Annotated in this window: 50 protein-coding genes, 1 tRNA gene, 1 other RNA gene and 1 pseudogene (2 of these 53 running past the window's edge); 38 read left to right on the top strand and 15 right to left on the bottom strand. The window is 71.6% G+C overall.

Going from position 1 to position 57432, the window contains the following annotated elements:
* The 4 genes from ACIQMU_RS25020 to ACIQMU_RS25035 form a co-directional block, all read left to right on the top strand.
* Positions 1-1487, top strand: partial view of a serine/threonine-protein kinase gene (locus ACIQMU_RS25020; protein ID WP_402689722.1) — the 3' portion only. Its footprint begins 208 nt before the window's first position; the window shows 1487 of its 1695 coding nt (coding positions 209-1695); its start codon lies off the left edge, out of view; it ends in the stop codon at positions 1485-1487.
* A gap of 263 nt (positions 1488-1750) precedes the next feature.
* Positions 1751-2998 carry a serine/threonine-protein kinase gene (locus tag ACIQMU_RS25025; RefSeq protein WP_352241249.1) on the top strand — a complete coding sequence of 416 codons (1248 nt, stop codon included), beginning with the start codon at positions 1751-1753 and terminating at the stop codon, positions 2996-2998.
* 114 nt (positions 2999-3112) lie between these two features.
* Positions 3113-4219, top strand: a complete 1107-nt coding sequence (gene prfB, locus ACIQMU_RS25030) for a peptide chain release factor 2 (protein WP_356729863.1) — start codon at positions 3113-3115, stop codon at positions 4217-4219.
* A gap of 348 nt (positions 4220-4567) precedes the next feature.
* Complete coding sequence (locus ACIQMU_RS25035) at positions 4568-5362, top strand: hypothetical protein (RefSeq protein ID WP_402689723.1); 795 nt, start codon at positions 4568-4570, stop codon at positions 5360-5362.
* A 216-nt stretch (positions 5363-5578) separates the two neighbouring features.
* Here ACIQMU_RS25035 and ACIQMU_RS25040 read toward each other — a convergent pair whose 3' ends face one another.
* Positions 5579-5779: a hypothetical protein gene (locus tag ACIQMU_RS25040; RefSeq protein WP_073215778.1), complete on the bottom strand. Its 201-nt coding sequence runs from the start codon at positions 5777-5779 to the stop codon at positions 5579-5581.
* Positions 5780-6039: 260 nt separating this feature from the next.
* Between ACIQMU_RS25040 and ftsE the strand changes: the two genes are divergently transcribed.
* The 5 genes from ftsE to ssrA all read left to right on the top strand — a co-directional run bounded on the left by ftsE (position 6040) and on the right by ssrA (position 9977).
* Positions 6040-6729 carry a cell division ATP-binding protein FtsE gene (ftsE, locus tag ACIQMU_RS25045; protein WP_003968787.1) on the top strand — a complete coding sequence of 230 codons (690 nt, stop codon included), beginning with the start codon at positions 6040-6042 and terminating at the stop codon, positions 6727-6729.
* A 54-nt stretch (positions 6730-6783) separates the two neighbouring features.
* Positions 6784-7701, top strand: a complete 918-nt coding sequence (gene ftsX / locus ACIQMU_RS25050) for a permease-like cell division protein FtsX (protein ID WP_352241252.1) — start codon at positions 6784-6786, stop codon at positions 7699-7701.
* Between the two features lie 68 nt (positions 7702-7769).
* Positions 7770-8963 (top strand): S41 family peptidase, encoded by a 1194-nt coding sequence (locus tag ACIQMU_RS25055; protein WP_402689724.1) that lies wholly within the window; start codon positions 7770-7772, stop codon positions 8961-8963.
* Between the two features lie 18 nt (positions 8964-8981).
* Positions 8982-9470 carry an SsrA-binding protein SmpB gene (gene smpB, locus ACIQMU_RS25060; RefSeq protein WP_352241255.1) on the top strand — a complete coding sequence of 163 codons (489 nt, stop codon included), beginning with the start codon at positions 8982-8984 and terminating at the stop codon, positions 9468-9470.
* 119 nt (positions 9471-9589) lie between these two features.
* Positions 9590-9977, top strand: a transfer-messenger RNA (tmRNA) gene (gene ssrA / locus ACIQMU_RS25065).
* A gap of 82 nt (positions 9978-10059) precedes the next feature.
* On the opposite strand, the gene ACIQMU_RS25070 is transcribed toward ssrA, so the two are convergent.
* Positions 10060-11799 carry a protein kinase domain-containing protein gene (locus ACIQMU_RS25070; RefSeq protein WP_352241256.1) on the bottom strand — a complete coding sequence of 580 codons (1740 nt, stop codon included), beginning with the start codon at positions 11797-11799 and terminating at the stop codon, positions 10060-10062.
* A gap of 326 nt (positions 11800-12125) precedes the next feature.
* On the opposite strand from ACIQMU_RS25070, the gene ACIQMU_RS25075 reads away from it, so the two are divergent.
* The 3 genes from ACIQMU_RS25075 (at position 12126) to ACIQMU_RS25085 (ending at position 15403) form a co-directional block, all read left to right on the top strand.
* Positions 12126-13457 (top strand): nitrate/nitrite transporter, encoded by a 1332-nt coding sequence (locus ACIQMU_RS25075; RefSeq protein ID WP_352241257.1) that lies wholly within the window; start codon positions 12126-12128, stop codon positions 13455-13457.
* A gap of 141 nt (positions 13458-13598) precedes the next feature.
* A complete protein-coding gene (locus ACIQMU_RS25080) occupies positions 13599-14741 on the top strand; it encodes a uroporphyrinogen-III synthase (RefSeq protein WP_402689725.1) in 1143 nt (380 codons plus the stop codon).
* A 98-nt stretch (positions 14742-14839) separates the two neighbouring features.
* Positions 14840-15403, top strand: a complete 564-nt coding sequence (locus ACIQMU_RS25085; RefSeq protein ID WP_402689726.1) for a GNAT family N-acetyltransferase — start codon at positions 14840-14842, stop codon at positions 15401-15403.
* Here the strand turns inward: ACIQMU_RS25085 and ACIQMU_RS25090 are convergent.
* Positions 15336-15992 (bottom strand): GNAT family N-acetyltransferase, encoded by a 657-nt coding sequence (locus tag ACIQMU_RS25090; protein WP_402689727.1) that lies wholly within the window; start codon positions 15990-15992, stop codon positions 15336-15338. The genes ACIQMU_RS25085 and ACIQMU_RS25090 overlap by 68 nt on opposite strands.
* A gap of 117 nt (positions 15993-16109) precedes the next feature.
* Here ACIQMU_RS25090 and ACIQMU_RS25095 point away from each other — a divergent pair, with 117 nt between their 5' ends.
* From ACIQMU_RS25095 to ACIQMU_RS25110, 4 genes are all read left to right on the top strand, one after another.
* The gene (locus tag ACIQMU_RS25095; RefSeq protein ID WP_402689728.1) at positions 16110-16724 is read left to right on the top strand and encodes a CGNR zinc finger domain-containing protein; all 615 of its coding nucleotides are present in this window, start codon (positions 16110-16112) and stop codon (positions 16722-16724) included.
* 165 nt (positions 16725-16889) lie between these two features.
* Entirely contained in the window at positions 16890-19280 is a 2391-nt protein-coding gene (locus ACIQMU_RS25100; protein WP_402689729.1) for a HelD family protein, read from the top strand.
* Positions 19281-19704: 424 nt separating this feature from the next.
* A complete protein-coding gene (locus tag ACIQMU_RS25105; RefSeq protein WP_352241263.1) occupies positions 19705-21129 on the top strand; it encodes an NAD-dependent malic enzyme in 1425 nt (474 codons plus the stop codon).
* A gap of 376 nt (positions 21130-21505) precedes the next feature.
* Positions 21506-21787, top strand: a complete 282-nt coding sequence (locus ACIQMU_RS25110; protein ID WP_003968811.1) for an HU family DNA-binding protein — start codon at positions 21506-21508, stop codon at positions 21785-21787.
* Between the two features lie 176 nt (positions 21788-21963).
* Here the strand turns inward: ACIQMU_RS25110 and ACIQMU_RS25115 are convergent, their stop codons facing one another.
* Positions 21964-22428 carry a DUF2000 family protein gene (locus ACIQMU_RS25115; protein ID WP_402689730.1) on the bottom strand — a complete coding sequence of 155 codons (465 nt, stop codon included), beginning with the start codon at positions 22426-22428 and terminating at the stop codon, positions 21964-21966.
* Here ACIQMU_RS25115 and ACIQMU_RS25120 point away from each other — a divergent pair.
* Positions 22427-23299: an AraC family transcriptional regulator gene (locus ACIQMU_RS25120; RefSeq protein WP_352241265.1), complete on the top strand. Its 873-nt coding sequence runs from the start codon at positions 22427-22429 to the stop codon at positions 23297-23299. The two genes, ACIQMU_RS25115 and ACIQMU_RS25120, sit on opposite strands and share 2 nt — an antisense overlap.
* 122 nt (positions 23300-23421) lie before the next feature.
* Here ACIQMU_RS25120 and murA read toward each other — a convergent pair whose 3' ends face one another.
* Positions 23422-24762: a UDP-N-acetylglucosamine 1-carboxyvinyltransferase gene (murA, locus tag ACIQMU_RS25125; RefSeq protein ID WP_352241266.1), complete on the bottom strand. Its 1341-nt coding sequence runs from the start codon at positions 24760-24762 to the stop codon at positions 23422-23424.
* Positions 24763-25049: 287 nt separating this feature from the next.
* Between murA and ACIQMU_RS25130 the strand changes: the two genes are divergently transcribed.
* The 14 genes and pseudogenes from ACIQMU_RS25130 to ACIQMU_RS25195 form a co-directional block, all read left to right on the top strand.
* On the top strand, positions 25050-25610 hold the full coding sequence (locus ACIQMU_RS25130) for a YqgE/AlgH family protein (protein ID WP_352241267.1): 561 nt from the start codon (positions 25050-25052) through the stop codon (positions 25608-25610).
* Between the two features lie 135 nt (positions 25611-25745).
* On the top strand, positions 25746-26036 hold the full coding sequence (locus ACIQMU_RS25135; RefSeq protein ID WP_402689731.1) for a DUF3039 domain-containing protein: 291 nt from the start codon (positions 25746-25748) through the stop codon (positions 26034-26036).
* A 235-nt stretch (positions 26037-26271) separates the two neighbouring features.
* A complete protein-coding gene (locus ACIQMU_RS25140) occupies positions 26272-27576 on the top strand; it encodes an extracellular solute-binding protein (RefSeq protein ID WP_352241268.1) in 1305 nt (434 codons plus the stop codon).
* Positions 27577-27578: 2 nt separating this feature from the next.
* The gene (locus tag ACIQMU_RS25145; RefSeq protein WP_352241269.1) at positions 27579-28565 is read left to right on the top strand and encodes a sugar ABC transporter permease; all 987 of its coding nucleotides are present in this window, start codon (positions 27579-27581) and stop codon (positions 28563-28565) included.
* Entirely contained in the window at positions 28562-29455 is an 894-nt protein-coding gene (locus ACIQMU_RS25150; RefSeq protein WP_402689732.1) for a carbohydrate ABC transporter permease, read from the top strand. The genes ACIQMU_RS25145 and ACIQMU_RS25150 overlap by 4 nt, the downstream gene beginning before the upstream one ends.
* Positions 29456-29459: 4 nt before the next feature.
* Positions 29460-31136: a beta-N-acetylhexosaminidase gene (locus ACIQMU_RS25155; RefSeq protein WP_402689733.1), complete on the top strand. Its 1677-nt coding sequence runs from the start codon at positions 29460-29462 to the stop codon at positions 31134-31136.
* A 328-nt stretch (positions 31137-31464) separates the two neighbouring features.
* Positions 31465-32361: an FAD binding domain-containing protein gene (locus ACIQMU_RS25160; RefSeq protein ID WP_352241271.1), complete on the top strand. Its 897-nt coding sequence runs from the start codon at positions 31465-31467 to the stop codon at positions 32359-32361.
* Positions 32358-34238, top strand: a complete 1881-nt coding sequence (locus tag ACIQMU_RS25165; protein ID WP_402689734.1) for a 2Fe-2S iron-sulfur cluster-binding protein — start codon at positions 32358-32360, stop codon at positions 34236-34238. The genes ACIQMU_RS25160 and ACIQMU_RS25165 overlap by 4 nt, the downstream gene beginning before the upstream one ends.
* A 97-nt stretch (positions 34239-34335) precedes the next feature.
* Positions 34336-36684 carry a molybdopterin cofactor-binding domain-containing protein gene (locus tag ACIQMU_RS25170; RefSeq protein ID WP_352241273.1) on the top strand — a complete coding sequence of 783 codons (2349 nt, stop codon included), beginning with the start codon at positions 34336-34338 and terminating at the stop codon, positions 36682-36684.
* Between the two features lie 327 nt (positions 36685-37011).
* Positions 37012-37434 carry a hypothetical protein gene (locus tag ACIQMU_RS25175; protein WP_402689735.1) on the top strand — a complete coding sequence of 141 codons (423 nt, stop codon included), beginning with the start codon at positions 37012-37014 and terminating at the stop codon, positions 37432-37434.
* Between the two features lie 19 nt (positions 37435-37453).
* Positions 37454-39799 carry a hypothetical protein gene (locus tag ACIQMU_RS25180; RefSeq protein ID WP_402689736.1) on the top strand — a complete coding sequence of 782 codons (2346 nt, stop codon included), beginning with the start codon at positions 37454-37456 and terminating at the stop codon, positions 39797-39799.
* Between the two features lie 28 nt (positions 39800-39827).
* Positions 39828-40505 carry a hypothetical protein gene (locus tag ACIQMU_RS25185; RefSeq protein WP_402689737.1) on the top strand — a complete coding sequence of 226 codons (678 nt, stop codon included), beginning with the start codon at positions 39828-39830 and terminating at the stop codon, positions 40503-40505.
* Between the two features lie 192 nt (positions 40506-40697).
* On the top strand, positions 40698-41321 hold the full coding sequence (locus ACIQMU_RS25190; protein WP_352241277.1) for a hypothetical protein: 624 nt from the start codon (positions 40698-40700) through the stop codon (positions 41319-41321).
* Positions 41322-41363: 42 nt separating this feature from the next.
* A pseudogene (locus ACIQMU_RS25195) lies at positions 41364-41564 on the top strand (IS5/IS1182 family transposase); the annotation flags it as partial.
* A gap of 204 nt (positions 41565-41768) precedes the next feature.
* Here the strand turns inward: ACIQMU_RS25195 and ACIQMU_RS25200 are convergent.
* Entirely contained in the window at positions 41769-42914 is a 1146-nt protein-coding gene (locus ACIQMU_RS25200) for an SMI1/KNR4 family protein (RefSeq protein ID WP_352241278.1), read from the bottom strand.
* 470 nt (positions 42915-43384) lie between these two features.
* Here ACIQMU_RS25200 and ACIQMU_RS25205 point away from each other — a divergent pair, with 470 nt between their 5' ends.
* A complete protein-coding gene (locus ACIQMU_RS25205) occupies positions 43385-44128 on the top strand; it encodes a hypothetical protein (RefSeq protein ID WP_352241279.1) in 744 nt (247 codons plus the stop codon).
* A gap of 66 nt (positions 44129-44194) precedes the next feature.
* On the opposite strand, the gene ACIQMU_RS25210 is transcribed toward ACIQMU_RS25205, so the two are convergent.
* Positions 44195-44266, bottom strand: a tRNA-Cys gene (locus ACIQMU_RS25210).
* 194 nt (positions 44267-44460) lie between these two features.
* Here ACIQMU_RS25210 and ACIQMU_RS25215 point away from each other — a divergent pair.
* The 5 genes from ACIQMU_RS25215 to ACIQMU_RS25235 all read left to right on the top strand — a co-directional run bounded on the left by ACIQMU_RS25215 (position 44461) and on the right by ACIQMU_RS25235 (position 50127).
* On the top strand, positions 44461-45969 hold the full coding sequence (locus ACIQMU_RS25215) for an MFS transporter (protein ID WP_402689738.1): 1509 nt from the start codon (positions 44461-44463) through the stop codon (positions 45967-45969).
* Between the two features lie 38 nt (positions 45970-46007).
* Positions 46008-46163 (top strand): hypothetical protein, encoded by a 156-nt coding sequence (locus ACIQMU_RS25220; RefSeq protein ID WP_352241282.1) that lies wholly within the window; start codon positions 46008-46010, stop codon positions 46161-46163.
* Between the two features lie 156 nt (positions 46164-46319).
* Complete coding sequence (locus ACIQMU_RS25225; RefSeq protein WP_402689739.1) at positions 46320-48104, top strand: DEAD/DEAH box helicase; 1785 nt, start codon at positions 46320-46322, stop codon at positions 48102-48104.
* A gap of 485 nt (positions 48105-48589) precedes the next feature.
* Entirely contained in the window at positions 48590-49234 is a 645-nt protein-coding gene (locus ACIQMU_RS25230) for a helix-turn-helix domain-containing protein (protein WP_352241284.1), read from the top strand.
* Positions 49235-49338: 104 nt separating this feature from the next.
* Positions 49339-50127, top strand: coding sequence for a S16 family serine protease (locus ACIQMU_RS25235; protein ID WP_402689740.1), 789 nt, complete (start codon positions 49339-49341; stop codon positions 50125-50127).
* Here ACIQMU_RS25235 and ACIQMU_RS25240 read toward each other — a convergent pair.
* The 8 genes from ACIQMU_RS25240 to ACIQMU_RS25275 form a co-directional block, all read right to left on the bottom strand.
* On the bottom strand, positions 50087-51391 hold the full coding sequence (locus ACIQMU_RS25240; RefSeq protein ID WP_402689741.1) for an MFS transporter: 1305 nt from the start codon (positions 51389-51391) through the stop codon (positions 50087-50089). The two genes, ACIQMU_RS25235 and ACIQMU_RS25240, sit on opposite strands and share 41 nt — an antisense overlap.
* Positions 51392-51424: 33 nt before the next feature.
* On the bottom strand, positions 51425-51634 hold the full coding sequence (locus ACIQMU_RS25245; protein ID WP_352241287.1) for a hypothetical protein: 210 nt from the start codon (positions 51632-51634) through the stop codon (positions 51425-51427).
* Positions 51635-51677: 43 nt separating this feature from the next.
* Positions 51678-52292 (bottom strand): ArsR/SmtB family transcription factor, encoded by a 615-nt coding sequence (locus ACIQMU_RS25250; protein WP_402689742.1) that lies wholly within the window; start codon positions 52290-52292, stop codon positions 51678-51680.
* 76 nt (positions 52293-52368) lie between these two features.
* Entirely contained in the window at positions 52369-53259 is an 891-nt protein-coding gene (locus ACIQMU_RS25255) for a glycine betaine ABC transporter substrate-binding protein (RefSeq protein WP_352241377.1), read from the bottom strand.
* Between the two features lie 134 nt (positions 53260-53393).
* Positions 53394-54260, bottom strand: coding sequence for an ABC transporter permease (locus tag ACIQMU_RS25260; RefSeq protein ID WP_402689743.1), 867 nt, complete (start codon positions 54258-54260; stop codon positions 53394-53396).
* A complete protein-coding gene (locus ACIQMU_RS25265; RefSeq protein ID WP_352241291.1) occupies positions 54257-55534 on the bottom strand; it encodes a betaine/proline/choline family ABC transporter ATP-binding protein in 1278 nt (425 codons plus the stop codon). Before ACIQMU_RS25265 ends, ACIQMU_RS25260 begins: the two co-directional genes overlap by 4 nt.
* The gene (locus ACIQMU_RS25270) at positions 55527-56174 is read right to left on the bottom strand and encodes an ABC transporter permease (RefSeq protein WP_352241292.1); all 648 of its coding nucleotides are present in this window, start codon (positions 56172-56174) and stop codon (positions 55527-55529) included. The genes ACIQMU_RS25265 and ACIQMU_RS25270 overlap by 8 nt, the downstream gene beginning before the upstream one ends.
* 40 nt (positions 56175-56214) lie before the next feature.
* The gene (locus ACIQMU_RS25275) at positions 56215-56688 is read right to left on the bottom strand and encodes an Lrp/AsnC family transcriptional regulator (protein WP_164620254.1); all 474 of its coding nucleotides are present in this window, start codon (positions 56686-56688) and stop codon (positions 56215-56217) included.
* Positions 56689-56810: 122 nt separating this feature from the next.
* Between ACIQMU_RS25275 and hppD the strand changes: the two genes are divergently transcribed.
* A protein-coding gene (gene hppD / locus ACIQMU_RS25280; RefSeq protein WP_352241293.1) for a 4-hydroxyphenylpyruvate dioxygenase crosses the window boundary here: on the top strand, positions 56811-57432 show its 5' portion. It continues 524 nt past the right edge of the window; 622 of the gene's 1146 nt are visible here — the first part of the coding sequence; it begins with the start codon at positions 56811-56813; the stop codon falls past the right edge of the window.

The raw sequence follows: 57432 nt of genomic DNA on the forward strand, positions 1-57432 counted from the left end.
TCCTGCTGCGGCTCACGCACCCGAACATCGTGCGCACCCGGGACCTCGTCGTCGAGGGCGATCTCCTCGCCCTGGTCATGGACCTGATCGACGGCCCCGACCTGCACCGCTATCTCCGCGAGAACGGACCGCTCACCCCGGTCGCCGCCGCCCTGCTCACCGCGCAGATCGCGGACGCGCTCGCCGCCAGCCACGCCGACGGCGTCGTCCACCGCGACCTCAAGCCCGCCAACGTGCTGCTCGACGAGCGCGACGGCCAGATGCACCCGATGCTCACCGACTTCGGCATCGCGCGCCTGGCCGACTCCCCGGGCCTGACCCGGACCCACGAGTTCGTCGGCACCCCCGCGTATGTGGCGCCGGAGTCCGCCGAGGGCCGCCCGCAGACCTCCGCCGTCGACGTCTACGGCGCGGGCATCCTGCTGTACGAGCTGGTCACCGGCCGCCCGCCGTTCGCCGGGGGCACCGCCCTCGAAGTCCTGCACCGGCACCTCAGCGAGGAGCCCAGCCGCCCCTCCACCGTCCCCGCGCCGCTGTGGACGGTCATAGAGCGCTGTTTGAGCAAGGACCCCGACCGGCGGCCCAGCGCCGAGAACCTGGCCCGCGGACTGCGTACGGTCGCCTCGGGCATCGGCGTCCACGCGAACTCGGCCCAGATCGCCGCGGCCGAAGGGGTGGGCGCGCTGCTCGCCCCCGACCCGGCGCCCGCGGCCGTCCCGGAGACCCCGGGCGCGGCCGACCCCACGCAGGTGCTGCCGAGCAACGCGGGCTCCTTCGACCCCGCCGCCGCCACCAGCGTGCTCCCGCAGACCGGCCCCGAGGGCCAGGGCGGCCCCGGCCAGGCGCCCGGCGGCCACGCAGACCCGACCGCCGTCATGCCGCCCGTGCCGCAGCGCCCCGACGCACCGGCCCAGCCGGACGGCCCGCACCCCTGGCAGTCACAGCTCCAGGCGGCCCGCGACCGCAACGACCAGACCCAGGTCCAGTACCTCGACCCGAGCCAGGACCCGCTGCGCCGCCGGCCCCAGCGCCGGCAGCCGCCCCCGCAGCAGCACCAGCAGCAGCCGCCCCAGCGGCGCCAGCCGCCCCCGCAGCACCAGCAGTACCCGCAGCAACACCAGCCGCAGCAGCAGCATCAGCCGCAGCGCTACCAGCAGCCGCAGGCACCGCAGCCCCAGCGGCAGCAGTACGCACCGCAGCCGCCGCAGCCCCAGCAGCCGGCCGCGCGCCCGCCGCGCGAGCCGCGTCCGCCGAGGCAGCGCGGCGCCAACCCGATGCGCATCCCCGGGCTCGGCTGCCTCAAGGGCTGCCTGTTCACCGTGGTGCTCCTGATCGTCGCCGGCTGGCTCATCTGGGAGCTGACCCCGCTGCAGGACTGGGTCGCCCAGGGCAAGGGCTACTGGGAAGCGATCGGCGACGCGATCGGCACGGTCACCGAATGGGTCTCCGAGATCGGCGACAGCGCCGGCGGTTCGGGCGGGGCCTGACCCGCGGCGGCCGGGCGGGCGCCCGTGCCGGACGGACGGCCCCGCCGGACAGCGGCCGGGCGGGCCCGGACCGCTACGGCCCCGTGAAGGCCGCCCGGACGGCTCCGCCCGCCCCGGGCCCGTAACTCTGTCCCTTTGTCGACTTCTCCGGGTCCATTTGGCCCGGAGAAGTGAAGGTCGGTGCCATCCAGGGCACGTGACACCCCGAACGCGGCGTAACTTTGTCGACCGGGGGTCCACCGCCAGCCGCTGAGGGAGCAGTCTTGGCACGGAATATCGGCAGCCGGTACACGGCCCACCAGATCCTGGGGCGCGGCAGCGCCGGCACGGTATGGCTCGGCGAAGGGCCCGAGGGGCCGGTCGCCATCAAGCTGCTCCGCGAGGACCTCGCGTCCGACCAGGAGCTCGTGGGCCGCTTCGTGCGGGAGCGCACCGCCCTGCTCGGGCTCGACCACCCGCACGTGGTCGCCGTCCGGGACCTCGTGGTGGACGGCAACGACCTGGCGCTGGTCATGACGCTCGTACGCGGCACCGACCTGCGCACCCGCCTGGACCGTGAGCGTCGCCTCGCCCCCGAGGCCGCCGCCGCGATCATCGCCGACGTCGCCGACGGACTGGCCGCCGCGCACAAGGCCCAGGTGGTCCACCGGGACGTCAAGCCCGAGAACATCCTGCTGGACATGGAGGGCCCGCTCGGTCCGGGCGGCGCGCACCCCGCCCTGCTCACCGACTTCGGCGTCGCCAAGCTGATCGACACCCCGCGCCGCACCAAGTCCACGAAGATCATCGGTACGCCGGACTACCTGGCCCCCGAGATCGTCGAGGGCCTCCCGCCGCGCGCGGCCGTCGACATCTACGCCCTGGCGACCGTGCTCTACGAGCTGCTCGCCGGGTTCACGCCCTTCGGCGGGGGCCACCCCGGTGCGGTCCTGCGCCGGCACGTGACCGAGACCGTCGTCCCCCTCCCCGGCATCCCCGAGGAGCTCTGGCAGCTCCTGGTCCAGTGCCTGGCCAAGGCCCCGGCCTCCCGGCTGCGCGCCTCGGAGCTCGCCGCCCGGCTGCGCGATCTGCTGCCCCTGCTGGCGGGGATACCCCCGCTGGAGGTGGACGAGCCCGGACCGGAGGAGAGCGACGAGCGGCCCCCCGCCTACGACGAGCAGCAGTACACCCCGGCCCCCGAGGAGCCCCGCCGCCGCGGGGCGGTCCCCCTGGTGCCCGGCTCCGCCCCCGACTCCAACCGGGATACCCACACGAGCATGCGCGTCCCGGCCCCCGACGAACTGGCGGGCGGCCCGCTGGGAACGGCCCGCGCCCCCCGCGCCCCGGGCAGGCCCCGGCCCGGCTCCGCCCGCAACAAGGCGGCGGCCGTCCGCAAGCGCCGCATCACCCTCGGTGTCGCCGCCCTGGTCCTCTGCGCGGCCGTGGCGGTCGGCGGCCGGCTGGCCATCGGCGGCGACGACGGGAACCAGGCGCCCCAGGACAGCGAGAACTCGGCCCCGGCGACCCCGTAGGAGGGGGCCGCACGCCCGCCGGCAGGGCCGCCGGGAGCCCTCACTCGGGCACGGACGGGCATCCGGTTTCCGGGCGGGGGGAAGGTTCAGCCGCCCAGCCGTTACGCTGGACCCGTGGCAGTCGTCGATATTTCCGAAGAGCTGAAGTCCCTCTCCTCGACCATGGGGTCGATCGAGGCCGTCCTGGACCTGGATGCGCTGAGGGCGGACATCGCCGCGCTCGAGGAGCAGGCTGCGGCGCCGTCCCTGTGGGACGACCCGGAGGCGGCTCAGAAGATCACCAGCAAGCTTTCGCACCTCCAGGCCGAGGTCCGCAAGGCGGAGACCCTGCGCGGCCGCATCGACGACCTCGCAGTCCTCTTCGAGCTCGCCGCGGACGAGAGCGACGCCGACACCCAGGCCGAGGCCGAGGCCGAGCTGGAGTCGGTGAAGAAGGCGCTGGACGAGATGGAGGTCCGCACCCTCCTCTCCGGCGAGTACGACGCGCGCGAGGCGCTGGTGACCATCCGGGCCGAGGCTGGCGGCGTCGACGCGGCCGACTTCGCGGAGAAGCTCCAGCGCATGTACATGCGCTGGGCCGAGCGGCACAACTACAAGACCGAGGTCTACGAGACCGCGTACGCCGAAGAGGCCGGCATCAAGTCGACCACCTTCGCCGTCCAGGTCCCGTACGCCTACGGCACACTCTCCGTCGAGCAGGGCACCCACCGCCTGGTCCGCATCTCGCCCTTCGACAACCAGGGCCGCCGTCAGACGTCCTTCGCGGGCGTCGAGGTGCTCCCGGTGGTCGAGCGGACCGACCACATCGAGATCGACGAGTCCGAGCTGCGTGTGGACGTGTACCGCTCCTCGGGCCCGGGCGGACAGGGCGTCAACACCACGGACTCGGCGGTCCGTCTGACCCACCTGCCCACCGGCATCGTCGTCTCCTGCCAGAACGAGCGCTCGCAGATCCAGAACAAGGCGTCCGCGATGAACGTCCTCCAGGCGAAGCTGCTTGAGCGCCGCCGCCAGGAGGAGCAGGCGAAGATGAACGCGCTCAAGGGCGACGGCGGCAACTCCTGGGGCAACCAGATGCGTTCGTACGTCCTGCACCCGTATCAGATGGTCAAGGACCTCCGTACGGAGTTCGAGATGGGCAACCCCGAAGCGGTCTTCAACGGCGAGATCGACGGCTTCGTCGAGGCGGGCATCCGCTGGCGCAAGCAGCGCTCGAAGTAGCGGCGACAGCAGGGAGTCGGGCCCGGACAGGTGACTGTCCGGGCCCTCTGCCGTGGCGGGTCCGGCCGGATCGGGGAGAACCCGTGCCCGATGCGTCACAGTCGTGCTTCCGAATAGCCGTCAAGAACCCCCATACCGGTGTGTAGTGCACGGAACGGCCTTGACGTAATCCTTAACTCTGGCCAGGGTGCTGGAGCAGCATGCGTATGTCTGGGACGGGTGTGAACCGGGGGGCGGGCGGGGTGACCACGGCACGACGTGGCCTCGCCGAGCGAAGATTCCCCGTGGGGCCCACGGCCCGCATACGGCTGCTCCAATGACGAGATCGGCTACTGGGGGTAGCAACACATGACGAAGAAGACGCGAATGCGCGTCGCGCGGATCGCCGCTGGCGCGGTTATCGCCGCGGGCGCTTCGCTGACCGCTGCCGGTGCGGCGCAGGCGGTCGGCATCGGTATCGGTGTGGACGCCGAAGACGGCACCGGTGTGCACGTCCAGGCGGGCCTGCTGGACGGGGACGACGACCCGACCAACCCGGAGGACCCGACCAACCCGGAGGACCCGAACAACCCGGGCGGCCCGATCGACCCGCCGGTTGACCCGCCGGTTGACCCGCCGGTTGACCCGCCCGTTGACCCGCCGGTCGACCCGCCGGTGGACCCGCCGGTGGACCCGCCGGTCGACCCGCCCGTGGACCCGCCCGTGGACCCGCCCGTGGACCCGCCGGTGGACCCGCCGGTGGACCCGCCGGTCGACCCGCCCGTGGACCCGCCGGTTGACCCGCCGGTTGACCCGCCGGTCGACCCGACGGACCCCACCGACCCCACCGACCCCACGGACCCCACCGATCCGACGGACCCGACTGACCCCACCGATCCGACGGACCCGTCTTCCCCGGACACTGACGGCGACGACGTCGGCACCTGCACCGTCGACTCCGACGGCGCCGAGTGCACCGACAACACGGACACCGACAGCGTCGGCAACAAGCCGGTCGAGCAGAGCAAGGGCAAGGAAGAGCTCGCCGAGACCGGTGCGGCGGAGACGACCTTCCTGGTCATCGGCGCCGCGACGATGATCGCGGGCGGCATCGGCTTCCGCATCCTGCCGCGCCTCGTCGGCGGCGGCCAGACGGTCGCCTAGGTCCGCGACGGACCGTACCGACGCGTAGCGGGCGCACGCCGGACCCGCACGCGGCACGGCACAGCATGACGAAGGGCCCGGGAGGGCGTACAACGCCTCCCGGGCCCTTCCGCGCGTCCGGAACCGCTCAGGCGGCCGTACGCGTACGCGTACGTGTGCGTCCGTCAGCCCCGACAGGGCGACGAGGGACGGCCCCCGGGGGCCGTGCGGGCCGGATCAGGCCGCTTGGTGCGCCAGCAGCGCGAGCGCGGTCAGCAGGACCACCATCAGGGCGATCAACGTGGCCGGGCTCATCCCGGCCAGCGGGCCCTGGCCCTGCTCCTCCAGCATCTGCTGCCGCACGGCACGGCAGACGCGGCAGCGGCCCTCGCTCACGGGCGCCGCGCAGTTCGCGCACACCAGTCGGTCATAGGTCATGCGCATTCCTCCTCCCGCGCGGCGGAGCCGCTTGCCTGCTTTCTCTCCGCACAACGCTCACGGAAACGCAACCGTTCCCCCCACCACTGTGCCAGCTCGCGGCGCTTTCGGCGCGTCCCGCCGGACAAGGTCCGGCACGACCCGTCTCCTTCCGGAGGCCGATCCATCATAAAACGCCCATTGCCGGACGCCGACTGCACGCCTGAGCCCGGTTCGCGTATGGTCACGCTCACCTACTCCCGGCCGACCGTGGTGCATCCGTGATCCGATTCGACAACGTCTCCAAGACCTACCCGAAGCAGACCCGACCGGCTCTGCGCGATGTCTCGTTGGACATCGAGAAGGGTGAGTTCGTCTTCCTGGTGGGGTCCTCCGGCTCCGGCAAGTCGACCTTCATGCGACTGATCCTGCGCGAGGAGCGCGCCAGCACGGGCATGGTCCACGTGCTCGGCAAGGACCTCGCGCGGCTGTCCAACTGGAAGGTGCCGCAGATGCGCCGCCAGTTGGGGACGGTCTTCCAGGACTTCCGCCTGCTGCCCAACAAGACGGTCGCGGAGAACGTGGCCTTCGCGCAGGAGGTCATCGGCAAGCCCCGCGGCGAGATCCGCAAGGCCGTGCCCCAGGTCCTCGACCTCGTCGGCCTCGGCGGCAAGGAGGAGCGGATGCCCGGTGAGCTCTCCGGTGGTGAGCAGCAGCGCGTGGCCATCGCCCGCGCCTTCGTGAACCGCCCCATGCTGCTGATCGCGGACGAGCCGACCGGCAACCTCGACCCGCAGACCTCCGTGGGCATCATGAAGCTGCTGGACCGGATCAACCGGACCGGCACCACCGTGATCATGGCGACCCACGACCAGAACATCGTCGACCAGATGCGCAAGCGCGTCATCGAGCTCGAGCAGGGCCGTCTCGTACGCGACCAGGCACGCGGCGTCTACGGCTACCAGCACTGACCGAGGGGCTCCGGCCCTTCGTGCATTTCGAGCATCGAGTACTGAAAGGACGCCATGCGCGCCCAGTTCGTCCTGTCGGAGATCGGCGTCGGTCTCCGCCGCAACCTCACGATGACCTTCGCGGTCGTGGTCTCCGTCGCCCTCTCGCTCGCCCTGTTCGGCGGTGCGCTGCTGATGCGCGAGCAGGTCAGCACGATGAAGGACTACTGGTACGACAAGGTCAACGTCTCGATCTTCCTCTGCAACAAGAACGACGCCAAGGACATGCCCAAGTGCGCCAAGGGGGCCGTCACCAAGGAGCAGAGGGAGCAGATCAAGGCCGACCTGGAGAAGATGGACGCCGTCGAGACGGTCCACTTCGAGACGGTCGACGAGGCGTACAAGCACTACCAGGAGCAGTTCGGCGACTCCCCGATGGCGGGCAACATCACGCCCGACCAGATGCAGGAGTCCTTCCGGGTCAAGCTGGACGACCCGCAGAAGTACAAGGTCGTCGCGACGGCGTTCGCCGGGCGGGACGGGGTGCAGTCCGTCCAGGACCAGCGGTCCATCCTGGACAACCTCTTCGAGCTGATGAACGGCATGAACGTCGTCGCGATCTACGTGATGATCCTGATGCTGGTCATCGCGCTGATCCTGATCGTCAACACCGTGCGCGTCTCCGCGTTCAGCCGGAGACGTGAAACGGGCATCATGCGCCTCGTGGGTGCCTCCGGCTTCTACATCCAGGCCCCCTTCATCATGGAGGCGGCCGTCGCCGGCCTGATCGGTGGCGTGCTGGCCTGCGCCATGCTGCTCGGCGGCCGGTACTTCCTGATCGACGGCGGCCTCGCCCTCCAGGAGAAGCTGAACCTGATCAACTTCATCGGCTGGGACGCGGTCCTCACCAAGCTTCCACTGGTGCTCGCGATCGGCCTGCTGATGCCCGCCGTCGCCGCTCTCTTCGCGTTGCGCAAGTACCTGAAGGTGTGACATGTGCCCCCTGGGGCGCACGGGCGATCGCCCGCGCGCCCCGGAGGGCCTGTCCTAGACTCGTCGCCATGCCGGGCTCTGCGCACCGCTTCGGGCCCCGCGGCGTTCGCCGCGGGGCGGCCCTGACGTTGGTCTTCGGATGCGCGCTCGCCACCGCCGCGGCGACCGGTTCGCTGCCGCGGGGTTCCGATGCGGATGCCGGGACCGTGACGCAGACCCGTGCCGTCTCCTCCTCCGTCGCCCCGGTCGACCGCGAGGAGATCGAGGGCGCCGCCGCCGAGGCCGAGGCGGACGGGAAGTCCGTGAAGGACGCCGCCGAGGAGGTCGTCAGCCGCAGCGGGGACCGCTGGGGCGCGGTCTACGACGAGCGGGAGTACGAGGAGTTCGAGCAGGCGCTGGACGGCTCCTACACCGGCGTCGGGCTCTCCGCCCGGCGCACCGCCCACGGTGACGTCGCGGTCTCCCGTGTGCAGGCCGGCGGCCCCGCCGACCGGGCCGGCATCCGCGCCGGCGACCTGCTGCGCACGCTGGACGGCCGCGCGGTCGGTAGACGCCCGGTCGCGGAGGTCGTCGCGTTACTCCGCGGTGACGGTACGGGAGAGGCCGAGGGCACCCGGGTGGAGCTCGGGCTGGTCCGGAAGGGGCGGAGCTGGACCGAGACCCTGGAGCGGGCCCGGCTGACCACCGACGCGGTCACCGTGCGGCGGCTGGGGGCCGCGCCCTCCCCGACGGTCATGATCAAGGTCGCCGCTTTCACCAAGGGCGCGGGGGCCGACGTCCGGGACGCGGTCCGCGACGCCCCCGACGGGGCCGGGATACTCCTCGACCTGCGCGCCAACTCCGGCGGACTCGTCGCCGAGGCCGTCGTCGCCGCCTCCGCCTTCCTGGACGGCGGCCTGGTCGCCACGTACGACGTGCGCGGCGAGGAGCAGGCCCTGTACGCCGACCCGGGCGGTGACACGGACCGGCCGGTCGTCGTCCTGGTCGACGGCGGCACGATGAGCGCCGCCGAGCTGCTGACCGGCGCGCTCCAGGACCGGGGCCGCGCTGTCACCGTCGGCTCGCCCACCTTCGGCAAGGGCTCCGTGCAGATGCCCAGCGAGCTTCCGGGCGGTTCGGTGGCCGAGCTGACCGTCGGCCACTACCGCACCCCGGCCGGGCGGAACGTCGACGGCAAGGGCATCACACCCGACCTCGTGGTGCGGGAGAGGGCCCAGCAGCGGGCCGAGACGGTATTGAGTGGCCTCGGGGGCGGGTCGTAGTGCGAAAATGACCGCACTATGGCGAAGGAAAAAGACACCGGGCGCAAGATGATCGCGCAGAACAAGAAGGCGCGGCACGACTACACGATCCTCGACACCTACGAGTGCGGTCTCGTTCTCATGGGGACGGAGGTCAAGTCCCTGCGCATGGGACGGGCCTCCCTCGTCGACGGCTTCGTCCAGATCGACGGCCACGAGGCGTGGCTCCACAACATCCACGTGCCCGAGTACGTCCAGGGCACCTGGACCAACCACACGGCCAAGCGGAAGCGCAAGCTGCTGCTGCACCGGGCCGAGATCGACAAGCTGGAGTCGAAGTCCCAGGAGAGCGGGCACACCATCGTGCCGCTCGCGCTGTACTTCAAGGACGGCCGGGTCAAGGTCGAGATCGCGCTCGCGAAGGGCAAGAAGGAGTACGACAAGCGGCAGACGCTCCGTGAGAAGCAGGACACGCGGGAGACGAACCGTGCGATCTCGGCGGCCCGCCGGCGGCAGCGCAGCGCCTGAGCGGGGCCCGTCCCGGCGGGGGCGGCGTCCGGGCGGGAATACGGTGGCATCGTCCGGCGTTGGTCACGTACGATGGGCTGCGCACCCCGGCGAGGGTGCGTGGATTGAAAAAACAACATGGGGATGATCGGTTTCGACAGCGGATGTCGAAGCAGGGGAAGCGAGTCGAGGAAGCGGCAATGATCTCGTAAACCATATGTCGCAAACAATAATCGCCAATTCCAAGCGCGATTCCTCCGCCTTCGCCCTCGCTGCCTAATTAGCAGCTAAGCGAAGACTCTGCGGAGTGTCAGCCCGGGAGTGATCCCGACCCGGATCCTGGCATCAACTAGGGATCTAAACTTCTCGGCCCGGCCACGGGGCCGAGAAGGAAATCAAACAGTGGCTGGGCCTGTCGGAGGCTTGTTCGCGTGACCTCCGGGGCCGAGAAAAGCGCAGCGGACTGCACTCGGAGAAGCCCTGGTTCCGCACCGTTGGACGCGGGTTCGATTCCCGCCATCTCCACCACCCCATGTAAGCCTCCGCCCCGCGAGTTCACTCGCGGGGCGGAGGCTTTTCCCATGCCCGGGAGTACTCCCGCCGGGGCGCGTCAGGGCTCCAGTACGGGGTCGGCGAGTGCGGCCCGGACTTCCCGGCCGCACTCGCCCGAGACCCTGTCGACCGTGATGCGCAGCCGCAGCACGTCGGTGACCGGCACCTCGAAGGCCCGTTCCTTGCCCAGGGACAGTGTCCCGGAGGCAAGGATCTTGCCGTCGCCCAGAAGGGTCACTTTGCCCTGCGACCGGGGCGAACTGTCCGAGACGCCGCCGGTGAAGCGGAGGGTGGACCAGGCGCGCCCCAGGTTGTACTCGGTGGAGTTCCCTTTCATGCAGGGCATGCCCACGCTCAGCGCCGTGTCGAAGCTCCGGGTGTTCAGGACGACCGGCTCGGTGGAGAAATCGATGCCGTCGACCGGCGTCAGCGCCGTCAGGGACTGAGGCTGCGGGTCGGCGGGCGTGGCGGAGCCGCTGGTGTCGGGGGAGGCGGAGGGATCTCCCGCCGGCTGTGGGGACGCGCCACCCGGCGCCTCGCTCGGCGACGGACCCGGCTCCGTGGCCGAGGGGGTCGTCCCGGTGAGCGAGGCGGTCGGCTCCGGGCTCCGGCCCGAGGCCGTCCCGCCGTCGCCCGAGGCCAACTGGGAGCCCAGGACTCCGCCGGTCACCAGCAGCGCCACGGCTGCCGCCGCGACCAGCGGCAGCGGGTACCTGGGGCGGGGGCGCCCCGTGTCCGGCGCTGTCACGGGCGCCGGAGGCTGCGTCGGCGGTGGCTGCGGCGCGATGCCATGCGGGCGCGCGGAGGGCGCGGCCCCCGGCGACGCCACCCCGCCCGGAGCCGCCCCCGGCGGCGGGGAAGCGGGCGGGGGCGGTGCCGTGGCCGTGCGGGCGCGGGACGTCGTCGTCACCACCGCCGGGCGCAACTGCCGCACCCAGCCGGTCAGCGACGCGGGCCGGCGGCCGGGATCGGCGTCGTACAGCGCGAGCAGGGCGGCCCGCCGCTCGGGCGGCAGACCGGCGACCTCCGGCAGTGCGGTGAACCGCTCGCGCAGCTGTTCCGGGGTCGCGGGCGGGGTCTCGCCGCTGAGCAGGAAGTAGGCGATGGCCCCGAACGCGTACCGGTCGGCCGCCGGGGACCGTACACCCTCGTGCACCTCGGGTGCGGCGAACCCGGGGGTGAACCAGACCTCGGCCGTCCGGTGTTCGGGGGCGAGCTTGCTCAGCCCGAAGTCGACCAGGGTGGCCTGGCCGTCGGCGTCGACCATCACGTTGCCGGGCGACAGGTCGCCGTGCACCACCACGCGGCCCGAGGGGGTGGCGCTTCCCGAGTGCAACCGGTCCAGCACCTCGGCAAGCTGTTCCAGGCAGCGCACGGCCTCGCGCCGCTCGGCGGGGGTCTCCACGGTGCGCTCGGCCCGCCAGTCCCGCAGGTCCAGGCCCTCCACGTGGTTCATCACCAGGTACAGGCAGCGGCCGGTGCTCTCCCCGGCCCGGCCCGGGGGGTGCGGGGGCGGGCCCTCGAAGTGTTCCCGTACCCCGATCACACCGACCCGGTGCACGAAGCGGAGCAGCTCGGCCTGGTCGCTCCAGGCGGCGCTGATCCGGGCGAAGCCCTCGGGAGTCATGGTGGTGCGGGTGTCCAGGACCTTCACCACGACGGGCTCGGCCTCGCCGGACAGCTCCAGGTCGGCGAGGTAGAGGACCGCCTCGCCGCCACGTCCGATGGACCGTCGCAACCGGTAGCGGTCCGGTGCCGAATCCGGTCCGACGCGCAGACCTCCGGTCGTGGTCGCCATGCGAGAAGTCCCCCCGGGTACGCGTGAACAACGGCCGGATCAGCCTCTCCCAGTCATCGGCCCAGGTCAACTCCCCTCCGAAGGGGTCGGCTTGACGTCTACGACGCTGTGGGCGAAGCCGTCGTCGCTGTTCCCGCGTCCGGCATGACCGGCGCCGGAAGCCGCCGCGGGCCGCCGGGCCGGGCGGCGGGCGGCGGGGCCGGCTCACCGGGCCTCCTCCGGCCCGGTGAGAGCGAGGTTGCGCACCGGTCACCTCAGGGCACCGCGCCGAAACGCGGGCTCCCTAGCGTCGGGGACGACACCCCGACCCCCTGTGGAGGCACGTGATGGCAGGCCGTTGGATCGAGACCTGGGAGCCGGAGGACGAGGCGTTCTGGCGGGAGAAGGGCGAACGCGTCGCCCGCCGCAACCTGTGGTTCTCCGTGCTCTCCGAGCACATCGGATTCTCCGTCTGGACCCTGTGGTCGGTGATGGTCCTGTTCATGGGCCCGGAGTACGGCGTCGACCCGGCCGGGAAGTTCTTCCTCATCTCGACCGCCACCCTCGTCGGCGCGCTGGTGCGGGTGCCGTACACCTTCGCCGTCGCCCGGTTCGGCGGCCGCAACTGGACGGTCTTCAGCGCCGTGAGCCTGCTCGTCCCGGCGCTGGCCGCTCTCTGGGTGATGGAGCCCGGGACCTCGTACGGCACCTTCGTGGCCGTCGCGGCGCTCACCGGGGTCGGCGGCGGCAACTTCGCCTCGTCGATGACCAACATCAACGCTTTCTTCCCGCTGCGCGAGAAGGGCTGGGCGCTCGGTCTGAACGCGGGCGGCGGCAACATCGGCGTCCCTGTCGTCCAGCTCATCGGCCTGCTCGTCATCGGCACGCTGGGGGCCGCACACCCCCGGATCGTCCTCGGCGTCTACATCCCGCTGATCGTCCTGGCCGCCGTGTGCGCCGCCCTGTACATGGACAACCTCCGGCCGGTGAAGAACGACACCGGGGCCGCGCTGGAGGCCGTCCGCGACCCGCACACCTGGATCATGTCGGTCCTCTACATCGGCACCTTCGGCTCGTTCATCGGCTACAGCTTCGCCTTCGGCCTCGTACTCCAGACCCAGTTCGGCAGGACTCCGCTCCAGGCCGCATCGCTCACCTTCATCGGCCCGCTGCTGGGCTCCCTGATCCGGCCCGTCGGGGGCCGGCTCGCCGACCGGTACGGCGGCGCGCGCATCACCCTCGCCACCTTCGCCGCGATGGCCGCCGCCACCGGTGTCGTCATCCACGCCTCGGGGAGCGCCTCGCTGCCCGTCTTCCTCACCGGTTTCACCGCCCTGTTCGTCCTGACGGGCCTCGGCAACGGGTCGACGTACAAGATGATCCCCGGAATCTTCCACGCCAAGGCCCTCGCCGGAGGGCTCGACGGAGAGGCGGCCGCCGCCCGCGGACGCCGGCTCTCCGGCGCGGCCATGGGCCTCATCGGGGCCGTCGGCGGGCTCGGCGGGCTGGCCATCAACCTCGCCTTCCGGCAGTCCTTCCAGACGTCCGGCACGGGAACCGCGGCCTTCTGGTCCTTCCTCGTCTTCTACGGTGTGTGTCTCGCCCTCACCTGGGCGGTATACCTTCGTCGCCCCGCACCCGTGCCCGCGCGGGCCCAGCTCGGCTACGCGGAGGTGTAGGGGGGCCGCCGGGGACCCCCGGGCGTCGTACGACGTAACGGCCGGGAAATACGGGGGAACCGAGCCTGTCACGCACCGTTGGCAGTCTCGGGTCTCCGCACATCGCGTACCAGCGCGGAACAGGGAAGCCGGGAACACGCCATGCAGGACGACGACACAACGCACGGCCCCCTCGCGGGCTTCACCGTCGGGGTGACCGCCGCCCGTCGCGCCGAGGAGCTCGGCGCCCTCCTCGGACGCCGCGGGGCCGCCGTCCTGCACGCCCCCGCCCTGCGGATCGTGCAGCTCGCCGACGACAGCGAACTCCTCGCCGCCACCCGGGAGCTGATCGGCCGCGCCCCCGATGTGGTGGTCGCCACCACCGCGATCGGCTTCCGCGGCTGGATCGAGGCGGCCGACGGCTGGGGGGTCGGCGACGCCCTGCTGGAGACGCTGGGCCGGGTGGAGCTCCTCGCCCGGGGTCCCAAGGTCAAGGGCGCCGTCCGGGCCGCCGGCCTGTCCGAGGCATGGTCGCCGGCGTCCGAATCGATGGCCGAGGTCCTCGACCGGCTCCTCGCCGAAGGCGTCGACGGCCGGCGGGTCGCCCTCCAGCTGCACGGCGAACCGCTGCCCGGTTTCGTCGAGTCCCTGACGGCCGCGGGCGCCGACGTCGTGGTCGTCCCCGTCTACCGCTGGATGCCGCCGCAGGACATCGCCCCGCTCGACCGGATGCTCGACGTCACGGCCGCCCGGGGCCTGGACGCGATCACCTTCACCAGCGCCCCCGCCGCCGCCTCCTTCCTGGGCCGGGCCGAGACCCGCGGGCTGCTCCCGGAGGTGCTCGGCGCCCTGCGCGACGATGTGCTGGTGGCCTGCGTGGGTCCGGTCACCGCTCTCCCGCTCCAGGCCCGGGGCATCGCCACCCTCCAGCCGGAACGCTTCCGGCTCGGCCCTCTTGTCCAGCTGTTGTGCGCCCGGCTCCCCTCGGCCGCCCCCGCCCTGCCCGTCGCCGGCCACCGGGTCGAGATCCGGGGCCACGCCGTCCTCGTCGACGACGGGCTGCGCGCGGTGCCGCCGGCGGGCATGGCCCTCCTGCGCGCGCTGGCCCGCCGCCCCGGCTGGGTGGTGGCCCGCGCCGACCTGCTGCGGGCCCTGCCCGGCAGCGGCAGCGACGAGCACGCGGTGGAGACGGCGATGGCCCGGCTGCGCGCGGCGCTGGGGGCTCCCCGGCTGATCCAGACGGTCGTGAAGCGCGGCTACCGGCTGGCGCTGGACCCCTCGGCGGACACGAAGTACGACCGCTGAGGCTGTGCGGGGAGGGCCGTACCGGGGGCGGGCGCGAGCGGACGGCGGGCGGGGAGACCCGCTGGGGCCAAGGGCCCGGCGCCGGTTAGCGTGTCCGGATGACCGATCCCCTCCACCGGTCGGCCCCCGACGTGGTCCTCCGGCCCGCCGCGATCACCGACGCGCCCGCCTTCGCCGCGGCCCTCACCCGTAACCGGGCCTACCTGCGCCGCTGGGAACCCGTGCGTCCCGAGTCCTTCTACACCGTCGAGGGCCAGGCCGCCCGGCTCACCGCGCTGCTGGCCGACCGGGACGCCGGGCGGGCGATGCCCTGGGTGCTCGCGGACGCCGACGACCGGGTCATCGGCGCCTTCACCCTCTCGGGCGTCGAGCGCGGGCCCTTCCGCAACGCCCGCCTCGGCTACTGGGTCGGCGAGGACCGCGCCGGCCGGGGGCTGGCCACCGCCGCCGTCGGCGCCGTCTGCGACGCGGCCCGTGACCGGCTGGGCCTGCACCGCGTCGAGGCGGCGACCGTCACCGACAACGCCCCCTCCCAACGCGTGCTGGCCAAGGCCGGGTTCGAGCGGATCGGCACCGCTCCGGGCTATCTGCACATCAACGGCCGCTGGAGCGACCACCACCTGTTCCAGCGGCTTCTGCACGACGATCCGCCGGCGGCCTGAGCGCTGCCGCGGGAGCCTCGCGCGCATGCACATGGCCGTCCAGCGGATAGTCGGGCGGCAGCGCCGGGATCACGCGCGCCAGCGCGTATCCGCACTTCTCCGCCACCCGGCACGAGGCGGCGTTGTCCACCTGGTGGAGCAGGTCCAGCCCGGCCGGGACCGGTCCGGGGAAGTCCGTGAAGGCCCAGTCGGTGAGGGCCGCCAGCGCCCCGGACGCCACACCCCGCCCGCGTGCCGGGGCCGTCGTCCAATAGCCCACCTCGGCCCGGCCGTCCGAACGGGCGGATCGCTTCAGCACGACGTTGCCGAGCAGTTCGCCCTCCCGCCCGTCCTCCCGCCCGGTGCCCGTCACCGCGAAGGCGAAGCGGGTGCCCGCCGCCCACCCCGTACGCTGCGCCTCCAGCCAGTCGGCCGCCGCGTCCGGCCCGGACACCTGGGTGGCCAGCCACCGCCGCATCGCCGGATCGTCGTACGCCCGCAGCAGCGCGGCCAGATCGTCCTCGCGCCACGGCCGCAGCAGCAGGCCGTCGGAGGCGAGCGTGACGCCCCCGCCGTGGTCGTTCACGCGTATCTCCCCGTCGTGGTCCATGGCGTCACGGTACGGGGCGGCCGTGGCGCCGGCGCGGCGGCGGGGGTTCCGGCCGGGCCCCGACAGGAGCACTCTGGGGGCGGCCGTTCCACCGGCGACCCAGGCGGTGACAGGAGCATGGCAGCAGGCGGAGGTGCGCGGAAGTGGCGGTTCGGCGCGGGCCGGATCTGTCTCGACCTGGTGGCCACGGAGCCCGCGGGCGCGGCTCCCCGGACCCGCGAACAGCTCGACGGGCCCGCGCGCCTGGCCCAGTGGCTGACCGACGCCCGGCTCGTCCCGCCGGGCACCGCGCTGACGGCGCTGGACGACACCTGGGTGGCCCGCTTCCACGAACTGCGTTCCGCCATAGGCAGGCTGATGGAGGCTCAGCTCGACGGTCCCGAAGCCGGCGACGCGCTGGAGCGGGTGAACGCCGCCGCCTCGGCGGCGCCTGTGGGGCCCCGGGCGGTGCGAGGCGCGGACGGCGTCCTGGTACGGGCCCTGAGCACCCCGCCCGACTGCGCGGGGCTCCTCGCCGTCGTCGCCAGGGACGCGGTCGACCTGCTCACCGACCCGGTCGCGCGGGCGGCCCTGCGCCGCTGCCAGGGAGAGGCGTGCCACCGCCTCTACCTGGACACCTCGCGCGGCGGGAGGCGGCGCTGGTGCTCCGGCCGGGTCTGCGGCAACCGCGAACGGGTCGCCCGGCACCGACGCCGGGCCACCGGCGCGGACCCCGGCCCGGCGGAGGTCTGAGCGCGGTCCGGAAGGGGAAGCGAGGCCGTCGTACCGGGGACGGAACCGCGCCCCGCCGCGCCCGCCCGGGCCGACGCGCGATCGGGATCCGGTCGGCAGGTGCGCTCGGGCCCCCGTTCGCATAGGGTTGACGGCTGCCCAGTGCACGTCAGAAGGGGGCCCTCGGTGGCCGCGCAGGATGCCGCTGTCGAATCGCTGCGGGACCGGGAAATCGGTGTCGAACAGAAGCATCTCGACCGTGTTTATCACCGCCTCGAAGAGAAGATCCACGAGGCGGAATTCCTCATGAACGACGCCGTCAAGCGCGGCCAGGTCGGTACTCCCGGCGCGCTCGCGGAGCGGGACGCCCAGGTGTTCCGGGCGGGGGTCCACCTCAATCGGCTGAACAGCGAGTTCGAGGACTTCCTCTTCGGGAGGATCGATCTGCTGCTCGGCAAGGACGGGGAGCGCGGCCCGGACGGCGCGTTCACCTCCGTCGAGCCGGCCGACGACACCGTGCGGGAGGACGGCACCGCCGACATCGCCGAGACGCTCCACATCGGCCGGATCGGGGTCCTGGACTCCGACTACGCGCCGCTGGTGATCGACTGGCGGGCCCCGGCCGCCGCCCCGTTCTACCGCTCCACCCCGAAGGAACCGGGCCGCGTCGTACGCCGCCGGGTCATCCGCTCCAAGGGCCGCAAGGTCCTCGGGGTGGAGGACGACCTGATGCGCCCGGAGCTGACGGCGCTCCTGGACGGCGAGAAGCTGCCGGTGATCGGGGACGGCGCGCTCATGGCGGCGCTCGGCCAGGCCCGCAGCCACACCATGAGGGACATCGTCTCCTCCATCCAGGCCGAGCAGGACCTGGTCATCCGCGCCCCCGCCGCCTCCGTCACCGAGGTCACCGGCGGCCCGGGCACCGGCAAGACCGCGGTCGCCCTGCACCGGGCGGCGTACCTGCTCTACCAGGACCGGCGGCGCTACGCGGGCGGCATCCTGATCGTCTCGCCGACCCCGCTCCTGGTCGCGTACACCGAAGGGGTGCTGCCCTCGCTGGGCGAGGAGGGCCAGGTCGCGATCCGTGCGGTCGGCTCGCTGTCCGACGAGGCCGCGGGCGTCCAGGGCGCGACCGCTTTCGACGAGCCGGCGGTGGCCCGGATCAAGGGCTCCTCCCGGATGCTCCACGTGCTGCGCAAGGCCGCCCGGGGCGCGCTGGAACAGGGCCGGCCCGCACCGGCGCCCCGCGAGGAGCACGGCCAGCTCTCCTTCGGCGAGGAGCCGGCGGACGGCCCGACCGCGCCCGCGGCGACCCCGGACCGGCTGCGCGTCGTCGCCTTCGGGGCCCGGGTCGAGCTGGAGGCCGACGAGCTGCGGCGCATCCGGCACAACGTGCTGGGCGGCACCGCGCCGGTCAACCTGCTGCGCCCCCGCGCCCGCAAACTGCTGCTGGACGCCCTGTGGAACAGGTCCTCCGGACGCGGCCGTTACACCGACCCCCAGCTGGCCGCGGAGCTGCGTTCGTCGTTCGACGAGGACGTCTCCACCGAGACCCCGTTCCTGGAGTTCCTCGACGCCTGGTGGCCGGAGCTGACGCCGCGCCGGGTGCTGGCCGCGATGGCGGACGAGAGGCGGTTGAGCCGCTGGGCCCGGCGCCTCCTCAACCAGGGCGAGGTACGCCGCCTGGCCAGGTCCCTGAAGCGTCTCGACGCGGACGGCGACGGGCCGCTGTCCGTCCACGACGTCGCGCTCCTGGACGAGTTGCAGGCGCTGCTCGGCACCCCGAACCGGCCCAGGCGCAAGCGTGAGGCGGATCCGCTGGACCAGCTCTCCGGCCTGGAGGAGCTGATGCCGCAGCGCGAGGAGACCCAGTGGGAGCGGGCCGAGCGGCTCGCGGCGGAGCGCACCGAGTACGCCCACGTCATCGTCGACGAGGCGCAGGACCTCACCCCGATGCAGTGGCGCATGGTCGGCCGCCGGGGCCGGCACGCCACCTGGACGATCGTCGGCGACCCGGCCCAGTCCTCCTGGTCCGACCCGGACGAGGCGGGCGCCGCGCGGGACGAGGCGCTCGGCTCCCGGCCGCGCCGCCGCTTCACCCTCACCGTCAACTACCGCAACCCGGCGGAGATCGCGGAGCTGGCCGCGAAGGTGCTGGCGCTGGCGATGCCGGGCATGGAGTCGCCGGCCGCGGTCCGTTCGACCGGAGTGGTACCCCGCTTCGAGCAGGTGCGCGACGGGGACCTGGCCGCCACGGTCCGGGAGGAGGCCGCCCGGCTGCTGGCGGAGGTGGACGGCACGGTCGGTGTGGTCGTCGCGATGAGCCGGCGCACCCAGGCCCGCGAGTGGCTCGCGGAGCTGGGGGAGCGGGTCGTGGCGCTGGGCAGCCTGGAGGCCAAGGGCCTGGAGTACGACGCCACGGTGGTCGTCTCGCCCGCGGAGATCGCGGACGAGTCCCCGGCCGGTCTGCGGGTGCTGTACGTGGCGCTGACCCGGGCGACGCAGCAGCTCACGGTGGTCTCGGGGGAGCGGGACCTGCCGGACGAGGACGGGGTGCCGGACCTGCTGAGGGAGTGACGGCCGACCGCCCGGAGCGGGTTCCCCGAGTCAACCCGGCGCGCGGGAATCACTTCTCGGGGGTGTTTGTTACCGTGGTACTGGCACCGGCTCGATCCAAGCCCCCGGGCCCAACCTTAGTCGCTTCGAGCGACCACTTGCCGCGAGGCGAGCATGGCGGGCCGGTGCCGCTCAACCGAAGAAGACAGACCCGCGTCACCTGCTGGTGGCGCGGGTCTGTTCGTGTTTCAGGGGCCGCCCGAACGGGTCCGGGCCCGTGGGGGGTTCCGCCGAACGGGTGGTTTCTCGTATGGTGGAAACTACTTTCCGAAAGACGGCAGTCATTACCGGCTACCAGTCGGTAGGTGCGACGATCGGGAAGCGTGTCCGGAACGTGGGTTCCGGATGCGCGGCAATGAAGCTAAGGAAAGCGAAGGACTCGGCCATGGCAACGGCGCCCAGCGTCTCGTACTCGATGACGGTCAGGCTGGAGGTGCCCGCGAGCGGCACCGCGGTCTCCCAGCTCACCACTGCCGTGGAGTCCTCCGGGGGCTCGGTCACCGGCCTCGACGTGACAGCCTCCGGCCACGAGAAGCTGCGGATCGACGTCACCATCGCCGCTTCCTCCACCTCGCACGCGGACGAGATCGTCGAAGGTCTGCGCGACATCGAGGGCGTCGTGCTGGGCAAGGTCTCCGACCGTACGTTCCTCATGCACCTCGGCGGCAAGATCGAGATGGCGTCCAAGCACCCCATCCGCAACCGTGACGACCTCTCGATGATCTACACCCCCGGCGTCGCCCGGGTCTGCATGGCCATCGCGGAGAACCCCGAGGACGCGCGCCGGCTCACCATCAAGCGCAACTCCGTCGCCGTGGTGACGGACGGCTCCGCGGTGCTCGGGCTCGGCAACATCGGGCCGATGGCCGCACTGCCCGTCATGGAGGGCAAGGCGGCCCTCTTCAAGCGCTTCGCCGGCATCGACGCCTGGCCGATCTGCCTGGACACCCAGGACACCGACGAGATCGTCGCGATCGTCAAGGCCATCGCCCCCGGCTTCGCGGGGATCAACCTGGAGGACATCTCCGCACCCCGCTGCTTCGAGATCGAGGCCCGGCTGCGCGAGGCCCTCGACATCCCCGTCTTCCACGACGACCAGCACGGCACCGCCATCGTCGTGCTGGCCGCCCTCACCAACGCCCTGCGCGTGGTGGGCAAGAACACCGGGGACGTGCGGGTCGTCATGTCCGGCGCGGGAGCGGCCGGTACGGCCATCCTGAAGCTGCTCATCGCCGCGGGCGTCAAGCACGCCGTCGTCGCCGACATCCACGGTGTGGTGCACGCGGGCCGCGAGGACCTGGTCACGGCCGACCCCGACTCGCCGCTGCGCTGGATCGCCGACAACACCAACCCCGAGGGCGTCACCGGCAGCCTCAAGCAGGCCGTCGTCGGCGCCGACGTCTTCATCGGCGTCTCCGCCCCGAACGTGCTGAACGGCGACGACGTGGCCGCGATGGCGGACGGTGCGATCGTGTTCGCGCTCGCGAACCCCGACCCCGAGGTCGACCCGGCGATCGCCCGTCAGACGGCGGCCGTCGTCGCGACCGGCCGCTCGGACTTCCCCAACCAGATCAACAACGTGCTGGTCTTCCCGGGTGTTTTCCGCGGTCTGCTGGACGCCCAGTCCCGCACCGTCAACACGGAGATGATGCTCGCGGCGGCCGGCGCCCTCGCCGACGTCGTCGCCGAGGACGAGCTCAACGCCAACTACATCATCCCCTCGGTCTTCAACGACAAGGTGGCGGGCGCGGTGGCCGGAGCCGTCCGGGCCGCCGCGAGCGCCGGGGCGGCCCCCTCCGCATCCGTCTGACCTCACCGTTTCGAGGGCCCCGCAAGGGGTAACCGCAGGACACCCCGGGCCGTACCCGCCCGTGCCGTACGGCGCGTCGCGGGTCGCGGCGCCCCAAACGCCCCTTTAGGGTGGGCGGGCAGTGGGCCCTGCGGGGCCCGGCATCCGCTGCGGACCGCTCGGCCAGGTCGACGGAGCGTCACCACGAGCAAACCGTGGCGCTTTTCATTGACTCCGAAGGGTTCCGGATTGGCTTTCCCGCCGCTGGTGGGGGCAGGATGCGTAATCGGGCGAGAGGGTCTGACATCAGACCCGGGTCCGGGGACTGTCAGAGGGCCCTGGCAGCATCGGCTTCGATCTCACGCCTCACAGGCAAGAAGAACACGGGAGTAACAACATGAACCGCAGTGAGCTGGTGGCCGCCCTGGCCGACCGCGCCGAGGTGACGCGCAAGGACGCCGACGCCGTGCTGGCCGCCCTTGCCGAGACCGTCGGTGAGATCGTCGCCAAGGGCGACGAGAAGGTCACCATCCCCGGCTTCCTGACCTTCGAGCGCACCCACCGTGCCGCTCGCACCGCTCGCAACCCGCAGACCGGCGACCCGATCAACATCCCCGCCGGCTACAGCGTGAAGGTCTCCGCGGGCTCGAAGCTCAAGGAAGCCGCCAAGGGTAAGTAACCCTCGAGGCGCAAAGAGGGCGGCCACTCCCGACCGGGAGTGGCCGCCCTCGCCCATGCCCCCGGCACATGCGCCCCGCACGGGCGCCCGCACCGTGCCCGGGGCGCCCGGCCGACCGCCGGGGCCCCCACCGCCCGCCGGGCGGTGGGGAGGGCGCGGAGGCGGTGCCGGGGAGTTCAGGGGTGCATCCGCGCGCCCTTGAGGGCCTTGTCCACGGCGTTGCGCGGCCCGTACACGGCCAGCCCCACCAGATCCAGCGCGTCCCGCCCCACCGCCCGTACGGCCGCCCGGTTGTCCCGGTCGTTCCCCGTGCCGAACAGGTCCGCGGTGAACACGGCCGTCGGCAGCGCCCGGGACAGGGCCCTGGCGTGCGCGGCGGTCATCGTCTCCCTCGCCCCTTCGAACACCAGCACGGGCTGCCGGATCATCGGCAGATACGCGGTGGAGTCGGCGTCCTCGTAGGGCTCGCCGATCACGTCCGGCACCGCCGTTCCCAGGCCGCTGACCAGGAAGGCGGTCACATTCAGGCGCTGCCAGGTCTCCAGGTCGTCACGGAGCAGCACCGCGACCTTCGTGTCGAAGCGGACGGGGGCGCTCCCGGTCGCGCCGGCCGCCGTGGGTTCTGTCGTCGTCGTTCTCATGGTCCGAGACTGTCCGGTGGACCCGGTCGCGGTCTTGTACGTTCTTAGCGTGCTGCCACGGCGGGAAGTCTCGGCCTGGCGTCCGGCCGTCGCCGGCGTCGTGGAGGTCCTCCACGCCCACTTCACCGAGCACGCCTACCCCATGCACGTCCACGACGCCTGGACACTCCTGATCGTCGACGACGGCGCCGTCCGCTACGACCTGGACCGGCACGAGCGCGGTACCCCCGACGGCACCGTGAGCCTGTTGCCGCCGCAGGTTCCGCACAACGGATCGCCCGCGACCGCCGGCGGATTCCGCAAACGGGTGCTCTATCTGGACATGACGCGGCTCGACGCCGGCCTCATCGGGCCCGCCGTGGACACCCCGGACCTCGCCGACCCCCTGCTGCGCACCCGCGTCGGCCGGCTGCACACCGCCCTCGCGGATCCGGGCGACGCGTTCGAGGCGGAGTGCCGTCTGGCGTTCGTCGGCGAGCGGCTGCGGGGCCACCTGCGGCCCGGGGACCCTCCGGCGGACCCGGCGCCCGGCCGGGGCGTCGCACGGGACCTGCGCGATCTGCTCGACGAGCGGCTGCGGGAGGGCCTCACCCTGGCCGAGGCCGCCCGGCTGCTCCACGCGCACCCGGCCCACCTCGTACGGGCCTTCAGCGCGGCCTACGCCATCGCCCCGCACCAGTACGTGACGTCCCGCCGGGTCGACCGGGCGCGCCGGCTGCTGCTCGACGGGGTGCCGCCCGGACGGGTGGCGGCGGCCGTGGGCTTCCACGACCAGTCCCACCTCACGCGGCACTTCAAGCGGATCGCCGGCACCACCCCGGGCCGCTATGCCCGTTGTACCCGCCCACAGGACCGTCAGAGGGCCTTCTGAGGCCCGGCGGCACGCCGCCCCGGCTCCGGGACCGGAGCCGGGGCGGCGTGCCGCTCACGCGGGTACTGCGCAGTGCTGTGTGCGGCAGCACTGAGCGGCCTTGACGGCGCGCGGAAAGGGGGTCAGACGAGCGAACCGCCCGGCAGTTCGACCTTCGCGCCGAGCTTCTCCAGCTTCTCCATGAAGTTCTCGTAACCGCGGTTGATCAGGTCGATGCCGTGCACCCGGGAGGTGCCCTGCGCCGCCAGTGCCGCGATCAGGTACGAGAAGCCGCCCCGGAGGTCCGGGATGACCAGGTCGGCGCCCTGCAGCCGGGTCGGTCCGGAGACGACCGCCGAGTGCAGGAAGTTGCGCTGGCCGAAGCGGCAGTCGGAGCCGCCCAGGCACTCGCGGTACAGCTGGATGTGGGCGCCCATCTGGTTGAGCGCGGAGGTGAAGCCGAGCCGCGACTCGTACACCGTCTCGTGGACGATCGACAGGCCCGCGGCCTGCGTCAGCGCGACTACCAGGGGCTGCTGCCAGTCCGTCTGGAAGCCGGGGTGCACGTCCGTCTCCAGCGCGATGGCGTTGAGCGCGCCGCCCGGGTGCCAGAAGCGGATGCCCTCGTCGTCGATCTCGAAGGCCCCGCCGACCCGGCGGAAGGTGTTCAGGAAGGTCATCATCGAGCGCTGCTGGGCGCCGCGCACATAGATGTTGCCCTCGGTCGCCAGCGCCGCCGACGCCCAGGAGGCCGCCTCCAGGCGGTCCGGGATCGCCCGGTGGGTGTAACCGTCGAGCCGGTCGACACCGGTGATCCGGATGGTCCGGTCGGTGTCCATGGAGATCATCGCGCCCATCTTCTGCAGTACGCAGATGAGGTCCTCGATCTCCGGTTCGACCGCCGCGTTGGACAGCTCGGTGACGCCCTCGGCGAGCACCGCGGTGAGCAGCACCTGCTCGGTGGAGCCCACCGACGGGTACGGCAGCCGGATCTTGGTGCCGCGCAGCCGCTGGGGGGCCTCCAGGTACTGGCCGTCCGCCCGCTTCTCGATGGTCGCGCCGAACTGGCGCAGCACCTCGAAGTGGAAGTCGATCGGCCGGCCGCCGATGTCGCAGCCGCCCAGGCCCGGGATGAAGGCGTGGCCGAGACGGTGCAGCAGCGGGCCGCAGAAGAGGATCGGGATGCGCGACGAACCCGCGTGCGCGTCGATGTCGGCGACGTTCGCGGACTCGACGTGCGAGGGGTCGAGGATCAGTTCCCCCGGCTCGTCGCCGGGGCGCACGGTGACGCCGTGCAGTTGGAGGAGCCCCCGGACGACCCGTACGTCACGGATGTCGGGAACGTTGCGGAGGCGGCTGGGCCCGCTGCCGAGCAGCGCGGCGACCATGGCCTTCGGCACCAGGTTCTTGGCGCCTCGGACGCGGATCTCGCCCTCCAGCGGGGTGCCGCCGTGGACAAGCAGGACATCGTCTGTGCCGGTCATGTATCTCGCGTTCCGGAGTGGTCGGGCGGGGGGCCAACGAAAAGGGTAATGGCCTCCTACCCCCCTTCCGTAAGGAGAAGGGGGGTGCGCGAACGTCATGAATCCGCCACAACACCCTCCGCGCACCCGATCTTGCGGAGTGTCACCGTCCGGATGGCCCACCACCCGCCCGCCGTACGGTGCGCTCCCCGTGCCTCCGTGCGCCCTGAGCTGCGCTCGCTCTCCTGAGGGCGGTATCACGGTCACTCGGCCCCCGCGGAGGGCGAAGATGCGGGATCATTCCTGCCATGACCGAGGTGTCCTCGCTCACAGGGCGACTGCTCGTGGCCGCACCCGCCCTCACGGACCCGAATTTCGACCGCGCGGTGGTGCTGCTCCTCGACCACGACGAGGAGGGCTCCCTCGGCGTGGTCCTCAACCGCCCGACCCCGGTGGGCGTCGGCGACATCCTCGCGTCCTGGGCCGGCCTGACCGGCGAGCCGGACGTCGTCTTCCAGGGCGGCCCGGTCTCGCTCGACTCCGCGCTCGGCGTGGCGGTGATCCCCGGCGACGAGGGCCCGCTCGGCTGGCGGCGGGTGCACGGGGCGATCGGCCTGGTCGACCTGGAGACCCCGCCGGAGCTGCTCGGGCCCGCCCTCGGCTCGCTGCGGATCTTCGCCGGGTACGCGGGCTGGGGCCCCGGCCAGCTGGAGGGCGAGCTGACCGAGGGGGCGTGGTTCGTGGTCGAGTCGGAGCCCGGCGATGTCTCCTTCCCGCGCCCGGAGCGGCTCTGGCGGGCGGTGCTCCGCCGTCAGCGCAGCGAGCTGGCCATGATCGCCACGTATCCGGACGACCCCTCGCTCAACTGAGGGCGCCTCCGCGGGGGGCGGCCTGGCGGCCCGCGGCCCCCGTCCTCGAACCGTCGCCCGCCGGGCGCGCCGCCCGGCCCCCGGCGCGACCCTTCCCTCACCCGGAGGCCGCCTCTTTCAGTACCCTTGGCGGTTATGAGCACTCTTGAGCCCGATCGCGGGGCAGGTACGGGGACCCTCGTCGAGCCGACGCCGCAGGTGTCGAGGGGCGACGGCGACCACGAGCGCTACGCCCATTACGTCCAGAAGGACAAGATCATGGCGAGCGCCCTGGAGGGCACTCCCGTGGTCGCGCTGTGCGGCAAGGTCTGGGTACCGGGGCGCGACCCCAAGAAGTACCCCGTCTGCCCGATGTGCAAGGAGATCTACGAGTCCATGGGCGCCGGCGGCGACAAGGACAAGGGCGGCGGCAAGGACAAGAAGTAGGCCCGCTCCCACACTTGGGCCCCCGGGGCGCGCGTCACCGCGCGCCCCGGGGGCCTTTTGCGTTCCCGGTCACTTTCGGTGACCGGGCGCTCGCGTTGCACGGGCTGCATCCGCTGGTCACAGAGTGGTGGAGACCACTTGTCGGCGTCGGAACACGGATCTACTCTCCTGCCAGTTGTGCAGAACGAAACGCACGTTGCACATGATGCAACACATGACCGGTAGGGGTTCCCGGATGAAGCTTTCTGCCCGAATTGCCGTCCCGGCTGCGGCGCTTGTACTGGCCGGCCTCACCGCCACCGCCTGTGCGCCGCAGACCTCCGACACCAGTGCGAAGGGTGACGAGAAGAGCGGCACGCTCCGTGTCTGGCTCTTCCAGGAGGTCGGCAACAAGCCCAAGGAGAAGGTCGTCGACGCGGCCGTCGCCGACTTCGAGAAGGCCCACGAGGGCGCGGAGGTCGAGGTCGAGTACATCCCCGTCGACACCCGCGCGCAGCGCGTCAAGGCCGCCTTCAACGACCCCGAGAGCGCTCCGGACCTCATCGAGTACGGCAACTCCGACACCGCCGGATACGTCAAGGACGGCGGCCTCGCGGACGTCACCGAGGAGTTCGCCGCCTGGGACGAGGCCAGGGACACCGATCCGACCGCCAAGCAGTCCGTCACCGTCGGCGGCAAGGTCTACGGCGCCCCCTTCTTCGTCGGCGTCCGGGCCCTCTACTACCGCACCGACGTCTTCGAGGACCTGGGCCTCGACGCCCCCAAGTCCCAGGCCGAGCTGATCTCCACCGCCAAGAAGATCCGCAAGGAGAAGCCCGACCTCTACGGCCTCGCGGTCGGCGGCGCGTACACCTACGGCGCGATGCCCTTCATCTGGGCCCACGGCGGCGAACTCGCCGGCGAGAGCGGGGGCACGTACACGTCGGGCATCAACAGCGAGAAGTCCCGCAAGGGCATCGAGGCGTACACCTCCCTCTTCGGCGACGACAACTGCCCGCCCGCCAAGTGCGCCTCCATGGGCGGCAACGCCACCGTGACCGCGTTCGCCTCCGGCAAGGCCGCCATGGCGATCGGCGGCGACTTCAGCCACGCGGCCGTCGAGGCGGGCGCGGTCAAGGGCAAGTACGCCGTCGTCCCGCTGCCCGGCATCGCCGAGGGGTCCATCGCCCCCGCCTTCGCCGGCGGCAACAACCTCGGAGTCCTCAAGAGCAGCTCGCACCGCACCCTCGCCGTCGACCTGATGAAGTCGCTCAGCGGGAAGAAGGCCCAGGCCGCGATGTTCGACGCGATGGGCTTCCTGCCCACCTACACCGACGTCCTGGACAACGCCGCGAAGAAGGAGCCCTTCGTCGCCCCGTTCGTCAAGACTCTGGGCGCGGGCGCCAAATTCGTCCCCGCATCACCCGCCTGGGGCCAGATCGACGCCTCGCTGGTCCTCCCGACGATGTTCCAGGAGATCGTCTCCGGCCGTAAGGACGTGGCCGAGGCGTCGGACGACGCGGCGAAGAAGATGGACGCGGCCTTCCGCGACGCGGGCTGACGATGACCACGCACACCACATCGCTCAAGGCTCCGCCCAGGGGCCCGGGCGGGCCGGGCGGCGACGCCCCGCCCGCCCGGCCGCCCCGGCGCCGCCGGTCCGTGTCACCCTCCGGCCACTCCGGCTGGACCCCGTGGCTCTACCTCCTGCCCGCCCTCGTCCTGCTCGCCGGGCTGCTGGTCTACCCGATCTACCAACTCGGCCTGATCTCGTTCCTGGAGTACACCCAGGCCCAGGTCAGCGGCGGCGAACCCACCACCTTCCAGGGCTTCGGCAACTACGCCACCCTCTTCAACGACAGCCAGTTCTGGCAGGTCCTCCTCGCCACCGTGGTCTTCGCCGCGGCCTGCGTGGTGTCCACCCTGTGCGTCGGCTGCGCGCTCGCCGTCCTGCTCACCCGCATCCGCGCCCTGCCCCGGCTCGCGCTGATGATGGCCGCGCTCGGCGCCTGGGCGACCCCCGCGATCACCGGCTCCACCGTCTGGGTCTTCCTCTTCGACCCCGACTTCGGGCCGGTCAACAAGGTGCTGGGACTCGGTGACTTCTCCTGGACGTACGGGCGCTACAGCGCCTTCGCCCTGGTGCTCCTCGAAGTGCTGTGGTGCTCGTTCCCGTTCGTGATGGTCACCGTGTACGCGGGCATCCGCGCGATCCCCACCGAAGTGCTGGAGGCCGCCTCGCTGGACGGCGCGTCCCAGTGGCGGATCTGGCGCACCATCATGGCGCCGATGCTCAAACCCATCCTGATCGTCGTCACCATCCAGTCGATCATCTGGGACTTCAAGGTCTTCACCCAGATCTACGTCATGACCAACGGCGGCGGCATAGCCGGCCAGAACCTGGTGCTCAACGTGTACGCGTACCAGAAGGCGTTCGCGTCCTCGCAGTACAGCCTCGGCTCGGCGATCGGCGTCGTGATGCTGGTGATCCTGCTGGCCGTCACGCTGGTCTACCTGCGCCTGGTGCGGCGTCAGGGGGAGGAACTGTGAGCACGACGACCGGAGGTCCCGTACGCGGCGGTGCGCGCGACGGCGGCATCGCCAAGCTCCTGCGGATCAAGCGGCCCGGCCGGCTGGCCGCGGAGGCGGCCGCCCTGCTGATCGCCGTCGCGGTCGCCTTCCCCCTCTACTGGATGGTGCTCTCCGCCTTCAAACCGGCCGGAGAGGTCCAGTCCACCGACGCCCGCCCCTGGACGCTCGCCCCCTCGCTCGACTCGTTCCGCCGGGTCTTCGAACAGCAGGACTTCGGCCGCTACTTCCTCAACAGCCTGCTGGTGGCGGGCACGGTCGTCATCCTCTCCGCGCTGGTCGCCTTCCTCGCCGCCACCGCCGTGACGCGCTTCCGCTTCAAGTTCCGCACCACGCTGCTGATCATGTTCCTGGTCGCGCAGATGGTGCCGGTGGAGGCGCTGACCATCCCGCTGTTCTTCCTGATGCGGGACTTCGGCCAGCTGAACACGCTCGGCTCGCTGATCCTGCCGCACCTCGCCTTCTCACTGCCGTTCGCCATCTGGATGCTGCGCGGCTTCGTCAAGGCCGTCCCCGAGGCCCTGGAGGAGGCCGCCTACATCGACGGAGCCAGCCGCACCCGCTTCCTGTGGCAGATCCTCTTCCCCCTGGTCTTCCCGGGCCTCGTGGCGACCAGCGTCTTCTCCTTCATCACCACCTGGAACGACTTCCTGTTCGCGAAGTCGTTCATCATCAGCGACACCTCCCAGTCGACGCTGCCGATGGCGCTGCTGGTCTTCTTCAAACCGGACGAGAACGACTGGGGAGGGATCATGGCGGCCTCGACGGTGATGACCATCCCCGTGCTGGTCTTCTTCGTCCTCGTACAGCGACGCCTCGTCTCCGGACTGGGCGGAGCGGTTAAGGACTGATGTCATGACGTCCCAGAACACCGCGAACACGGACGGCGCGGCCCCCGTGGACACCGCGGCTCTCGGTCTCGTCCCCGCCCCGCGCACCGTGACGCGGGCGCCCGGCGGGCCCTGCCCGCTGGACCGCACGACCCCGCTGAGCGCCGCACCGGGCACGGAGGGCGTCGCCCGCTGGCTGCGCACCACCCTCGGCCCGGCCACCGGACTGCCCCTGCCCGAGGGCGCCGGCGACCGCGGCATCGTGCTCACGCTCGACACGGAGCTGGCCCCCGAGGCCCACCGCCTCGCCGTCGAAGCCGACGCCGTGCGCCTCACCGGCGGCAGCGCGGCGGGCCTCTTCCGGGGCGCCCAGACACTGCGCCAACTCCTCGGCCCGGATGCCTTCCGGCGCGCGCCCCTCGACCCGGAACGCGCCTGGGAGGTCCCCGCGGTCGTCGTCGAGGACGAACCGCGCTTCGCCTGGCGCGGCCTCATGCTCGACGTGTCCCGGCACTTCCTGCCCAAGGACGACGTCCTGCGCTACCTGGACCTGCTGGCCGCCCACAAGCTGAACGTCTTCCACTTCCACCTCACCGACGACCAGGGCTGGCGCATCGAGATCAAGCGCTACCCGCGCCTGACCGGGACCGGCTCCTGGCGCTCGCGCACCAAATACGGCCACCGGGCCTCCGACCTGTGGGACGAGACCCCCTACGGCGGCCACTACACCCAGGACGACATCCGCGAGATCGTCGCCTACGCCGCCGAGCGGCATATCCGGGTCGTCCCCGAGATCGACATCCCGGGCCACTCGCAGGCCGCCATCAGCGCATACCCCGAACTGGGCAACACCGACGTCATCGACACCACCACCCTCTCCGTCTGGGACACCTGGGGCGTCAGTCCGAACGTACTCGCCCCCACTGACAACACCCTGCGCTTCTTCGAGGGAGTCTTCGAAGAAGTGCTGGAACTCTTCCCCGCCGAGACCTCCCCGTTCGTCCACGTGGGCGGCGACGAATGCCCCAAGGACCAGTGGAAGCAGTCCCCGCTGGCCCAGGCCCGGATCGCCGAGCTGGGCGTCAGGGACGAGGACGGGCTCCAGTCCTGGTTCGTCCGGCACTTCGACACCTGGCTCACCGCACGGGGCCGCCGCCTCATCGGCTGGGACGAGATCCTCGAAGGCGGCCTCGCCGAAGGGGCCGCGGTCTCCTCCTGGCGCGGTTACGCCGGAGGCGTCGCGGCCGCCGAGGCCGGGCACGACGTGGTCATGTGCCCCGAGCAGCAGGTGTATCTGGACCACCGTCAGGACGGCGGCCCCGACGAGCCGATGCCCATCGGCTACGTCCGCAGCCTGGAGGACGTCTACCGCTTCGAGCCCGTCCCGCCGGGCCTGAGCGAGGAGGCGGCCCGTCACATCCTGGGCACCCAGGCCAACGTGTGGACCGAGGTCATGCAGAACCGGGCCCGCGTCGACTACCAGGTCTTCCCGCGCCTCGCCGCCTTCGCCGAGGTCGCCTGGTCCGCCCTGCCCGCCCCGGCCGACCGGGACTTCGCCGCGTTCGACGCCCGGATGACGGCCCACTACGCCCGGCTCGACGCCCTCGGCGTCGACTACCGCCCGCCGGGCGGCCCGCTGCCGCGCCAGCGGCGCCCCGGCGTCCTCGGCTTCCCGCGCGACGGGGCGCCGCCGGTGGTGTGACCCCCCCGCACCGGCCCGCCGGCCGCAGCCGTCCTCCGGGACCGCTGCGGCCGGCGTGCGTCCGGGGCCCGAGGCCGCGCCGACAGGGCCGCCGCGAGGGAGGAAACGCGCAAGTCGTACGGGCCTCGCTGAAGAGTGGCAATTCACCCTCCTCGTCGAAGAAGTGCGAAACCGGAACATCCCGCAGGTCAGGGACGGATGCACCCTTCGTGGACCCTCGCGCCGACCCGATCGGAAGATGTGCCAGAGTTGCCACGTCCGGGCTGTGAACACGTACCGTACGGCGGAACAGGCGGGACAGCCGGGAGACCGGGAAGGGGCAGCTGGGTTGACCACGCACGCACCGCAGGCGATGCAATCGGTGACGCTGCCGGCCTCGTTGGACGAGGCCGTGGCAGCACTCGGCGCCATGCCCGCGGCCGTTCCGGTCGCTGGGGGCACGGACCTGATGGCGGCCGTCAACAAGGGGCTCCTGCGCCCCTCGGGGCTGGTCGGCCTCGGCCGGATCAGCGAGCTGCGCGGCTGGCACTACCAGGACGGCCACGCACTCCTGGGCACCGGACTCACCCACGCCCGCATGGGGCGCCCCGACTTCGCCGCCCTCATCCCCGCCCTCGCCGCCTCCGCGCGCGCCGCGGGACCGCCCCAGATCCGTAACGCCGGCACGCTCGGCGGCAACATCGTCACCTCCGCGCCCACCGGCGACGCCCTGCCGGTGCTCGCAGCGCTGGAGGCCGAGCTCGTCATCGCGGGCCCCGGCGGCGCCCGCCGCGAGATCCCCGTCTCCCACCTGCTGGCCGGCCGGGAACTGCTGGAGCCCGCGGAGCTGATCGGCTTCGTCCGGGTGCCGCTGCTGCACGCCCCGCAGGTGTTCCTGAAGGCCACCGGCCGCACCGGCCCGGGGCGCGCCACCGCCTCCGTCGCCATCGTCCTGGACCCGGCCCGCCGCGGGGTGCGCTGCGCGGTCGGCGCCATCGCCCCGATGCCGCTGCGCCCGCTGGAGGCGGAGCGCTGGATCGCGTCGCTGATCGACTGGGACGGCGAGCGGGGTCTGGCCCCGGACGCGCTGGCGGCCTTCGGTGAGTACGTCGCCGCGGCCTGCATCCCGGACAACGCACCACCGGCCGACGGTTCAGAGGCCCCGCCGCTGTCCCCGGCCGTACAGCACCTGCGGCGCACTGTCGCCGCGCTCGCACGACGCGCGCTGGGGAGGGCACTGCCGTGAGCAATGAGGAACCCGTCAACCAGCAGGGGCAGCGGGACTGGCCGGACTGGCAGGACGGCTCCGGCGGGCCGGATCCGCAGTACGGGGCCTGGCAGCCGACCCCGCAGAGCGGTGACTACGACGCCGACGCCACCGCGTTCGTCCAGCTCCCGCCGGAGGACCTGGCGAACATCCCGCTGGCCGCGCCCGGCCAGGGGTACGTCCCCCCGATGATCATGCCGCTGACCCCGGCCGCCGGTCTGGACCCGGCGGCGACGGGGAGCTGGGTGCTGCAGACGCAGACCCAGCAGGCGCAGGCCGAGCAGCGCGCCCAGGAGGCCGCCGCCCAGGAGTTCGGCGCCCAGGAGTTCGGCACCGCCCAGGAGCCCGGTGCGGTCCACTGGCCGGACCCGAACCAGCAGGGCGCGCCGGGCGGATACCAGGGCCCCTACCAGGACACGTCCCACGCCACGGCCCAGTGGAACTTCACCGACGCCCTCGGCGAGCCGGCAGCCGCCGGGGAGGCGGCCGGACCGGAGGCGACAGCCGCCCCGGAGGCGGCCGGACCGGCGGCCGGGCACCTGGATCACTCCCCCCGGGCGGACCACACCGGTCACACGGGTCAGTGGACGGTCCCGGTGGCGGACGGACGCCTCCCGGAGGAGTCGGGCGAGTTCCCGGCCCCGGCGGACCCGCCGCGGTGGTACGCGGACAGCGCCCGCCCGGCCACGCTGCCCGGCGGCGCCCCCGCCCCCTGGGCCACACCGGAGCCGGAACCGGAACCCGTACCCGTGGCGGAGCAGGCTCCCGAACCGGAACCCGAGTCGGAACCGGAACCGGAACCGGAACCGGCCGACGAACCGGCGGAGCAGGCGGACCGGCCGGCCGGTCCGGGCCTGGCGGACCGGTCGGATCAGGCGGACCGGGCGGCGTACGCGCAGACGGACAACGCCGTCGTGCCGGAACCCGGCGCCACCGTCGACGCCCACACCGAGGGCTCCGCCGCCGAGGAACCCGGCACGGCCCCGGAGGCAGCTCCCGGCCCCGCACCCGAGACCGACGCGGACGCGGTCCCGGACGCAGCCCGGGACGGGGGCCCGGACGCAGCGCACGGCGGCCCGGACGAGGACGCGAACGCGGCGCGAGAGGCCCAGGGCACGGCCCCGGACGTGCATCCGGACGGGGCCCTGGACGGGCGTCCGGACGTGCATCCGGACGGGGTCCTGGACGTGCATCCGGACGGTGCCCAGGACGGGCATCCGGACGGGGAACCCGCCCTCGCCCCCCACCTCCTCGACGTACCGAGCGAGCACCCCTCCGCCTCCTACCTGCTCCACGTGAACGGCACGGACCGCCCGGTCAGCGACGCCTGGATCGGCGAATCGCTGCTCTACGTGCTGCGTGAGCGCCTCGGCCTGGCCGGGGCCAAGGACGGCTGCTCGCAGGGTGAGTGCGGCGCCTGCAACGTCCAGGTCGACGGCCGCCTCGTCGCCTCCTGCCTGGTCCCCGCGGCCACGGCGGCGGGCAGCGAGGTGCGGACGGTCGAAGGGCTCGCCGTCGACGGCGAACCGTCCGACGTCCAGCGCGCCCTGTCCGCCCGCGGAGCCGTCCAGTGCGGCTTCTGCATCCCCGGCATGGCGATGACCGTGCACGACCTCCTGGAGGGCAACCACGCCCCCAGCGAACTGGAGACCCGCCAAGCGCTCTGCGGCAACCTCTGCCGCTGTTCCGGCTACCGGGGCGTGCTCGACGCGGTCGCGGACGTCGTCGAGGCCCGCGAGGCGAGTGCCGAGGCGGCCACCGCGGCCCAGGACGAGGCGCGCATCCCGCAGCAGGCCGAGCCGGGCGCCGGCGGCGTGCGGCAGGGATCGCAGCCGCACGGGGGAGAGGCCCAGTGAGGCACGCCGGCGGCCCCGCCGTACACCACCAGCACCACGCGAACCAGGAGCTCCCCCCCCGTCGCCGCACCGGCGGGGCGAACGACAAGGAGGCGGCGTGAGCGGCGACGCGGCCAACGCGACCAGCACCAGCCTGCCCAGGATCGACGCCATCGGCGGCGGACCGGCGGGTTCCGGCACGGGCCAGGAGCCGCCCCTGACGGGCCTCGGCGCCTCGCTGCCGGCTGCCGACGCGCGGGCGAAGACCGAGGGCACCTTCCCGTACGCGGCTGACCTCTGGGCCGAGGGCCTGCTGTGGGCGGCCGTACTGCGCTCCCCGCACCCGCACGCGCGGATCCTGTCCATCGACACCTCCGGGGCCGAGGAGATGCCCGGGGTGCGCGCCGTCGTCACGCACGAGGACGTGCCCGGCGACAGCAACTATGGCCGCCACGTAGTGGACCGCCCCGTGTTCGCCTCCGACCTGGTCCGCCACCACGGCGAGCCGATCGCCGCGGTAGCCGCCGACCACCCGGACACCGCACGGCTGGCCGCCGCCGCCATCGCCGTCCGGTACGAGGTGCTGGAGCCGGTCACGGACCCGGAGAAGGCGTTCGCGGCGGAGCCGCTGCACCCGGACGGCAACCTCATCCGGCACATCCCGCTGCGCTACGGCGACGCGGAGGCGACGGGCGAGGTCGTCGTCGAGGGCCTGTACCGGATCGGCCGCCAGGACCCCGCCCCGATCGGCGCGGAGGCCGGCCTCGCCGTGCCCCGCCCGGACGGCGGCGTGGAGCTCTACACCGCCTCCACCGACCCGCACACCGACCGCGACCTGATCGCCGCCTGCTTCGGCCTGGAGGCGGACCGGGTCAAGGTCGTCGTGACCGGGGTGCCCGGGGCGACCGGCGACCGCGAGGACCCGGGGTTCCAGATCCCGCTGGGTCTGCTCGCGCTGCGCACCGGCTGCCCGGTGAAGCTGGCCGCGAGCCGCGAGGAGTCCTTCCTCGGCCACACCCACCGCCACCCCACCCTCCTGCGCTACCGCCACCACGCGGACGCGGAGGGCCGGCTGGTCAAGGTGGAGGCCCAGATCCTCCTGGACGCGGGCGCCTACGCCGACGCCTCCTCGGAGTCCCTGGCGGCGGCCGTGGCCTTCGCCTGCGGACCGTACGTCGTCCCGCACGCCTTCATCGAGGGCTGGGCGGTCCGGACGAACAACCCGCCGTCGGGCCATGTGCGCGGCGAGGGCGCGATGCAGGTCTGCGCGGCGTACGAGGGCCAGATGGACAAGCTGGCCGCCAAGCTCGGTATCGACCCGGCCGAACTGCGCCTGCGCAACACCCTGTCGACGGGCGACCTCCTGCCCACCGGCCAGACGGTGACCTGCCCGGCCCCGGTGGCCGAACTGCTCCGCGCCGTACGCGACCACCCCCTCCCCGCACTCCCCAAGGACGCCCCCGAGGACGACTGGCTGCTGCCGGGCGGCCCCGAGGGCGCGGGGGAACCCGGCGCGGTGCGCCGGGGCGTGGGCTACGGCCTGGGCATGGTCCACATGCTGGGGGCCGAGGGCAAGGACGAGGTGTCCACGGCCACGGTCCGCGTGCACGACGGCGTCGCCACGGTGATCTGCGCGGCGGTCGAGACCGGCCAGGGTTTCACCACTCTGGCCCGCCAGATCGTCCAGGAGGTCCTGGGCGTGGACGAGGTGCACGTGGCCGCGGTCGACACCGACCAGCCCCCGGCGGGCCCGGCGACGCACGGCCGCCACACCTGGGTGTCGGGCGGGGCGGTGGAGCGGGCGGCGAAGATGGTCCGCACCCAGCTCCTCCAGCCGCTGGCCCACCAGTTCGGCATGTCCACGGAGCTGCTCCAGATCGCCGACGGCAAGATCACGTCGTACGACGGCGTCCTGTCCACGACGGTCGCCGAGGCGTTGGAGGGCAAGGAGCTCTGGGCCACCGCCCAGTGCCGCCCCCACCCCACGGAACCGCTGGACGAGTCCGGCCAGGGCGACGCGTTCGTCGGCCTCGCGTTCTGCGCGGTACGGGCGGTCGTCGACGTCGACATCGAGATCGGCTCCGTCCGCGTGGTCGAGATGGCGGTCGCCCAGGACGTCGGCCGCGTCCTCAACCCGGACCAGCTGGCGATCCGTATCGAGGCGGGCATCACCCAGGGCATCGGCGCGGCCCTCACGGAGAACCTCCGCACCGCCCGCGGTCTGATCCGCCACCCCGACCTGACCGGCTACGCGCTCCCGACCGCTCTGGACGCCCCGGACATCCGCATCGTGAAACTGGTCGAGGAACGCGACGTGGTGGCCCCCTTCGGCGCGAAGCCCGCCTCGGCCGTCCCGGTCGTCACGGCCCCCGCCGCGGTCGCCTCGGCGGTCCGCTCGGCGACGGGCCGCCCGGTGAACCGCCTGCCCATCCGGCCGCAGGCGGCGGTGGCGACGCCCAAGGGCTGACCCGCAGCCCGCAGCGGCGGCGGTCCCGGTTCAACGGGGGCCGTCGTCGACGGCGTCGGAGAGCCATACCGGGCGATGGAGTTGCTGCCGCTGCCGTCCGCTTCCGCACGGAGACCCCCCCGCCGGATCGCGTCGGATCTCCGGGTCGGCGGCGATGAACCCGTCCGCGCCCTTGAACGGTAAGACGGCGACGGACATGAGAGCGGTCCCAAGGTTCCGCTGAATTCTTGCCCGAGCAAAGGCTCAGATCCTACTCGTCCGCCCTGTGCCGGCGACCGTACGGTTACCGCGAAGAGGCTGTCCGCACAGCGATACCCGGGGGAACACGTGACATTCGAGGGGGAATGGGCCGAACTGCGCTCGGCGGCGGCCGAGCGCAGTGCCATGCAGATCAACAGCGCCCCGGCCGAGGGCGGCGGCGGTGCAGCCGGACTGGTGGTGAACCGGGACGACCTCGGCGCTATCGGGAGTGACGCTTATGAGCTCAGAACGAGGCTGTCGAAGGACGGCGACCACGCCCGCCCCGCAACCTTCGACGCGGCGATCGCGCTGACCAACGGCAACTTCGCGAGTGGTTCGGCGGTGCTCAAGGTGCACGACCGCTGGCAGACCCATCTCAAGACCCTCCTGGATTCGTGCGCTCACATTTCGAACCACCTGGATTACACGAAGGCCCAGCACGCGAAGGACGACGTGAAGATCGGCGGAGATCTGAAGGCGATCTCCAAGCTGTCCGAATACATGAAGTAGGGCTCGGGGGAGCGCGCGGATGCTGAGTTACGAGGACATCATGGAAGCTCCGCTGGGAAAGCTGAAGGCGGCGGCCGACGACTGGTCGGAGATGGCGGCCAACCTGGAGAAACTCGCCACCGAGGCATCCGACGGGATGAAGGCGAAGGCGAGCAAGGCGAGCTGGGAGGGCCTCAACGCCGGAGTCACCAGAGAGTTCATCGGAAAGACCGCCAAGGAGTTCGCGGACGCCGCCGCCGAGGCCAAGGGCGTGAAGGCGCTGCTCGAAGAGGGGTACGCGGCCTTCAAGAAGGCCAAGGACGACCTGGTCGACATCCGGGACCACGAGGGACCGGCGGCCGGCATCCGGGTGGACGGCAGGGGCAAGGCCCATGCCCGTTCCCCGCTGTCCGAGAACAACGCGGCGCGTCACGATCCCGACTTCACCACATTCCTCCAGCGGGAGAGGGAGCACATCAGGTTGTGGCAGAGGAAGATCGACCTCATAGTCGACCACTGCAACGACACCGATGCGACCTTCAAGAACTCCCTTGAGGCCAACGTCACCGACCGCAAGGACTTCAGCGCCCCGAAGTACACCGCGTTCGACCAGGAGGAGGCGGCCCGCGCCATCGCCCTGGCGGCCAAGGGCCGCGATCTCACGCAAGCCGAGCTCCAGGCGCTGAACGAGCTGCTGCGTGACAACGGCCGGTCGGCGGAGTTCGCGACGACCTTCTACGAGAAGCTCGGCCCGGAGAGGTCGCTGGCCTTCTTCGGGCAGCTCGCCACCGACACGAACGACTACGCCAAGGTCGACCAGGAGCGGCTGAAGAACGTCCAGGAACTCCAGAAGAATCTGGGACTGAACCTGGCCACCGCATCCCACGACAGGGCGTTCTCCGCGGAGTGGGGCCCCGAGCTGCGCAAGCTGGGGACCCAGCAGATCCCGCTGTCCAGGTACGACAACAGTGGCGGCCCGTACGGCTACCAGCTGCTCGGCGGCATCATGCGGTACGGGAGCTACGACGCGAAGTTCCTCAACCCGATCGCCGAGCACGTCGCGCAGCTGCACCAGAAGGACCCCTATCGGTTCGCCGGCAACAAGCAGGTGAACGGCTTCCTGGAGAACCCGTTCAACCCCTCGGGGAAGAACGGATCCGGCTATGACCCGACCACCGCGATGCTGGAGGCCCTGGGGAACAGTCCGGACGCGGCGAAGAAGTTCTTCACCGACGAACCGACGGCGTACAACGAGGACGGCACGGTCAACCACGGTGCCACGGCCGACCTGGGGAAGAAGGACGACCAGGCGATCGGCAACTACCTCGACTTCTTCGGAAACGAGAAGTGGGAGTCGTTTCCGGACACCAACTCCACCGACCCGGACAAGGTGGGGCCCACCCTCCAGTACATGCCGGACGCGCTGGGCCATGCCCTGGAGGCGGCGACTCTCGGCTATCCGGCGGGCGAGCCGGACGCGACCGCGAAACGGGATGCCGACAACGCGGCGGTCATGCAGCGGGTCATGGAGAAGTACGGGTCCGACGCGGGACTGCTCAAGCACCAGGAGGGCTTGGCGGACAGCATGGGCGTCATGGGCGCGGGATACATCGACGACATCAACTGGGCGTTGAACAAAAACGAACCGGGAAGCATCTTCGCCCCCGGTGAACAGCAGGAGGGACGTCTCGACTTCGCGGACACCGAGGACCGCAACGGGCGCGGCATCGCCCGGGGGTTTCTCAGCGCAATCGGCCAGCACCCGGACGCCTACGCGACCGTCTCGACAGCGGGAGAGGTTTACACCCGCAGTGTGTTGGAAGCGCACGTGGGCCCGGACGGAAAGATCGACCAAGGTGCGGCGCGGGCGGCTGTGCATACGGGATCCGAGGTGCAGGGCATGCTCGACCAGTCCCGGGGGGACCAGGTCGAGGCGGACAACCTGAAAAAGCACGAGGAGTACGAGAAAGCGGTCGCCAAGCGGGCGGGCTGGGTCGAGTTCGGAGCCGTCGCGGGCGTGGCGGCCGGCGTGGCCTTCCTGCCAGCGACGGCGGCCGTGGGCACGGCCGCCGTGCTCATCCCGTTGGCCACCGACACCGCCAGTGGCGCCCTGGAGCAGGTCATCGGACAGGCGGTCGGCGATATCTCCGGCAACTCGGTGGACGAGCACAAGGAGAAGGTCGAGGACCTCGCCCGGGAGGAGAGGAGCAAGGTCTACTCCGCTGGTGAGGGCTTGGCCGAGTCGCCGATGGAGGGGTTCATGCGCCGTCACGGACTGGACCCCGAAAGCGTGTTCGGGCAAGACCTCAAGGAGTCCATGAGGGTCGGCTATTCCACCGGCAATGACCGCGAGAATCAGCAGGGCAACGACCCGGAGACCGGCTGAGGTCGGTGGCGGGCGAGGACGTAGAAGGATGCAGATGGTGATCAGCCGTAGGGCTGTAAGCGATGGATTCGTCGCCGTGGTCGTGGCCGGTTCGCTGGCTCTCGGAGTGGTCGGCTGTAGTGGAGGGGACGGTGCCGCGAAGGAAGGCGACAATGCTGTGGAGGGTGCGCAGCTCTGCGGCGGCACCGCCATATCCGCCGGCGCGGAGGAAGGGCTGAAGGTGATCACGGGGTCCTCGCGGTTCGAGGCGCCGGCCGAGGGATCCACCGTCGCCCGCGCTGCCAGGTCGTTGAGTGAGGCGTTCGCTTCCCCTGCCGCCGATGACGGGGACATCTGCCAGGTGTTCGCTGTCAACGCCGCCCAGAGCGATCGGCTGGAGGTCACCTGGGAGCTGGCCGACGGTCCGCCGCAGGGCGAACCTGCTCCGAAGTTCACGGTGCTCCGGATGGGGGAGCGAACCCTGACAGCTTCGGACGCCGCTGTTGTCCAGTTCGCCTGCCGGAGCGCGAAGCTGCCCGGCTCCACGCCGGCTCAGGTCAAAATCGGCGTGGAGCGCTGGTCGCCCAAGGAACCCGAGGGCGACCCGGAGAAGTTGAAGGATGCCTACGCGACCGTGGCCCACTCCGTCTCGCTGGCCATGGCGAAGGAGCTGGGCTGCGAGAACAACGGGGGGCTGGGGGCCCGGCCGTCACTGGACCCTGCGTGACCCGGTGACGCGCAGCTGCGCGCGGCCGCGTTCAGTGTTTGTCGCAGCTCTGTGCGCCCCGGCAATGGCGCGGCAGGGGAAGAAGATGGCCCTCCGCAGCCATTTGTGGCTAAGAGCTGTCCCGCAATGGGACGGTGCCCCGCTGCCGATCCCGGATCGGATCGTGTCAGTGGCTGGTGACAGGATCGAGGGGTGCTGATCAAGGGATACGATGTCGGCCCGTTGATGCCGGGCGAGTCGCTGCTGGTCCGCCCGGGCTTCTGGTCGAACTACCTCCTGACAATGTGCAGCGACGGGTGGTGTGCCGAGCGCCCGGTTCCGGAGCGGTTCGGTGAGGACGGCGCCGATGTCGATGCCCTGTCCGAGGTCCTCTTCGATCCTGATCGCTGGCCGGTGTTCAGGGTGCCAGTAGATGACGGCCCTGGAGTCGTGGTGATCTACCGCAATCTGGATGGCGACTACGGCACCGACTACCTCATCACCCATCCAGGAAGAAGCTACGCCGAGCAGATTGCCAGCTGGGACGGAGACTTCTCGGGCGCTGGGCTGACTTGGCCCGAACTGACCCAGATCGCTGACAATCCGTCGCTTGCAGGCGAGGGCGTCCAGGACACAGACACCCGCCTTCTTCTGCTGCTGCCCCTCCTCACCGACCCGGACGTGCAGGACACAGCATCAGCAAGGCTTATCGCCGCCCTGACCGCAACTGGCACGCCGCAAGACACTGCCCCCGTCGCGGCGGAACACCTTCTGGCCCATCTCACAAGGAGATCCCGCCACGACCCCATGTGGACGTCTCCGCTGAGCGGCAGCTGAGAGGCTGGCCGAGCCGCCGATCACCCAGGAAACGATCTTCATATGGCCGGTGTGATCACGGCGTCGGAATCTTCCTGGACAGTCCCGTTCTCCGGGCTGAGCCCTCGCGTTTTCGGGAAGCTGATGACGGTTCTGCGGCGCCAGGGTGCGGAGGAGGTCCGCAAGGGCCGGCCGTGGAGCCTGCCGCTGGAGGACCGGGCACTGCTGGTCGCGACCTACTGGCGCACGAGCCTCACCATGCGGACCGGTTGATGACGATCTCGGTTCTGTTTGTCGATGGTGGACGATCAGCGAGTTATCCACGCAACGTGATCGAGACGTCAGGCATCTCGATCGACTGCCCGAGCGCCTCGCTCGTCGCGCTTCGCGATCCGTCACTGTGACTGAGCGCTCCATCTGCCGATACCCAGCACATGAAGCGCCCACGCGGAATCGAAACCCCCGGGGTCAGCGCTGATCTTGGGGGTACTGAGCTGCGTACCAAATGGAGTCGACGGAGGGGTTGCGCAGAGCTCCCCAGAAGCGCTCGTCAGGTATCGGCGGCAGCGGAGGATTGCCCAGGTCCGCATGCAGATCCGCACGCCAGTCGACAGTGAAATGACTGCGGATTCCCGCGCTCTCGCACACGGACCTGTAGGGGGACCCCCAGATCCCGAGGGCTATCTTCTCCGCGGCCCACCCGAGTGTGACGTCTCGGCCGGTGTTGGCCCGCGCGAGCACCGCGCGGAGTCGCAAAGCGAGCGGCCCGGTCTGATCCGGCCGCGGTGGAGCCACACCGCACTCCCACGCGTCCAGGGCTGACTTGACCTCCGCGTATTTGTTCAGGCCCGATTCGACTGCCAGTCTGCGCAACTGCTTCCGCGCGGCCTCAACCACCTGCTCATACGGCAGGATCGCGATCAGTGCACCGAGTTCCTCATGCCCGTCCAGGTAGCTCGCGTGGAAGAGGTCGGTGGGACTGTGGGACAGGTCCAGCTCCGGCAGCTTCTCATCCGGCGCGGGGAGGGGATCGTCGGCACTGCACTCCGGCCTGGGAGCCAGAGGCCCCTCCCAGAAAAGCCGACCGTTGAACGTGACGACACCACCATCCTTGCCGCGTTCGAGCTTGCCAGCCAATTCGGCCAGATACCCACCCAGTGAGTCGGCCTGTCCGAAACTGGTGCCGGTCTCGTCGAAGAACCGCCCGATCGCACCGAAGGAGTCCCGCTCAGTACGGCAATCCACCAGGAGGCCGTCCGACGTCACGTCATAGGAACCGAACTTCACGTAGCTGTGCAGCCAGTAGCCCTCGACCTCCCCGTCGACGCCTTGGTCAAAGCCGCGCATGAACCCGGTATCCCCGAGGATCCCGCTCACTCCGAGCAGCCGGTCGCCCGTGCTGAACTGGAAAGCCTCAGGTCCCTCCAGCGCCCCGTTGTGTCGGAGGAGTGAAGCGACGAGGTCCGGAGGAAAGGTGACACCCAGTTCCTCTTGCGCTGCCGCGATCTCCTCGTCCCCGGCGGGCGGCCGAAGCGTGGCGAAAGTGCGGGGCGCGTGCTCGCGCAACCACGCGTCGATGCGAGTCCATGAGGCATGGACCAGGTCGGCTGTCATAGGGCCGACCCTAAGGGTCGTCCGCAATTCCCGGCGGGCGCGCGACGACAGCGACGGCACCCCGTCGCGGTGTCGGAACATCCACATACACGTACCCGGCAGCTCGAAGATCGGTGTGCGGAACAAGTGCACCGGGCCCCCATGACCGGCCACGACCGGTACGCGGACGGGGAGTTCATCCGTCAGTACTTCAACGGCAGGCAGGCAGGCAGGCTGACAGGACGGTCCGGGCACGTACCCCCTGGTCGGCGTCCGACGGCCCGCGCCCTGTGCACGGCCCCGCACGTGGACCCTCGGCTTCCCGGTCGCGCGCGTGGCCCTTTGCGTTCCCCTTGCCGGAGCCAGAAGCTGTCCGGGTCGACCAAGAATCCTGGATACTTCCGGCTCGGCCTGGAGAGCTGGAGAATGCCGCGCAGGACCGAACGTGTCCGAAGGTTCGTAGCGTTGTTTGACCCGGGGAGAGCCAGCACGTGATCACTGAGCCGGAGCTGGTGGGCGAGCACGGGCCGGGCGCGCCCCAGGACGTGGTGAGCGGGTTCGACTCGGTGCAGGGGCCCGCAGTCAACAGGCGGCGGTGGCACGGGGCGCTCTGGGCCGCCGCCGGAGCGCTGACGGCGTCGGCGGTGTGGGCTGCGGCGGTCTTCGGGTACGGGATCGGCGGCGACACACAGCCCGACTCGCGCGGCTACCGCGTGGAGTCCGACTCCTGCGCGGCGGTGGACCTGAGGGCGCTCGCCGAGGCGGTGGGGGAGCCGGCATCCGAGCCGACCACCGAACTGGACGGGATCGAGCACCCTGCCCTCCACCGCATCCGCTGCACCGTCGCCTTCAAGGAGTCGCAAGTCGAGGGATGGAGCATGGGCTACCAGGCGTCTCTCACGGCCGAGCTGCACAAGGAGACCGATCCGCGCCCCGCATTCGAGGCGAGCAGCACGCTGACGGAGATCGACGGTATCGGAGTGACACAGGTGGAGCGGGTGCCGGACCTCGGGGACCTGGCCCATCTGCTGGTCATGGAGGACAACGCCATGCGACTGAGGGTGGTGGAGGGCGGCGCCGTCGTGACACTCGCCCTGACCGCCTCGATGACCTACTACGGGGACGAGGACGGAGAGGAGATGCCGGACGTGCCGGCGGACCCCGAGCTGCTCCCGTACCGGGCCGATCTGATCAGCGACACGCGTGCTGTGATGAAGGCGCTGAAGACGGACTGAGCGCGGGTCGCCGTACGTGCGGAAGCGGCTGCCCCTTGGCGCGGGGGCGGCCGCTTCCGCGCTGGGAGACCGTGACCGGATTCGAACCGGTGTAACTCGAGTTGCAGTCGAGCCCCTGAGCCTCTCGGGCACACGGTCGGGAGTCGTGCTGTGTTCCTTTGCCGTCCACGACGCTACGGGCCCCCGACCGCCCCCTCAAGGCATCCGGCCGGGCCGCAACGCGACCGCCATACGCCGTTCACACCCGGGGCTCGGGACCTACGACCAAGGGCCGAGCGAGGGACCGTACATCGACAGGGTTCAAACCGTTTCACGCCCCTTACGCTGAGGCCATGACCGCCCTCGAACCACGTGACGGCACCGATGCCGCGCGCCTCGCGCCGACCGAGATCGACGCACCCTCCCCGGACCCGCTGTCCGGCATCCCTCCCATGGCCGTCGAGGGGGTCCTCGGGCGCACCTACCGGGCGCTGAGCATCGGCATCGTCTCCGTGGTGTTCCTCATCGCGTTCGAGGCCACGGCGGTCGGCACGGCGATGCCGGTGGCCGCACGTGAGCTGAACGGCATCCCGCTGTACGCGTTCGCCTTCTCCGCGTACTTCACCACCAGCCTGTTCGCCATGGTCCTCTCCGGGCAGTGGGCCGACCGGCGCGGGCCGCTCCAGCCGCTCGCCACCGGGATCACCGCGTTCGGCGCCGGCCTGCTGCTCTCCGGGGCGGCCACCAGCATGTGGATCTTCATCGCGGGCCGGGCGGTCCAGGGTCTCGGCGGCGGGCTGGTGATCGTCGCCCTGTACGTGGTCATCGGGCGGGCCTACCCCGAGCACATCCGGCCCGCGATCCTGGCGGCCTTCGCCGCGAGCTGGGTGATCCCGTCCGTCGTCGGGCCGCTCGCCTCCGGGACGGTGACCGAGCACCTCGGCTGGCGCTGGGTCTTCGTCGGCATCCCCGTCCTCATCGTGGTGCCGCTCGTACTGGCCCTCCCGGCGATCCGGCGGACGGCCTCCGGGCCCGCGGACCCGGCCGCCGCCACCGAGCCGTACGACCGCCGCCGCATCCGGCTCGCGCTGGGCATCTCGGCCGGGGCGGGGCTGCTCCAGTACGCGGGGCAGGAGCTGACCTGGCTCGCCCTCCTGCCGGCCGCCCTCGGCGCCGCCCTGCTGGTGCCCGCCGTCCGCGGACTGCTGCCCACCGGGACCGTGCGGGCCGGGCGCGGGCTGCCCTCGGTGGTCCTGCTGCGCGGGATCGCCGCCGGGTCGTTCATCGCAGCCGAGTCCTTCGTACCGCTGATGCTGGTCACCCAGCGCGGGCTGTCCCCGACGATGGCCGGGCTCTCGCTGGCCGTGGGCGGGGCGACCTGGGCGCTCGGATCGTTCGTGCAGTCCCGGCCGCGCATGGAGCCCCACCGGGAGCGGCTGATGGTCAGCGGCATGGTGCTGGTCGCCGCCTCGATCGCCGTCGCGCCCTCCGTGCTGATCGAGGGGGTCCCGGTGTGGACCGTCGCCGTCGCCTGGGCCTTCGGCTGCTTCGGCATGGGCATGGTGATCGCCTCCACCAGCGTGCTGCTGCTCAAGCTCTCCGCCCCGGAGGAGGCCGGCTCCAACTCGGCCGCCCTCCAGATCTCCGACGGGCTCTCCAACGTGCTGCTCCTGGCCACCGGCGGCGCGGCCTTCGCCGCGCTCGGCGGCGGGGCCGTGGGGGCGGCCGCGCACGGTGCGGTGGAGGCCGGAGCCTCCGGCTCGCACCCGGGCGCGTTCGCCGCGGTGTTCCTGCCGATGGCCGGGGTGGCACTGGTGGGGGCCTGGGTGGCGACCCGGGTGCGGGAGCGACAGCGGTACTGAACCGCCCCCTCGTCGACGGCGACAAGCGCATGGCGTGGATGTCCGCGGTCGTGTTTCTCGACATCAACGGAACCGAGATGGCCGAGGTCGACCAGGACGAGGCGTACAAACGCGTCATCGAGGTGGCCAGGGGCGGCCTTGCGGATGTGGACCGGACCGCCGGGCGGCTGAGAGCGCTGCACGGCGCGATGTGAGCACGGTCTCGTCGGGCCTCGGCGCGGCTTGTTCGTACCGGGTTCCAACCGGGCCCCCGGTAAGGTGGCCCGGTTGTCGTATCGCGGGCCGGGCCGATCGGGCCGGGTCCGGTGCGGACAGCGCCCCACGTACCCGAGAGCCCCGAACCGGAGACCGTGACTACTACCACCGCCTCCCACCACCTCTCACCCGCCTTTCCCGGCCGTGCCCCCTGGGGGACCGCCGGCAAGCTGCGAGCCTGGCAGCAGGGGGCCATGGAGAGGTATATCCAGGAGCAGCCGCGCGATTTCCTCGCCGTCGCGACGCCCGGCGCCGGCAAGACCACGTTCGCGCTGACCCTCGCGTCATGGCTGCTGCACCACCATGTCGTGCAGCAGATCACCGTCGTCGCCCCGACCGAGCACCTCAAGAAGCAGTGGGCGGAGGCGGCCGCGCGGATAGGGATCAAGCTCGACCCCGACTACAGCGCCGGTCCGCTGAGCAAGGACTACCACGGCGTCGCCGTCACCTACGCGGGCGTCGGCGTCCGTCCGATGCTGCACCGCAACCGCTGCGAGCAGCGCAAGACGCTCGTGATCCTGGACGAGATCCACCACGCCGGTGACTCCAAGTCCTGGGGCGAGGCGTGCCAGGAGGCGTTCGACCCCGCGACCCGCCGACTGGCGCTGACCGGTACACCGTTCCGGTCGGACACCAACCCGATCCCGTTCGTCGCGTACGAGGAGGGCAACGACGGCATCCGCCGCTCCTCCGCCGACTACACCTACGGCTACGGCAACGCGCTCGCCGACGGCGTCGTGCGCCCGGTCATCTTCCTCAGCTACAGCGGCAACATGCGCTGGCGCACCAAGGCCGGCGACGAGATCGCCGCCCGGCTCGGCGAGCCGATGACCAAGGACGCCATCGGGCAGGCGTGGCGCACCGCGCTGGCGCCCACCGGCGAGTGGATCCCCAATGTGCTCTCCGCCGCCGACAAACGGCTCACCGAGGTCCGCAAGGGCATTCCCGACGCGGGTGGCCTCGTCATCGCCACCGACCAGGATTCGGCACGCGCGTACGCCAAGATCCTGAAGAAGGTCACCGGCGAGACGCCGACCGTGGTCCTCTCCGACGAGAAGGCCGCCTCCAAGAAGATCGACAAGTTCAGCGCGGACGAGTCGCGCTGGATGGTCGCGGTCCGCATGGTGTCCGAGGGGGTCGACGTACCGCGCCTGGCCGTCGGCGTGTACGCGACGACGATCTCGACGCCCCTCTTCTTCGCCCAGGCCGTCGGCCGCTTCGTGCGCTCCCGCAGGCGCGGCGAGACCGCGTCCGTCTTCGTGCCGACGATCCCGATGCTCCTCGACTTCGCCAACGAGATGGAGGTCGAGCGCGATCACGTGCTCGACAAGCCGAAGAAGGGCAGCGACGAGGAGAACCCGTTTTTGGAGGAGGACAAACTCCTCGCCGACGCCGAGAAGCTGGAGGACGAGGAGACCGAGGAGCAGCTGCCCTTCGAGGCGCTGGAGTCCGACGCCGTCTTCGACCGGGTGCTGTACGACGGGGCCGAGTTCGGCATGCAGGCCCACCCCGGTTCCGAGGAGGAACAGGACTACCTCGGCATCCCCGGGCTCCTGGAGCCGGACCAGGTCCAGCTGCTCCTCCAGAAGCGGCAGAGCCGGCAGATCGCGCACAGCCGCCAGAAGCCGGCCGAGGAGGCCGACCTCCTGGAGAAGCCGGCCGACGCCCGGCCCGTGGTCACCCACAAGCAGCTGCTGAGCCTGCGCAAGCAGCTCAACACGATGGTCTCCGCCTACACCCACCAGAGCGGCAAGCCCCACGGTGTCATCCACACCGAACTGCGCCGGGTCTGCGGCGGCCCGCCGAGCGCCGAGGCGACGGCCCACCAGATCCAGCAGCGCATCGCGAAGGTCCAGGAGTGGGCGACCCGGATGACGTGACCGCGAGGACGGGCCCGGGGGAGGGAGGAGGGCGGGACGCGTATCCGTACGCGTCCCGCCCTCCTCCTCGTCCTCGCCGAGGCCGTCAGCCGTCCGCGGGCTCGGGGACGTGGGCGGAATCGTGTGTACCAATCCTTCACTCAGGGTTAACGCCGGTTCACCGCTGTGTGCGGCCGGGCGCACGGCAGTCGTGACACGTGAACGCGCGTAGATGTTCGCTTTCCGGACGGCGTCCCGCTGACCGGCCCGTATGCGGGGGCCGTTCCGGAGCCCCGCGTCCGGAGACCGGATTCTGGACGAGGACTTCCGCTGAGCGGACCGGCTCGCTACTGTCCCCGGCATATGAACGCCCCGTGGCAACGCCGCCGCGGAGCGCAGCCGGTGCCTTGCCAGGCCGGCGGCCTCTCCGTGCGTCGCCGCTGGGACCGGCGTCGCAACCGCCGGAGCAGGACCGTCGTCGCTCACCCCGAAGAGGAGAGGGCGTCGTGACAGCGGAGACTTCCCAGACGCTCGACCGAGGACTGCGCGTCCTCAAACTGCTCGCCGACACCGATCACGGTCTGACCGTCACCGAGTTGTCCAACAAGCTCGGTGTCAACCGGACCGTCGTCTACCGCCTGCTCGCCACCCTGGAGCAGCACGCCCTGGTACGCCGTGATCTGGGCGGCCGCGCCCGGGTCGGGCTCGGCGTGCTGCGGCTCGGCCGCCAGGTGCACCCGCTCGTCAGGGAAGCCGCGCTGCCCGCGTTGCGCTCGCTGGCCGAGGACATCGGGGCCACCGCCCATCTCACGCTCGTCGACGGCAGCGACGCCCTCGCGGTCGCGGTCGTCGAGCCCACCTGGACCGACTACCACGTCGCCTACCGGGCCGGCTTCCGGCATCCGCTGGACCGGGGCGCGGCGGGCCGGGCCATCCTGTCCGCCCGGCAGGCCACGGAGGCCGACCACCCCGGCTACACCCTCACCCACGGCGAACTGGAGGCCGGGGCCAGCGGGGCGGCGGCGCCCCTGGTCGGGGTCTCGGGCGTGGAGGGCAGCGTCGGTGTCGTCATGCTCGCCGACGCCGTACCGGAACGGGTCGGGCCCCGCGTGCTGGACGCCGCCCGGGAAGTGGCCGACGCGCTGCGATAGGCGGGTACGCCTCGGGGCGTGCGGGGCGGGACGCCGTCGAGGGACGCGGGGGGCGGCGTACGCCTGGCGCGTTCCGGCCGGAGGGCGGCGGTTAGATTGGGTGCGTGCTCACTCGTCTCACGCGCCCCCGCGTCCTCGCGCTCTGTGCGCTGCCCGTCCTCGCCCTGTTCGGTACGGCGGCCTTCGCGCCGCTGCCGTTCACCCTGGCGCGGCCCGGGGTGACCGCGGACGTGCTCGGCAAGGACGACGGGCGGCCGGTGATCACCATCACCGGCACCTCGACCCGGCCCACCGACGGCCAGCTGAGGATGACGACGATCCTCGCCACCGGGCCCGAGGCCGACGTCCGTGTCGGCGCGGTGATCGACGGCTGGTTCCGTGCCGACCGGGCGGTCATGCCGCGCGACTCCGTCTACCCCACCGGTGGTTCCGTGCGGGAGATCGAGCGGCACAACCTCGCCGACATGAAGGAGTCGCAGGACGTCGCCGTCGACGCCGCCCTGAACTACCTGGGCCGCGAGCAGGGTTCGATGCGGGTCGAGGTGGACCTCGGAGACATCGGAGGCCCGAGCGCCGGTCTCCTCCTCTCCCTCGGCATCATCGACAAGCTGGACGGCGACGGCTCCGGCGGCGGCCTCACCGGCGGCCGGACCGTCGCCGGTACGGGGACGATCAGCGCGGACGGCGAGGTCGGCACGGTCGGCGGGGTGTCGATGAAGACCCAGGCCGCCCACCGCGACGGGGCGAGCGTCTTCCTCGTCCCGAAGGCCGAGTGCGCTCAGGCGGAGGCCGAGCGGCCCGACGGGCTGCGGATCGTGCCCGTCTCCACGCTGGAGGACGCGGTCGGCTCGCTCAAGGCCCTGCAGACGGGCGGGACGGTACCGAGCTGCTGACCTGCGGCGGCACCGAGGGCTCCGGTCCTTCCGCCGCGCCCGGCACGTCGTCCAGCGTCCGCCAGGACGGGAAAGCCAACGGGCTCAGCGTGGCCAGGAAGTAGACCCCGCCCATCGCCAGCAGCGCCCCCGTCGCCCCCGCGCTCTGCACCAGCAGCCCGGCCGCGAGCCCGCCCAGCGGCGTCGCGAACTCGCAGCCCGCCGTCAGCGCCCCCGAGACCCGGCTGCGCAGCCGGTCGGGCACGCGCTCGTAGATCACCGTCGTCAGGATCGGGTTCAGCACGCCGCCCGCGATCCCGCCCAGCAGCATGGTGACCGCGAGCGGCGGCGTCGTCCCGGTCACCGCGGCGACCAGGAACCTCGGCGCGCCGCACAGGATCACGCACACCGTGAACACCGCGCGGCGCGAGAAGCGGTGCCCCACCGCCCCGTACAGCAGTGCCCCCACAAGACCGCCCGCCCCGAACACCGCGGTGAGCAGCCCGATGGCGGTCGCGCCGCCCAGCTCCCCTTCTGCGTGCACGGGGAGCAGCACGGCGTTCCAGCCCTGGTCGGTTCCGTTCATGAACATCACCATGACCACGACCGACAGCAGCAACCGGTTGCCCAGCAAGTGGGCGTACCCTTCGCGGAGTTCGGAGCCGTAGGAGCGCAGCGAGACCGGGGCCGCGGCCTTGCGCGGCTCGGCCGCGCGCACCCCCCGCACCCCTGCGGCGATCAGCAGGGCGGACAGTGCGAAGGTCGCCGCGTCGAGCAGCAGGACCGTCTCCGCGCCGACGAAGGCGATGAGGACCCCTGCGAGCGCCGCGCCGACCATGCGGGCCCCGCGCGAGACCGCGTCGAAGAGGCCGGCGGCCCGGGGGAGCGTGGTGCCGGCGTGCTCGGCCAGGTCCGGGATCAGGACGTAGCGCGCGGTGTTGCCCGGGGTGTGGGCGAACCCGTTGAGCGCCATCAGCGCGCACAGCATCCAGAAGGCGAGGGCGCCGGCGAAGTGCAGCAGCGGGATCGCGGCGATGGCCGACGCGCACACGGCGTCGGAGGCGACGGCGGCCCTGCGGCGGCCGATCCGGTCGATGACCGGTCCGCCGATCAGCGCCGCCACGACGCTCGGCAGGGTGGCGCAGAAGGCGACGATCCCGGCCCGGCCCGCGCTCCCGGTGGTCTCCAGGACGAACCAGGGGACACCGATCAGGGTCAGCGAAGTGCCTGCCGTCGAGATGGAGTTGGCCGCGAGCGTGGCGGCGAGCGGGGCGCGGTTCCCCATGGTCCTGTCTCCCCCGAGCTGGTCGTAGGGCCGCTACGCGGCAGGGAAGGCGGCGGTGCGGCACGCGTTCACGGACGTGCTCGCTTCCCGGCTCTGGGCCGTCAGCCGCAGGCCGACCTCGACGAGGGTCCAGCCGACCCGGGTGCGCAGGCTGGTGCGGGGGTGGTGGCGGAACGCCGTTGCCTCACCGCGGAGTTCGGTGGCGCGGGCGGCGTGCAGGAGGTGGTGTACGTCGGCATGCATAAAGCGATTCCCTTCGGGTGGTGGGCTGTCGGCGGCACGGCGATCACTCGGAGGCGCGCGGGAAGGTGTGCAGATGGGTCCGGACGCTGGCCGAGCCCTCGGTGTCGTCGGGGACGCGGCCCCGGTAGCTCTCCACCAACTCCTGGACCTTCCGGCCCAGTTCCAGTGCCAGCTCGGGGGTGAGGCGGATCGTGAAGTCGCTCATGTCCCAACTGCGCTGCCACTCCTGCGGCCAGTCGTCCATCGTGCCCAGCCAGGTGTTCAGCTCCTGGGCGTGGCTCGTGGCCGTCTCGTGGAGGAGGAAGTCGATGGCCCCGCGCACCTCCGGGTCGGCGTGCGTCCGGAACTCGGCGCTCTCCACGGTCGAGCCGTCGTGGGCCGCCCGCCACCAGCGTTCGCGGCCCTTGCCCAGCTCCGGGGCGTCCTCGACCAGTCCGCTCTCGGCGAGTTGGCGCAGGTGGTAGCTGGTCGCTCCGCTGGACTCGCCCAGCCGCTCGCCGAGCCTGGAGGCGGTGGCGGGGCCGAACTCGCGCAGCGCTTTCAGCAGCCGCATCCGGAGGGGGTGCGCGATGGCGCGCAGGGTGCGGGCGTCGACGTTGTGGATCTTCCGGTCGGTGCCGTCGTACCGGTAGGGGTGGACGTCCTCGTTCTCTGCCATGACTCGAAGGTAGAGATGCAAAGACAGCTTTGCAAGCCTTTTTTGCAAGGGGTTGTTTGCAACGGAACTCTGTAACTCACCCCTCCTCGATGAACCCCTCCGCCACCAGCCAGTCCTTCGCCACCTCGTGCGGGTCCTCGCCGTCCACGTCGACCTTGGCGTTCAGCGTCCGGGCGACCTCGGTCGTCAGCTTCCGGGCGAGCGGGGCCAGCAGCTCCGCGATCACCGGGTACTTCTCGAAGGTGGCCTCATGGATGACCGGGGACGCGTTGTAGTTGGGGAAGAAGTTCTTGTCGTCCTCCAGCACGTCCAGGTCCATCGCCTCGATGCGCCCGTCGGTGGTGAACACCTCGCCCAGCAGACAGGAGTCCGACCCGGAGACCTGGGTGTAGATGATCCCGGCGTCCATCTTCCGGATGTTGCCGGCCGGGATGTTCACCCCGTACTTCTTCTCCATGCCGGGAAGCCCGTCGTCGCGGGAGGCGAACTCGTTCTCCACGCAGATCGTCACCGCGTCCGGGTTCTCCTTCGCCAGGTCGGCCATGTCCGAGAGCGTCCTGAGCTTGTACTTCGCGTTGTTCTTCTTGCTGATGGCCAGCGCGTAGGTGTTGTCGAGCGGAGCCGGCGGCAGCCAGACCACCCCGTTGGACCGGTCCTCGTCCCGTACCGCCTCGTACTGCTTCCTCGGGTCGACGATGGGGTCCGCGTGGCCGAGGAAGGTGATCCAGCCGGTGCCGGTGTAGTCCCACTGCGCGTCCGCGTCACCGCTGATGATGGCCTCGCGCGCGCTGATCGACCCGGGCAGGTTCGTCCGGTCCAGGACCTCCGCGCCGGCCGCCTTGAACACCAGGCCGGTCATCTGGCCCAGGATGATGTTCTCGCTGAAGTTCTTCGAGGTCACGGTCAGCGTCGCGCCCTTGAGCGGCTCGCCCTGCCCGACCGACCCCGGTGACACGGCGTCCACCATCGGGGAGCCGCTCTTGAGCCCGCAGCCGCCCAGGAGCAGGGCCAGGGCCAGGGTCAGAGCCAGGGCCGGAGCCAGGGGCGGGGCCGTGCCGCCGGCCGTGAGAGACCCGCGCCGGGACGCGTACGTCCTCCTTCTCATCGTTCCTCCAGCCCGCGCGGCGTCAGCGCCAGTTCGGCCAGCGAGGCCAGCCAGTCCACCAGCAGGGCCAGCACCACCGTCAGCACCGAGCCGATGACCAGCACCGGCATCCGCTGCGTCTGGATCCCCGAGGTGATCAGGTCGCCCAGCCCGCCGCCCCCGCCGAACGTCGCCAGCGTCGCCGTGCCGACGTTCAGCACGAGTGCCGTACGCACTCCGGCCAGGATCAACGGCACCGCGAGGGGCAGCTCCACCTTCATCAGGACGCCCCGGCCGGACATCCCCATCCCGCGCGCCGCCTCGATCATGTTCGGCTCGATCGCCCGCAGCCCCGCCACGGTGTTGGCGAGCACCGGCAGCACCGCGTAGATCACGATGCCGATGATCGCGGTCCGCGGTCCGATGCCCAGCCAGATCACCAGCAGTGCCAGCAGACCGATCGCCGGGGTCGCCTGTCCGATGTTGGCCAGCGCCGTGAACGCCGGGGCCGCCTTCCGCAGCCGCCGCCGCGTCAGGGCGATACCGAGCGGAATCGCGATGATCAGTACCCAGAACGTGGAGATCGCCGTCAGCCGCACATGCTGCCACCAGCGCAACGGCACATTGCCGCCGGAGAGCGAGTTCTCCGCGATCGAGTCGAGGTGGATGGAGGTGATCCACACATAGGTGAGGACCAGGACGGCCGCCAGCACCAGCGGCAGGACGACCAGCTTCCGCAGGGTGATCCGGCGCTCCGGCGTGGCCGGGGCGGGGGAGGGGTCGCTCTCCTCGTCGTGGAACGCGTGGCCCTTGACGTCGTGTTCGCCCGCCGGCCGGGTCGGGGCCGGCTCCTTCCCGGAGCGGGCCTGGTGGCTGGGGCTCATACTCCGCCGCCACCCCCCTCCAGCTCCTCCTCCGTCTGGTGGGCGCGCTGCTCCTCCAGCTCGTGCTGGTGCTCCAACGCGGTCAGCCGGTCGGCCTCCAGCAGCTCCTGCACGCTGTCCATCAGCGTCTTCATGTCGACGACCCCGATGAACTCACCGCGCCGCCCGGTGACCGCGACCCGGTCGCTGCTGTCGATGAGGACCGCCTCCAGCGCGTCGTGGAGGGTGGCGTCCCGGGTCACCGTGTCGTGCACCAGCTGCCCGGCCCGCGCCAGCGAACCGCGCGCCCGCATCAGGTCGCCGCGCCGCAGCCACTTGTACGGGCGGTTCTGGCGGTCCAGCATCAGCAGCTCGTTGTGCGGGCCGTTGCGCAGCTTGTTGAAGATCGTCTGGAGCGGGTCCTCGACCGTGACGGTCGGGAAGTCCGCGATGCCCACATCCCGTACGCGGGTCAGGTTCAGCCGCTTGAGGGCGGCGCCCGCGCCGACGAAGCCGGAGACGAAGTCGTCCGTCGGGTTGGTGAGGATCGCCTCGGGGGTGTCGAACTGCGCGATGTGCGAACGCTCCCGCAGCACCGCGATCCGGTCGCCGAGCTTGATCGCCTCGTCGAAGTCGTGGGTGACGAACACGATCGTCTTGTGCAGCTCGTGCTGGAGCCGGATCAGCTCGTCCTGGAGGTGGTCGCGGGTGATCGGGTCGACCGCCCCGAACGGCTCGTCCATCAGCAGCACCGGCGGGTCGGCGGCCAGCGCCCGCGCCACGCCCACCCGCTGCTGCTGCCCGCCGGAGAGCTGGCGCGGGTAGCGGCCGTGGAACTCCCGCGGGTCCAGGCCCACCAGGTCGAGCATCTCCTCCACCCGGTCCTTCACCCGGGACTTCGACCAGCCGACCATCTTCGGGACCAGGGCGATGTTGTCCGCGACCGTCATGTGCGGGAAGAGGCCGGAGGACTGGATGGCATAACCGATCTTGCGGCGCAGCTTCACCGGATCGATGTCGGTGACGTCCTCGTCGTCGATCCGGATCCGGCCCGACGACGGCTCGATCAGCCGGTTGATCATCTTGAGGGTGGTGGACTTCCCGCAGCCGGACGGCCCGACGAAGACGACGGTCTCGCCCGCCCTGATCTCCATGGACACGTTGTCGACGGCCGGATTCGGGTTGCCCGGATAGCTCTTGCTGAGGCCCTCCAGCTGGATGGTGGCCCCGGAGGCGGAGGTCCCGGTGGCCGTGCCTCCCTCGAAGCCGGCCCCGGTGTCGGTCGTCTCAGGCACGGATCCCCCTCGGGATGGTCAGCCGCCCCAGCAGGACGTACACGGCGTCGAAGAGCAGGGCGAGGACGACGATGCCGAGCGTGCCCGCGAGGACCTGGTTGATCGCGTTGGCGCTGCCCAGCGAGGCGATGCCCCGGAAGATCTCGTTGCCGAGGCCCGGCCCGGAGGCGTACGCGGCGATGGCGGCGATGCCCATCAGCATCTGGGTGGAGACCCGGATGCCGGTCAGGATCGGGGGCCAGGCGAGCGGCAGCTCCACCCGGCACAGCCGGGCCGGCCGCGACATCCCGATGCCCGTCGCCGCGTCGACCAGCGACGGGTCGACGCCCCGCAGCCCGACGATGGAGTTCCGGACGATCGGCAGCAGCCCGTACAGGGTCAGGGTGACCACGGTCGGTGCGACGCCGAGGCCGACCAGCGGGATCAGCAGACCGATCGCGGCCAGCGAGGGGATGGTGAGGATCGTGGCGGTGGAGGTGATGGCGAGCGAGCCGCCCCAGCCGCTGCGGTAGCTCACCACCCCGATGACCACGCCGAGCACCGTGGCGATGACCATGCACTGGAAGACCGCGCTGACGTGCTGGAGCGCGTCGGTGAGGAGCTGCTGGTGGCGGGTGTTCAGGTACTCCCAGAAGCTCACACGGCACTCCCTCGGATCGGTCGGCGTCCCGGGCCCTCGGTCAGTCGGCGTCCTCGGCCGCCTGTTCCACCAGCGGGATGATCCGCAGCGGAACCGGGTTCTCCATGACGATCGCCGTGGAGGCCCGGACGATGCCATCAAAACCGACAACCCGGTCGATCACCCGCTGGAGATCGGCGTTGGAACGGGCCACCAGGCGGCAGAACATGTCGCCGTGCCCGGTGGTGGTGTGCAGCTCCAGCACCTCCGGTACGCCGCCCAAGTGGGCCCGGACGTCAGCCCCTTGACCCTGTTTGATCTCCAGCGTGGCGAACGCGGTGACCGGATAGCCGAGCGCCGCCGGATCCACGTCGGGGCCGAACCCCCGGATGACGCCATTCGACTGAAGGCGGTCCAGCCGCGCCTGCACGGTCCCGCGCGCCACCCCGAGCCGCCGGGACGCCTCCAGGACGCCGATCCGCGGTTCGCGCGCCAGGAGCACGATGAGCCGCCCGTCCAGATGATCGATCGCCATGAGCCCGCCTTCGATGGTCATCCTGTACAGATAGTCCGGCCATCATGGCGATCCGCTGTCCAGATTGACCAGTGAATGTGCGAACTGTTGCGCACCTTGCGATGTGGGGAGAGCCTTCGAGCATGACTGAGACTCTGCACACCAGCCCCGAAACCGCCCGGCAGGCCGACCCCTTCCCGGTCAGGGGAATGGACGCGGTCGTCTTCGCCGTGGGCAACGCCAAGCAGGCCGCGCACTACTACTCGACCGCCTTCGGCATGAAGCTGGTCGCCTACTCCGGACCGGAGAACGGCACCCGCGAAACGGCGAGTTACGTCCTGACCAACGGCGCCGCCCGCTTCGTGTTCACCTCCGTGATCAAGCCGTCCACCGAGTGGGGCGCCTTCCTCACCGACCATGTCGCCGCGCACGGCGACGGCGTCGTCGACCTCGCGATCGAGGTCCCGGACGCCCGGGCCGCGTACGCGTACGCCGTCGAGCACGGCGCGCACGGCATCACCGAGCCGCACGAGGTCGAGGACGAGCACGGCACCGTCGTCCTCGCCGCCATCGCCACGTACGGCAAGACCCGCCACACCCTGGTGGAGCGCTCCGGCTACGACGGCCCCTACCTGCCCGGCTTCGCCGCGGCCAAGCCGATCGTCGAGCCGCCCGCCAAGCGCACCTTCCAGGCGATCGACCACTGCGTCGGCAACGTCGAGCTGGGCCGGATGAACGAGTGGGTCGGCTTCTACAACCAGGTCA

Origin of the sequence: Streptomyces sp. NPDC091649, assembly GCF_044756785.1 — a bacterium.
In the GTDB taxonomy this organism is placed as follows: Bacteria; Actinomycetota; Actinomycetes; order Streptomycetales; family Streptomycetaceae; genus Streptomyces.

Bases quoted from the DNA above. Each gene is read 5' to 3' on its own strand.
- ACIQMU_RS25275 (WP_164620254.1), bottom strand. From the start codon at position 56,688: ATGGCGATCGATCATCTGGACGGGCGGCTCATCGTGCTCCTGGCGCGC.
- ACIQMU_RS25080 (WP_402689725.1), top strand. From the start codon at position 13,599: ATGCAGGACGACGACACAACGCACGGCCCCCTCGCGGGCTTCACCGTC.
- ACIQMU_RS25105 (WP_352241263.1), top strand. From the start codon at position 19,705: ATGGCAACGGCGCCCAGCGTCTCGTACTCGATGACGGTCAGGCTGGAG.
- ACIQMU_RS25185 (WP_402689737.1), top strand. From the start codon at position 39,828: ATGCAGATGGTGATCAGCCGTAGGGCTGTAAGCGATGGATTCGTCGCC.
- ACIQMU_RS25035 (WP_402689723.1), top strand. From the start codon at position 4,568: ATGACGAAGAAGACGCGAATGCGCGTCGCGCGGATCGCCGCTGGCGCG.
- ACIQMU_RS25245 (WP_352241287.1), bottom strand. From the start codon at position 51,634: ATGCATGCCGACGTACACCACCTCCTGCACGCCGCCCGCGCCACCGAA.
- ACIQMU_RS25260 (WP_402689743.1), bottom strand. From the start codon at position 54,260: ATGAGCCCCAGCCACCAGGCCCGCTCCGGGAAGGAGCCGGCCCCGACC.
- ACIQMU_RS25090 (WP_402689727.1), bottom strand. From the start codon at position 15,992: ATGGACCACGACGGGGAGATACGCGTGAACGACCACGGCGGGGGCGTC.
- ACIQMU_RS25040 (WP_073215778.1), bottom strand. From the start codon at position 5,779: ATGACCTATGACCGACTGGTGTGCGCGAACTGCGCGGCGCCCGTGAGC.
- ACIQMU_RS25250 (WP_402689742.1), bottom strand. From the start codon at position 52,292: ATGGCAGAGAACGAGGACGTCCACCCCTACCGGTACGACGGCACCGAC.
- ACIQMU_RS25240 (WP_402689741.1), bottom strand. From the start codon at position 51,391: ATGGGGAACCGCGCCCCGCTCGCCGCCACGCTCGCGGCCAACTCCATC.
- ACIQMU_RS25220 (WP_352241282.1), top strand. From the start codon at position 46,008: ATGTCCGCGGTCGTGTTTCTCGACATCAACGGAACCGAGATGGCCGAG.
- ACIQMU_RS25255 (WP_352241377.1), bottom strand. From the start codon at position 53,259: ATGGTGGACGCCGTGTCACCGGGGTCGGTCGGGCAGGGCGAGCCGCTC.
- ACIQMU_RS25075 (WP_352241257.1), top strand. From the start codon at position 12,126: ATGGCAGGCCGTTGGATCGAGACCTGGGAGCCGGAGGACGAGGCGTTC.
- ACIQMU_RS25200 (WP_352241278.1), bottom strand. From the start codon at position 42,914: ATGACAGCCGACCTGGTCCATGCCTCATGGACTCGCATCGACGCGTGG.
- ACIQMU_RS25115 (WP_402689730.1), bottom strand. From the start codon at position 22,428: ATGAGAACGACGACGACAGAACCCACGGCGGCCGGCGCGACCGGGAGC.
- ACIQMU_RS25095 (WP_402689728.1), top strand. From the start codon at position 16,110: ATGGCAGCAGGCGGAGGTGCGCGGAAGTGGCGGTTCGGCGCGGGCCGG.
- ACIQMU_RS25130 (WP_352241267.1), top strand. From the start codon at position 25,050: ATGACCGAGGTGTCCTCGCTCACAGGGCGACTGCTCGTGGCCGCACCC.
- murA (WP_352241266.1), bottom strand. From the start codon at position 24,762: ATGACCGGCACAGACGATGTCCTGCTTGTCCACGGCGGCACCCCGCTG.
- ACIQMU_RS25110 (WP_003968811.1), top strand. From the start codon at position 21,506: ATGAACCGCAGTGAGCTGGTGGCCGCCCTGGCCGACCGCGCCGAGGTG.
- ACIQMU_RS25085 (WP_402689726.1), top strand. From the start codon at position 14,840: ATGACCGATCCCCTCCACCGGTCGGCCCCCGACGTGGTCCTCCGGCCC.
- ACIQMU_RS25140 (WP_352241268.1), top strand. From the start codon at position 26,272: ATGAAGCTTTCTGCCCGAATTGCCGTCCCGGCTGCGGCGCTTGTACTG.
- ACIQMU_RS25180 (WP_402689736.1), top strand. From the start codon at position 37,454: ATGCTGAGTTACGAGGACATCATGGAAGCTCCGCTGGGAAAGCTGAAG.
- ACIQMU_RS25155 (WP_402689733.1), top strand. From the start codon at position 29,460: ATGACGTCCCAGAACACCGCGAACACGGACGGCGCGGCCCCCGTGGAC.
- ACIQMU_RS25215 (WP_402689738.1), top strand. From the start codon at position 44,461: ATGACCGCCCTCGAACCACGTGACGGCACCGATGCCGCGCGCCTCGCG.
- ftsX (WP_352241252.1), top strand. From the start codon at position 6,784: ATGCGCGCCCAGTTCGTCCTGTCGGAGATCGGCGTCGGTCTCCGCCGC.
- ACIQMU_RS25135 (WP_402689731.1), top strand. From the start codon at position 25,746: ATGAGCACTCTTGAGCCCGATCGCGGGGCAGGTACGGGGACCCTCGTC.
- ACIQMU_RS25145 (WP_352241269.1), top strand. From the start codon at position 27,579: ATGACCACGCACACCACATCGCTCAAGGCTCCGCCCAGGGGCCCGGGC.
- ACIQMU_RS25070 (WP_352241256.1), bottom strand. From the start codon at position 11,799: ATGGCGACCACGACCGGAGGTCTGCGCGTCGGACCGGATTCGGCACCG.
- ACIQMU_RS25055 (WP_402689724.1), top strand. From the start codon at position 7,770: ATGCCGGGCTCTGCGCACCGCTTCGGGCCCCGCGGCGTTCGCCGCGGG.
- smpB (WP_352241255.1), top strand. From the start codon at position 8,982: ATGGCGAAGGAAAAAGACACCGGGCGCAAGATGATCGCGCAGAACAAG.
- ACIQMU_RS25120 (WP_352241265.1), top strand. From the start codon at position 22,427: ATGGTCCGAGACTGTCCGGTGGACCCGGTCGCGGTCTTGTACGTTCTT.